This is a genomic window from Collinsella sp. Sow4_E3 (genome assembly GCF_052116285.1).
In the GTDB taxonomy this organism is placed as follows: domain Bacteria; phylum Actinomycetota; class Coriobacteriia; order Coriobacteriales; family Coriobacteriaceae; genus Collinsella.
The window spans coordinates 1-47860 of sequence record NZ_JBQKLJ010000015.1 but is presented as its reverse complement, the minus strand read 5'-3'; the positions used below and the strand labels follow the sequence as shown (position 1 = coordinate 47860).

At 58.9% G+C, this 47860-nt stretch carries 38 protein-coding genes and 1 tRNA gene; 22 read left to right on the top strand and 17 right to left on the bottom strand.

The window, feature by feature from the left end:
- Positions 1-678: 678 nt before the first annotated feature.
- The 7 genes from ACTQ48_RS08805 (at position 679) to ACTQ48_RS08775 (ending at position 9122) form a co-directional block, all read left to right on the top strand.
- Positions 679-1557, top strand: coding sequence for a patatin-like phospholipase family protein (locus tag ACTQ48_RS08805; protein ID WP_427728677.1), 879 nt, complete (start codon positions 679-681; stop codon positions 1555-1557).
- Positions 1558-1714: 157 nt separating this feature from the next.
- Complete coding sequence (gene rplM, locus ACTQ48_RS08800) at positions 1715-2158, top strand: 50S ribosomal protein L13 (RefSeq protein ID WP_370450665.1); 444 nt, start codon at positions 1715-1717, stop codon at positions 2156-2158.
- Positions 2159-2160: 2 nt separating this feature from the next.
- Positions 2161-2556 (top strand): 30S ribosomal protein S9, encoded by a 396-nt coding sequence (gene rpsI / locus ACTQ48_RS08795; protein ID WP_022094634.1) that lies wholly within the window; start codon positions 2161-2163, stop codon positions 2554-2556.
- A gap of 123 nt (positions 2557-2679) precedes the next feature.
- A complete protein-coding gene (gene glmM, locus ACTQ48_RS08790; protein WP_427794158.1) occupies positions 2680-4017 on the top strand; it encodes a phosphoglucosamine mutase in 1338 nt (445 codons plus the stop codon).
- A gap of 70 nt (positions 4018-4087) precedes the next feature.
- Complete coding sequence (locus ACTQ48_RS08785) at positions 4088-4585, top strand: PTS sugar transporter subunit IIA (protein WP_427728682.1); 498 nt, start codon at positions 4088-4090, stop codon at positions 4583-4585.
- Positions 4586-4857: 272 nt separating this feature from the next.
- Positions 4858-5586 (top strand): glucosamine-6-phosphate deaminase, encoded by a 729-nt coding sequence (nagB, locus tag ACTQ48_RS08780; protein WP_427747557.1) that lies wholly within the window; start codon positions 4858-4860, stop codon positions 5584-5586.
- Positions 5587-6122: 536 nt separating this feature from the next.
- Positions 6123-9122 (top strand): AfsR/SARP family transcriptional regulator, encoded by a 3000-nt coding sequence (locus ACTQ48_RS08775; RefSeq protein ID WP_441570640.1) that lies wholly within the window; start codon positions 6123-6125, stop codon positions 9120-9122.
- Positions 9123-9183: 61 nt separating this feature from the next.
- Here the strand turns inward: ACTQ48_RS08775 and ACTQ48_RS08770 are convergent, their stop codons facing one another.
- The 6 genes from ACTQ48_RS08770 to ACTQ48_RS08745 form a co-directional block, all read right to left on the bottom strand.
- Entirely contained in the window at positions 9184-9483 is a 300-nt protein-coding gene (locus ACTQ48_RS08770; protein ID WP_427795027.1) for a YhbY family RNA-binding protein, read from the bottom strand.
- A 157-nt stretch (positions 9484-9640) separates the two neighbouring features.
- On the bottom strand, positions 9641-10528 hold the full coding sequence (locus ACTQ48_RS08765) for a methyltransferase domain-containing protein (RefSeq protein WP_441570638.1): 888 nt from the start codon (positions 10526-10528) through the stop codon (positions 9641-9643).
- A gap of 316 nt (positions 10529-10844) precedes the next feature.
- Entirely contained in the window at positions 10845-12209 is a 1365-nt protein-coding gene (locus tag ACTQ48_RS08760; protein WP_427719427.1) for a PFL family protein, read from the bottom strand.
- 108 nt (positions 12210-12317) lie between these two features.
- Positions 12318-14867: a homocysteine S-methyltransferase family protein gene (locus ACTQ48_RS08755; RefSeq protein WP_441570636.1), complete on the bottom strand. Its 2550-nt coding sequence runs from the start codon at positions 14865-14867 to the stop codon at positions 12318-12320.
- Positions 14868-14876: 9 nt separating this feature from the next.
- Entirely contained in the window at positions 14877-15665 is a 789-nt protein-coding gene (locus ACTQ48_RS08750) for a hypothetical protein (RefSeq protein WP_441055160.1), read from the bottom strand.
- The gene (locus ACTQ48_RS08745) at positions 15665-16537 is read right to left on the bottom strand and encodes a methylenetetrahydrofolate reductase (RefSeq protein ID WP_441570634.1); all 873 of its coding nucleotides are present in this window, start codon (positions 16535-16537) and stop codon (positions 15665-15667) included. Before ACTQ48_RS08745 ends, ACTQ48_RS08750 begins: the two co-directional genes overlap by 1 nt.
- 501 nt (positions 16538-17038) lie before the next feature.
- Here ACTQ48_RS08745 and ACTQ48_RS08740 point away from each other — a divergent pair.
- Entirely contained in the window at positions 17039-19126 is a 2088-nt protein-coding gene (locus ACTQ48_RS08740; RefSeq protein WP_154517961.1) for a glutamine synthetase III family protein, read from the top strand.
- Positions 19127-19510: 384 nt separating this feature from the next.
- On the opposite strand, the gene ACTQ48_RS08735 is transcribed toward ACTQ48_RS08740, so the two are convergent.
- The 4 genes from ACTQ48_RS08735 to ACTQ48_RS08720 form a co-directional block, all read right to left on the bottom strand.
- Positions 19511-19587, bottom strand: a tRNA-Glu gene (locus ACTQ48_RS08735).
- 299 nt (positions 19588-19886) lie between these two features.
- The gene (locus ACTQ48_RS08730) at positions 19887-22064 is read right to left on the bottom strand and encodes a MurT ligase domain-containing protein (RefSeq protein ID WP_441570632.1); all 2178 of its coding nucleotides are present in this window, start codon (positions 22062-22064) and stop codon (positions 19887-19889) included.
- Positions 22065-22109: 45 nt separating this feature from the next.
- The gene (locus ACTQ48_RS08725) at positions 22110-23153 is read right to left on the bottom strand and encodes a hypothetical protein (protein WP_441570631.1); all 1044 of its coding nucleotides are present in this window, start codon (positions 23151-23153) and stop codon (positions 22110-22112) included.
- On the bottom strand, positions 23153-24229 hold the full coding sequence (locus ACTQ48_RS08720) for a hypothetical protein (protein ID WP_154517956.1): 1077 nt from the start codon (positions 24227-24229) through the stop codon (positions 23153-23155). Before ACTQ48_RS08720 ends, ACTQ48_RS08725 begins: the two co-directional genes overlap by 1 nt.
- Before the next feature lie 500 nt (positions 24230-24729).
- Between ACTQ48_RS08720 and ACTQ48_RS08715 the strand changes: the two genes are divergently transcribed.
- The 5 genes from ACTQ48_RS08715 to ACTQ48_RS08695 all read left to right on the top strand — a co-directional run bounded on the left by ACTQ48_RS08715 (position 24730) and on the right by ACTQ48_RS08695 (position 30154).
- Entirely contained in the window at positions 24730-25944 is a 1215-nt protein-coding gene (locus ACTQ48_RS08715) for an iron-containing alcohol dehydrogenase (protein WP_117794788.1), read from the top strand.
- Positions 25945-26095: 151 nt separating this feature from the next.
- Positions 26096-27163: a glycerol dehydrogenase gene (locus ACTQ48_RS08710; RefSeq protein WP_441570629.1), complete on the top strand. Its 1068-nt coding sequence runs from the start codon at positions 26096-26098 to the stop codon at positions 27161-27163.
- Between the two features lie 151 nt (positions 27164-27314).
- On the top strand, positions 27315-28568 hold the full coding sequence (locus tag ACTQ48_RS08705) for a 4Fe-4S binding protein (RefSeq protein WP_427795975.1): 1254 nt from the start codon (positions 27315-27317) through the stop codon (positions 28566-28568).
- A 114-nt stretch (positions 28569-28682) separates the two neighbouring features.
- Positions 28683-29759: a redox-regulated ATPase YchF gene (gene ychF / locus ACTQ48_RS08700; protein ID WP_370450661.1), complete on the top strand. Its 1077-nt coding sequence runs from the start codon at positions 28683-28685 to the stop codon at positions 29757-29759.
- Between the two features lie 11 nt (positions 29760-29770).
- Positions 29771-30154, top strand: coding sequence for a DUF1648 domain-containing protein (locus tag ACTQ48_RS08695; protein ID WP_154517947.1), 384 nt, complete (start codon positions 29771-29773; stop codon positions 30152-30154).
- 9 nt (positions 30155-30163) lie between these two features.
- On the opposite strand, the gene ACTQ48_RS08690 is transcribed toward ACTQ48_RS08695, so the two are convergent.
- Complete coding sequence (locus ACTQ48_RS08690; RefSeq protein ID WP_195838610.1) at positions 30164-30553, bottom strand: hypothetical protein; 390 nt, start codon at positions 30551-30553, stop codon at positions 30164-30166.
- A 76-nt stretch (positions 30554-30629) separates the two neighbouring features.
- Between ACTQ48_RS08690 and ACTQ48_RS08685 the strand changes: the two genes are divergently transcribed.
- Complete coding sequence (locus ACTQ48_RS08685; protein WP_154517944.1) at positions 30630-30848, top strand: helix-turn-helix domain-containing protein; 219 nt, start codon at positions 30630-30632, stop codon at positions 30846-30848.
- A 317-nt stretch (positions 30849-31165) separates the two neighbouring features.
- On the opposite strand, the gene ACTQ48_RS08680 is transcribed toward ACTQ48_RS08685, so the two are convergent.
- On the bottom strand, positions 31166-32179 hold the full coding sequence (locus ACTQ48_RS08680; protein WP_441570626.1) for an asparaginase: 1014 nt from the start codon (positions 32177-32179) through the stop codon (positions 31166-31168).
- Between the two features lie 268 nt (positions 32180-32447).
- On the opposite strand from ACTQ48_RS08680, the gene guaA reads away from it, so the two are divergent.
- Positions 32448-34046, top strand: coding sequence for a glutamine-hydrolyzing GMP synthase (gene guaA, locus ACTQ48_RS08675; protein WP_441570624.1), 1599 nt, complete (start codon positions 32448-32450; stop codon positions 34044-34046).
- A 215-nt stretch (positions 34047-34261) separates the two neighbouring features.
- Here guaA and ACTQ48_RS08670 read toward each other — a convergent pair whose 3' ends face one another.
- A complete protein-coding gene (locus ACTQ48_RS08670; protein ID WP_441049103.1) occupies positions 34262-34909 on the bottom strand; it encodes a DUF6179 domain-containing protein in 648 nt (215 codons plus the stop codon).
- Positions 34893-35456, bottom strand: a complete 564-nt coding sequence (locus ACTQ48_RS08665; protein WP_441049105.1) for a DUF6323 family protein — start codon at positions 35454-35456, stop codon at positions 34893-34895. The genes ACTQ48_RS08670 and ACTQ48_RS08665 overlap by 17 nt, the downstream gene beginning before the upstream one ends.
- A 771-nt stretch (positions 35457-36227) precedes the next feature.
- On the opposite strand from ACTQ48_RS08665, the gene ACTQ48_RS08660 reads away from it, so the two are divergent.
- Complete coding sequence (locus ACTQ48_RS08660; RefSeq protein WP_441570622.1) at positions 36228-36533, top strand: TfoX/Sxy family protein; 306 nt, start codon at positions 36228-36230, stop codon at positions 36531-36533.
- Positions 36534-36600: 67 nt separating this feature from the next.
- Positions 36601-37392: a MerR family transcriptional regulator gene (locus ACTQ48_RS08655; RefSeq protein WP_441570620.1), complete on the top strand. Its 792-nt coding sequence runs from the start codon at positions 36601-36603 to the stop codon at positions 37390-37392.
- Positions 37393-37828: 436 nt separating this feature from the next.
- Here the strand turns inward: ACTQ48_RS08655 and ACTQ48_RS08650 are convergent, their stop codons facing one another.
- The gene (locus tag ACTQ48_RS08650) at positions 37829-39049 is read right to left on the bottom strand and encodes an InlB B-repeat-containing protein (RefSeq protein ID WP_441570618.1); all 1221 of its coding nucleotides are present in this window, start codon (positions 39047-39049) and stop codon (positions 37829-37831) included.
- 337 nt (positions 39050-39386) lie between these two features.
- Between ACTQ48_RS08650 and ACTQ48_RS08645 the strand changes: the two genes are divergently transcribed.
- The 3 genes from ACTQ48_RS08645 to ACTQ48_RS08635 all read left to right on the top strand — a co-directional run bounded on the left by ACTQ48_RS08645 (position 39387) and on the right by ACTQ48_RS08635 (position 41886).
- Positions 39387-40709: an LPXTG cell wall anchor domain-containing protein gene (locus ACTQ48_RS08645; RefSeq protein ID WP_441567637.1), complete on the top strand. Its 1323-nt coding sequence runs from the start codon at positions 39387-39389 to the stop codon at positions 40707-40709.
- Positions 40710-40795: 86 nt separating this feature from the next.
- A complete protein-coding gene (locus tag ACTQ48_RS08640; RefSeq protein ID WP_427883372.1) occupies positions 40796-41047 on the top strand; it encodes a hypothetical protein in 252 nt (83 codons plus the stop codon).
- 38 nt (positions 41048-41085) lie between these two features.
- A complete protein-coding gene (locus ACTQ48_RS08635) occupies positions 41086-41886 on the top strand; it encodes an SDR family NAD(P)-dependent oxidoreductase (RefSeq protein WP_123220203.1) in 801 nt (266 codons plus the stop codon).
- Positions 41887-42313: 427 nt separating this feature from the next.
- Here the strand turns inward: ACTQ48_RS08635 and ACTQ48_RS08630 are convergent, their stop codons facing one another.
- Positions 42314-42985 (bottom strand): helix-turn-helix domain-containing protein, encoded by a 672-nt coding sequence (locus ACTQ48_RS08630; protein ID WP_441570616.1) that lies wholly within the window; start codon positions 42983-42985, stop codon positions 42314-42316.
- 106 nt (positions 42986-43091) lie between these two features.
- A complete protein-coding gene (locus ACTQ48_RS08625; protein WP_441570614.1) occupies positions 43092-44897 on the bottom strand; it encodes an amidohydrolase in 1806 nt (601 codons plus the stop codon).
- Between the two features lie 242 nt (positions 44898-45139).
- On the opposite strand from ACTQ48_RS08625, the gene ACTQ48_RS08620 reads away from it, so the two are divergent.
- Together ACTQ48_RS08620 and ptcA are read left to right on the top strand one after the other, a co-directional pair.
- On the top strand, positions 45140-46051 hold the full coding sequence (locus tag ACTQ48_RS08620) for a response regulator transcription factor (RefSeq protein ID WP_441570613.1): 912 nt from the start codon (positions 45140-45142) through the stop codon (positions 46049-46051).
- 381 nt (positions 46052-46432) lie between these two features.
- Complete coding sequence (ptcA, locus tag ACTQ48_RS08615; RefSeq protein ID WP_441017462.1) at positions 46433-47503, top strand: putrescine carbamoyltransferase; 1071 nt, start codon at positions 46433-46435, stop codon at positions 47501-47503.
- Positions 47504-47860 lie beyond the last annotated feature (357 nt).

Genomic DNA, 47860 nt, shown 5'->3' with positions numbered 1-47860 from the left:
GCGTAAAGAAAACGCGTAAGCGTTTTTAGCCCGCGGGCGAGGACGCCGGCAGGCGGCCGAAGCCGGTGCGGATTTGCGAAGCAAATACGCGGATTCTCCGCGCAAAGCCTCGACCCTATATAGATGCGATGCCGATCGGATGACAGCCGGCAACGCCCTGCGCCAGCGTCATCCCCGCACCGCGGAGAATCGAACTCTATGCAGGGCGCGGGCGTAAAGAAAACGCGTAAGCGTTTTTAGCCCGCGGGCGAGGACGCCGGCAGGCGGCCGAAGCCGGTGCGGATTTGCGAAGCAAATACGCGGATTCTCCGCGCAAAGCCTCTACAAGGTGGAGTAGTCAATTTGGGACGGGGCTATTTTAGCTACTCCTATAAGCCAGTCGATATTAGTTCCGGTCCCCAATAATTCGTCGACAGTCAAAGGGCAGCTAAAATAGCCCCGTCCCAAATTGACTGCTCACGTTGACGCCTCAAGCGGAAGTTGCATCCCAGAATCTACGCTCAGACTGGGACGTAGTTTCCGGATGGCGCCTCAAGCGGAAAGTCCATCCCGGAATCGCCCCCCAGAACGGGACGTGCTTTCCGCCAGTCGCCCCGTCCTACTCAACTCCAAAACCCATGCGCTCGCCATCTCAAAACTGGGTAGAAGAAGGCCAAAACGAAACAGTAGGAGGTCAACATGACGGCAGAAGATAAGGCAAAGAACGCCGGCAAGGTCGCGCTCGTCTTGGAGGGCGGCAGTTTTCGCGGGCAGTTTACCGCGGGTGTGCTCGACGTCCTCATGGAAGCCGGCGTCGAGATTCCGGCAGTATATGGCGTATCGGCCGGCGCCCTCAACGGCGTGAACTACAAGTCGCACCAGATCGGCCGTGCCAACCGCATCAACCTGACTTTCTGCAACGACAACCGCTTCATGGGTGCCGCATCGTTTGCGTCCACGGGCTCCATCGTGGGTTACGACTTCATCTTCAACGATGTCCAGGACCGCTTGGATCCCTTTGATAACGAGGCATTCGACGCGAGCCCCATCGAGATGTACGCCGTCGCGACGGACATGCTCTTTGGAACCGCTGCATACCTGCCGGTCAAAAGCGCCGTGCTCGACCTCGATGCCGTGCGCGCCTCGACGTCGCTGCCGCTGGTGACGCCGCCGGTCGAGATCGACGGGCACAAATACGTCGACGGCGGCGTAGCCGATTCGGTCCCCATCGAGCACGTGCTGGAGGAGGCCGGCTTCGATCGCGCGGTTGTCATTGTCACGCAGGACCGCTCGTACGAGAAAAAGCCCTACGAGTTTATGCCTGCCGCACGCGCCCGCTATGCCGACTACCCCTATCTGCTCGAGGCTATCGAGACGCGCCACGACCGCTATAACATCCAGCGCATGCATCTGTGGAAGTATGAGCGCGAGGGCCGCGCGCTGGTCGTTGCCCCGCAAAAGCCTGTCGAGGTCGGTCACGTCGAGCACGATCCGGCAAAGCTTCTCGACCTGTATATTCAGGGTCGTCAGGAGGCAAAGCGTCTGCTGAGTGATATCAAGGCATTTGTCGAGCGCTAGCGTCGCGACATCATTACCGATGGACGACATGTGCAGAAAGTCTGGTCAGAGCCAAAATACCTGTTGACTCGGGCGACGGGCGGGGTAATATGGACGGGTTACTTGCAGAGCCCCGTGAATCTCTGTAACAACACGTACTGTACATGGAGGAGTCTAAGTGATTTCGAAATCGACTCACTACGCCAAGCAGGGCGAGGTCCAGCGCAACTGGGTTCTCGTCGACGCCGATGGTGCTGTCCTGGGCCGTCTTGCCACCCAGATCGCAATGATCCTGCGCGGTAAGAACAAGCCCCAGTTCACGCCCAACAGCGACTGCGGCGACTTCGTTGTCGTCATCAACGCCGATAAGGTCCAGCTTACCGGTAACAAGGCCGACACGAAGACCTATTATCGCCACAGCGGCTACAACGGCGGCCTCAAGGCTGAGAGCTTCCACCAGGCTATGGAGAAGCACCCGGAGAAGGTCATCGAGCGCGCCGTTCGCGGCATGCTGCCCAAGACCACCCTCGGCCGTGCCCAGATGACCAAGCTTAAGGTCTACGCTGGTGCCGAGCATCCGCATGCTGCCCAGAACCCCACGAAGATTGAGCTGGAGGCTTAAAGATGGCTGAGAACACCGTTGTCTACCAGGGTACCGGCCGTCGTAAGAACGCCGTCGCCCGCGTCCGTCTCGTCCCCGGCACCGGCAAGGTGACCATCAACAAGCGTGACGCCGAGCAGTATTTCGGCCGTCATCAGCTCGTTGAGAACGCCCTTGCTCCCTTCAAGGTGACCGATACCGCCGGTCAGTTCGACGTTATCGCTCTGTGCGATGGCGGCGGCATCTCCGGTCAGTCCGGCGCTCTGCGCCTGGGCATCGCTCGCGCTCTTCTGAACGCTGGCGACTACCGTGCTGACCTCAAGAAGGCCGGTTTCCTTACGCGCGATGCTCGCGTGGTCGAGCGCAAGAAGTACGGCCTCAAGAAGGCCCGCCGCGCTCCCCAGTTCTCCAAGCGCTAAGGTTTTATCTCCTTACGAGATACAATGTACAAGCGGGGCCTGCCGATTGCTCGGCGGGTCCCGCTTTTCTTTTTCGACTAGGGTGGGCGAGTGCGTTTTGCCCACTTGGGAAGGAGCGATCCTATGCCCCAGAACATCTTTGGCACCGACGGCGTCCGTGGCGTCGCCAACGCCGACCTCTCGTGCGACCTCGCGTTTCGCCTTGGCCGTGCGGCGACCAAGTTCCTTGGTCCGGACATTTGCGTTGGCCGCGACACGCGTCTTTCGGGCACCATGCTCGAGAGCGCTCTGACCGCTGGCATTATGGCCGAGGGCGGTCGCCCGCACTGCTGCGGCGTTATCCCTACGCCGGCCGTGGCGCTGCTCACTGTCCAAAACGACCTCGACGGCGGCATCGTCATCTCCGCTTCGCACAATCCGCCGGAGTTTAACGGCATCAAGTTCTTTAGCCGCAAGGGCATGAAGCTTCCCGATGCCGTTGAGGAAGAGATCAGCGCCTGGGTCATGTCCGAGGAGGCCATGGCTGCCGACACGCTGCCGACCGGCGCCGGTGTGGGCCACATCATCAAGATGAAGGATGCTCGCAAGGCATACGTCGACCACGCTATCAGCACCCTCGACGGCCTTAAGCTCGACGGCCTGGTCGTTGCCGTTGACTGCGGTCACGGTGCTTCCTGCCAGACCACGCCTGCCGCGCTTCAGCGTCTGGGCGCTACGGTCCACGCCATCAATACCGACTACTGTGGCACCGACATCAATGTTGAGTGTGGCTCCACTCATCTTGAGCCCCTGCGCGAGCTCGTGCTGCGCACCCACGCCGACATCGGCCTGGCCCACGACGGTGACGCCGATCGCGTGCTGTTCGTGGACAGCGAGGGCAACGAGATCGATGGTGATTACATCCTGGCCATCTGCGGCTCTGACCTCGCCGCTCGCGGCAAGCTCGCCAACTCCGAGATCGTCTCGACCGTTATGTGCAACTTGGGCTTTTCCATCGCTATGAAGGAACAGGGCTTTGAGATGGTGCAGACCGCCGTGGGCGACCGCTACGTGCTGGAGCGCATGCTCGCGGACGGCGCCGTTATCGGCGGAGAGCAGTCCGGCCACATCATCTTCCTGGAGCACAACACCACCGGCGATGGCCTGGTGACGGCGCTGCAGCTGCTGGCCGTGCTCAAGCGCACTGGCCGCACCCTCACCGACCTTGCCGGCATCATGAAGAAGTACCCGCAGGTGCTCGTCAACGTGCATTCCGACAACAAGGCCGGTCTGGACGATTGCCAGCCCATTTGGGACGCTGTCGCTGCCGCCGAGAAGGAGCTTAACGGTCGCGGCCGCATTCTGGTGCGCCCGAGCGGTACCGAGCCGCTGGTTCGCGTGATGGCCGAGGCCGAGACGCACGAGCTGACTCAGCGCGTCGTTGACGACATCGTCGAGGTTGTCAAGCGCGAACTTCCCTAATGGTCAAAAACCAATGCCAAGTGGTAAACTAGAAAACTGGTTTTGATTATTGGTATGTCCAAGGGGGAGCATGTTCACTAAAGTCCTAAGGTCTTTTGGTATGCGTGGTCGAGTCCTTACGCTGGATGCTCCCATCTCGGGCGATGTCATTCCGCTTTCCGAGGTTAACGACCAGACGTTTGCCACGGGCCTTTTGGGCCAAGGCGTTGCCATTCGGCCTACGGGCACGCGCGTGATTGCACCTGCGGATGCCAAGATCGAGGCGATTTTTCCAACGGGACACGCCGTTGCGCTCAACACGGTCGATGGCTTGGATGTTTTAATCCACGTTGGACTCGATACCGTTCAGCTCGAGGGCAAACACTTTACCGTGCATGCACAGGTGGGCGATATCGTCCATAAGGGCGATGTGCTTATCGAGTTTGAACGCGAGGCAATCGAGGCCGAGGGCTACGATGTGACGGTTCCCATTTTGGTGTGCAACTCTGTTGAGTTCTCGAGCATCAAGGGCTCCGTCGGCGAGCATGTCGAGGAGATGGATCAGCTCATCGTCGCTCGCGAGCGCTAACTCGTTCGCTTGCCCTTTGGCCTACAATTCAAACACGTTTACGGAGGGCGCCCTTGAAAGAGAGCGCCCTTCGTGGCAAGATGAAAAATGTCCGAGGCTAAAAGGCTTCGGGTCACCGTGGACGGGCAGGGGCCTCGACGCGGCTAGACACGAGATACATACATTACGCGACCTCGCCCTGGTGGCCGCACACGTTGGTTGCGGCCGACGCAGGCCGCGGGCAAGTGCTTGTAAGGGGAGCCTTGCCTCTCTTCTACGAGAAAGGATGCGTAATGAAGATCATTAAAGCTAAAGACTACGAGGATATGAGCCGCAAGGCCGCCAATATCATCTCGGCGCAGGTTATCCTTAAGCCCGATTGCGTGCTCGGTCTTGCCACCGGCTCCACTCCGATTGGCGCCTACAAGCAGCTCGCCGATTGGTACAAGAAGGGCGATATTGACTTCTCCGAGGTCAGCACCTATAACCTGGACGAGTATCGCGGCCTTTCGCACGATGATCCCCAGAGCTATCACTACTTCATGCGCGAGAACTTCTTCGATCACATCAACGTCGATCTGAATAACACGCACGTGCCCGATGGCTCCAACCCCGATGCCGCCGCTGCCTGCTCCGAGTACGATAAGATCGTCGCTGCCGCCGGTTACCCGGATCTGCAGCTGCTCGGCATTGGTAATAACGGTCATATTGGCTTCAACGAGCCCGATGACCACTTCTCCAAGGGTACGCACTGCGTCGACCTCACCGAGAGCACCATTCAGGCCAACAGCCGCCTGTTCGATAGCATCGACGACGTTCCCCGCCAGGCTTACACCATGGGTACCCAGACCATCATGTATGCCCGCATGATCCTGGTCGTCGCCAACGGCGAGGCCAAGGCTCAGGCTGTGCACGATATGTGCTATGGCCCGGTTACGCCCGAGTGCCCGGCTTCGATCCTGCAGCTGCACACCAACTGCGTCGTCGTTGCCGACGAGGCTGCCCTTTCGCTCTGCGAGTAGTACAATCCGAGCGATTTGTTATTACTTTGTTACAGGCTCCCGTTCTGCGGGGGCCTTTTTTATTATGCATATGCGGGATGGCGGTTAGCTTATAGACTCATGGGCCCTTATGCTGCGTCCGTCCGCAATATCTGCCAGCGGAACCAGAATGAGCGCGGACTTTATGGTGCGCATAACATTAGCTTGCCAAAAGCTTGACGGCGGTACCTCGTATAGCGTGATGCATTCTCTAGCATATTCTATTCAAAAATGCTACTAATGAGTCGCAAACGGTATCAGCGAGTAGGCGAGTTGCGCAACAAAATATTACAAGCCCCATTGCGTTACACTGCCAAATGAGTGGGACATGCTGGCAAGCGCATTGACCTGCGCAAAGACCGGTTGGTTGGGGGAAAAGTTTCAATCGGCGCTCGCTGAACAAAAACTTGCCAAATGCGAACCGAAAGACAACCTAAAACTCTGCGTCGTTCGATTTACGGGATGGCTTGGGCTGTCTTGCGATTACGGTGTCCATGTGGCCGAGGTAAGGAGCGAGCATGATGAACGGGCTGAACGATACGGACGATCTCGAATTGGCGCCGTTGGGCACAGGTTATATGGTCCGACGTGATCGCCTGATGAGCGAGTTGATTGTCAAGGGCCGCAAGGCGGGCATTGTGTTGCTCTATGCACCAGATGGGTTTGGGAAAACATCGATATTGCTTCAGTACACTCAGGAAGTCAAAAGCGACCCGACGCGCGGTCTGGTACGAATCATCGAGGCTGACCGCGCGATTGCCCGCGAGGTGTTTATGCAGCTCGAAGTGGTCACAGATGAACTTGAGGACAAACCGCGATCGTTGATTGCGATTGATAACGTCCCCAACCTCGATCAGCAAGATACCGAGGAGCTTATCGATCGAATTCGAGGCCTGCGCACTATGGGGATCGGGGTCTTTGTCACCTGCCGCCCCTCAAATCGCCAGTTGATCCGCGGGCTGGGTGACTCGGTCAAGATCAATGCGCAGATGCTCAAGGTGCATGCCTATGAGTATTCGGCTTGGGCATCGGCGTTCTCGATTAGCACGTCGCTCGATTTTTATCAGCTCACACAGGGTGTTCCCGAGTTGGTTTCGGCTATGCAGACGGGGCTGTACGGAGAGGGCGACGTTGCCAGCTTGCTCGAAAACGAGATTGTCAACGTATACGGTGCGGCACTTGCCGATATGGCATCAATCGATAACGGCGCCCTATTTAACGTGGCGTGCGTGATGGCCCTGATGGGCGAGGGCAAGATTGCGGAACTTGAGGCATGCGGTGTCAGGCTCTCCATGATCGATCAGTCCTATCTTGTTCGTGATTATCCGATTTTTGGTGTCGATCCGGTTGACCGAAGCTTTACGTGTATGGGCACCGAGGATAACGCGCGCCTGAGATTACGAAAAATGGTTGCGGAAATTCGTCCAGAGCTCGTTATGCGCGCGGCACGCATTCTGCTCAAGGCGGGCCGATGCGATGCTGCGATGGATTTGGCAGATGCCTTTTTGGATCGCGACGCCGTCCTTGAGCTTGCTGGACAGTATGGTGTCGATTTGGCTCTGACTGGGCATGGAGGGGATGTCTGTCGCGCGGTACTGAGGACGACGGATGCCGACAAGCCCGCGTTGGAGCCGACGCCCACCGAGGCACTTGGTGTCTATTTGGCGGCGGTAAGCGTTTCGAATACTAAACTGGCCCGGTATATGGCCTCGATTGTCGAACATGCGAGCGCACAGTCGGTCCGCGAGATTGATTCGGTTTCTTGGAAAGTCGCCCAGGTGCTTACGGTCGTCTGTTATGGAGATTGCGAGCTTGGGCTTCCAGCCAATCCTGCTCTTCCAAAAAATGAGGCATCTTGTGCTGCGCTCGATATGCTGTCGGCGCATATCGAGGTTAGGAGCCGGCTGACCGAACAGGCGAAAGACGGCGCAGTACTTTCGGGACTCAAGGCGAACAAGGTATATGATTGCGAACTCGATATTGCAGAGATTCTCATACGGGCAGATCGGATGTTGGCGGAGCTCTTCGATGGGTCCTTTATGGGAACCGATGAGCGTGACGACGAGATGTCTCGAACACGGGAGGCACTCGATGCTCGTGGGCTTAAGGCACCGGCTGTCTGGGTGCGTATGGTGCTGGCGGCACGGCGTCTGCTTGCAGGCCTGCCAATGACTGACGATACGGCGTTTAATGAGCTCGATCGCTTTGCCGTGCGCGTGCGTGACAATCAAATCCAGCTGTTTGGCCTGCTACTCGAAGGCTGGCAGGCGCTCGCCGAGGGGCGCCCGGTCAACGCGAAGTTCCGCGCGGTCCAGGTACTCAAGCTTGCTGACGAGTCGATCGCATACATGCGCGACAACGCGTTGCTGTTGGAGCGTGCATCAAGTCTTCGCAATACGTCGATGGTGTCGGTACGAGAAGAGGCAGAGCTGCTCGACCTAAGTCGGACACAAGTCGGCGGCGCGGAGGCTTGGGTCGTAGCGCTGCATTTGGCGTCTGCGGGCCGTGACAGCGATCTTGCCGCCTGGATGTCTATGAATCGTTCTGGGATTCTGGAGCCAGCGTATCGGCTGTTTGCACGCCTTGCGATGCATTGCCTGGGCGAGCCTGCTGCCAAGATTCGAAAGAAGCTCCCGGTGCGTGAGCTATCGCGATATTCGCTGCGCGACGATTTGGAGGGAGAGAGCGAGCGGCTGTTCCAGGTCGGCGAGGTCGAACCCGTCGACGCTATCGATCATATCGAGATTCGCATGTTTGGCGCGTTTCGTGCCGAGCGCGACGGATTTCCCATCACAGACAAGATGTGGCGTCGTAAGAAAGCGGCAACGCTTGCCGAGCGGCTTGCGTTGGGTATCGATTCGTTTGTCGATCGCGAGACCTTGGCTATGGAACTGTGGCCACATGCCGAGTACAGTAGCGCCCGTAACAACTTGTATTCGACTGTGTCACGCTTACGATCCGCTTTGGGACCCACGCCAGATGGCAAGTCGTGCGTCCTGATCCAAAACGACTGCCTTGGCCTCAACAGGGATTACGTTAAGACCGATGTGAAGCTATTTGAGCAGATAAGCCGCGAAATTTTGGGTAATCGCACAAGAGTACGTGGGCCTCACCTGGTCGAGCTGTGTCTTAAGATCGAACAGCTCTATACCGGACCGCTGTATATCCCCAACGGTTGCAATCCGACGTACTTTTTGCGCATGCGCCGCATCATGCAGTCGAAGTTTATCGACTGCATGATTGTGGGAGCAAGCGCTGCCTTGGAAGAAAACGACCTGCAGTCGGCAATCTGGCTGGTAGAAGCGGGGCTACGTCAGGAGACCGCACGCGAGGACATGGTGCGATGCGCCATGCGCGTGTACGGAGCGGCGGGGAGACGCCGCGATATCGTCGAGCTCTATAGCGGGCATATCCATCATCTTAAGGAACAGGTCGCAGGCGTTCCCGAGCCCGAGACCAAGCGTCTCTACGAGCGTCTGGTCGAAAGCAGGGTCAACCGACCGTTCATTGAGCGATAAAAAACGGGCGCCCGCATCATTCGGACGCCCGCAGGCTTGCTCTGTGTGAACCGATCGGCCCTTAGACGAGCTTGATCTTCTCGATATCCTTGCGCGAGGACTCTCGATACAGCGAGAACTTGCGGCCGATAACCTGAACGACGTCGGCGTGGCAGCGCTCGGCGAGTTCCTCGGCGGCCTCGCGGGCAGAAAGGCTGGAGCCGTCCAGCACGGAGCACTTAACGAGCTCGTGCTTTTCCAGGTAGGCGGCCGTCTGCTCGACGGTACCCTCGTTGACATCGGACTTACCGATGATGATGGCGGGGTTGAGGTGATGGGCCATGCTGCGAAGCTGCTTGACCTGGGCTCCTGTCAGTGCCATGGGATCTCGCTTTCTATGTATGGGGCGCCCCGCGATGGGGCCTTAATCTACGTGAGCTGTCCCACGATAGCGCAGGAACGGCGCGGTGTGGAGCGCGTTTGCCAGTTCGCAAAGAATGCGGATGCCGGGCGGGTAGACGATGCATACTTTAGATGGGCTACGGTCGGGGCGCAGAGACCGGCTCCCAGGCGATAAACGCCCATCGGACCTTGCGGATGTGGTCGAGCATGTAACGTCCCTGCGGCACGCCCTTGGATCCCGGCTCGCCGGCATGGGGGTTCTCGATCATATGTTGGGCGATATAGTCGCGCAGACGATCGATCTTATCCTCGTTGCCATGCTCGAGCATACGGGAGAGGTCTGCCACGGCGGCCTCGAGGCTATCGAAGGTGTCACGACGGGGCGATTCAAAATACGTGACCTGCGGTAGTGCACCCATCTGAATAAGGATGTTAAAGGCGTACACAAAACCATTGCTGCGGGTAACCGAGGCGCCGATGGCATTCATCACGTGCAGGTCATAGCGCGGGCTGGAGTTGGCGACCATCGTGACAGCACAACGCCGCCGAGCCGTACGGTCGAGCTTGGCAAGCGCGCCTTTTAGGTCGTTCGTAGTAACCGAGCGACTCGCAAAGGCAACATCTACCGCTTTCGCGACCGGTCCAACCAAATCCCAGTCATCATCCCAAGCAAGCTCAAGCGGTGTAATGCGATCCTCGAGCCTATAGTACTCAATGCCAGCATCAAGCGTGCCCAACATAGCAGGGGAAAAATCAGCGGCAATCACGGGATGTCCAGCCTGAGCAAGCGGAATAGCAATCGACCCAGCCCCACACCCCATATCGAGCAACGACTCGCCGGGCTCAAGCGCCAGTAGCTTTATAAAATCTCGGGCGTAGGGGGCAGTCTCCAGTGGACGAAAATGCCGAGCACGTTTGTCCCACTCAAAAGAATCATCAGCCCGCCGCCGAGCAGCCTGCAAGCGCATCCATTCGCCATTCCAATCCGCAGAAAGAAGCTCAGATTGAATTACACCATCAGCCACGGGCCATCCCCCTTACAACAAAAAAGCGGCCCCTCCCAAAAGAAGAGCCGCAACCAGCATATATCAGAAAAAGAACCGTTCCAACGCCAAACCGCCGCACCAGCCAAGTGGTGCAGGAGCGAAGCAACTGCAACCGGGATAGAACCCAACTGAGGTCCCGTTGTGCGGGAGCCCCGGTGAGGGCAAATATATAAGGTCGATCGCGAGTTCCGCACGAGCCGGAGAGCACTTAATGTGCTCTCCGTGCGAGCAGGACTGTCCGAGCAGGCGACCTTATATATTTGCCCTCACCGGGGCTTCCGCCCGAATCCTTCAGCTAGTTCTTGAGCGAGTTCAGCGGCGCCGGGAAGCGTCCACCGCGGTGGGCAAGCACGGTGCCGGCGTTGGGGTTCACCGGCATGATGGGCGCACGGCCAAACAGGCCGCCATACTCGACGCAGTCGCCCACGCCCTTGCCGATGGCGGGGATCACGCGCACGGCCGTGGTCTTATTGTTGATGACGCCGATGGCCATCTCGTCGGCGATAATGCCGGCGATAGTCTCGACCGGGGTGTCGCCGGGAATGGCGATCATGTCCAGGCCAACGGAGCACACGCAGGTCATGGCCTCGAGCTTCTCGAGCGAAAGCGCGCCGGCCTCGACGGCGGCGATCATGCCGGCGTCCTCGGACACGGGGATAAAGGCGCCCGAGAGGCCGCCCACGCTGGAGCTGGCCATGACGCCGCCTTTCTTGACGGCATCGTTGAGCATGGCGAGCGCGCAGGTCGTGCCGGGGCCACCGCAGGTGCCCACGCCGATGATCTCGAGGATGCGCGCGACGGAGTCGCCGACGGCAGGCGTAGGCGCCAGCGACAGGTCGACAATGCCTTTCTCGACACCTAGGCGACGGGCGGCCTCGCGACTCATGAGCTCGCCGGCACGGGTGATCTTAAAGGCGGTCTGCTTAATCTTTTCGGCGACTTCCATCATCGATGCGGAATCGGGCAGCTTCTCCAGGGCTGCGGCCATAACGCCGGGGCCCGAGACGCCTACGTTGATGACGGCGTCGGCCTCGCCACCGCCGTGAACGGCGCCCGCCATAAACGGGGAGTCCTCGACCATGTTGGCAAAGCAGACAAACTTGGAAGCACCGACGGAATCCTCATCTGCCGTAAGCTTGGCGGCATCGATGATGGTCTGAGCCGCCATGAGCACGGCGTCCATGTTGATGCCGGCGCGCAGGCTGGCGACGTTGACGCTGGAGCAGACGCGGCTGGTGGTAGCGAGCGCCTGGGGGATGGACTGGATGACGCGGCGGTCGGCGTCGCCGATGCCCTTCTGGACGAGTGCGGAGAAGCCGCCCAGGTAATCGATGCCGAGCGTCTCGGCCGCGCGGTCGAGGGCATGCGCGATGGGGGTGAGGTCCTCATCCTTGCAGCACGCGGCGATCTGCGCCACCGGGGTGACGGAAACGCGCTTGTTGACAATGGGGATACCGTACTCGCGCTCGAGGTTCTCGGCGGTCTCGACCAGATGCTCAGCCGTGTGCGTCACGTGGTCGTAGATCTTCGTGCACATGCGGTCGAGGTTCTCGTCGCCGCAACCCATGAGCGAAACACCCATGGTGATGGTCCTGATGTCGAGGTTCTGCTCCTCAACCATGCCGCGGGTTTCCGCGATTTCTGCGGGCGTGATCGCCATCCTTGCACTCCTATCTGCCAAAACGAGCATAGTCTTGTCTATTCTAACGTGCCGCACGTGCCAAGTGGCGCATGCGGCACGTTTTGGTGCTCGGTTGTTTCCGTTGTGTTACTGCCCAAAGACCTCTTCGGCGATACGAGCGCTTTCGGCGGCGTCCTTGGCATAGTAGTCCGCGCCGATCTGCTTGGCGTATTCGGGGGTGAGTACGGCGCCGCCTACGATGATCTTGACGTCCGGCACCTCGGCATGAAGCAGTTTGATGGTCTCCTCCATAGCGACGACCGTGGTGGTCATAAGCGCCGAGAGGCCGACGAGCTTGATGTCGCGCTCCCGTACGGTCTTGAGCACCTCCTGCGGGTCGACGTCGCGGCCTAGGTCAAAGACGGTATAGCCGTAGTTATCGAGCAGCATCTTGACGATGTTCTTACCGATGTCGTGGATGTCGCCTTTGACGGTGGCCACGCAGATTTTGCCCTTGTCGGCAATCTCGCCGGCGGGCATCCGGCGCTTGATGGTGTCAAAACCCACGCGTGCGGCCTCGGCCGAGGCCATGAGCTGCGGCAAGAAGAACTTTCCCTGGTCAAAGAGGACACCAACCTCGTCGAGGGCGGGGATAAAGTGGTTGTTGATGAGGTCCATGGCGTCGTGGTCTGCCAGCAGACGCTCGGTCTCGGCCGCAATCTCGCCTTTGCGGCCCGAGACGACCATGCGACGAATCGGGTCGTCGTTGCCGTCGGTGCCAGCGGCGGGCACAGTGTCGGTCGATACTGTCTGAGCCGCCGCCGGGTTCGCGGCGATCTTGTACGGATCGGTCCAGCCGGCGTAGCGCTCGATGTATCCGGTTGAGCCCTCGTCCTCAACGCTCAAGACGCGATAACTGTAGACGGTATCCATAAAGCGCTTGGAGCCCGGGTTCATGATGGGGGCGTCCAGGCCCGCGCCAAAAGCGGCAGCCAAAAAGACCGAGCCCAGCAGCGGGCGGGCGGGCAGACCAAAGCTGATGTTCGACACGCCGAGTGCACATTTGACGCCCAGACGCTCCTTACACAGGGACATGGCGCGCAGAATCTGTTCGGCTTGGCGTTGATTGGTCGAGGCGGTCATGACCAGACAGTCGATGAGGATGCGGTCCGGTCCGATGCCGTAGCGGGCGGCCTCGGCCACGATGCGCTCGGCGATGGCGAAGCGAGCCTCGGCGGTATCGGGAATGCCGCCTTCGTCGAGCGTGAGGCCGACGACGTTGGTGCCGTAATGGGCGACCAGCGGAAAGATCTCATCCATGATCTGCTGCTTGCCATTGACCGAGTTGATGATGGGCTTGCCGGCGTAGCGGCGCACGGCGGCCTCGACGGCGGCGGGGTCGGTGGAGTCGATCTGCAACGGCAGCAGCGTGGAACCCTGGAGCTGCTCGGTGGCCTGTTGGATGATCTTGACCTCGTCGATCTCGGGCAGGCCCACGTTGACGTCCAGGATGTCGGCGCCTTGCTCCTGCTGGCTGATGCCCTGGCTTACGACGTAGTCCAGGTCGCCGTCGCGTAGGGCCTGCTGCAGGCGCTTTTTGCCGGTGGGGTTGATGCGCTCGCCGATGACGGCGATCTTGTGGCCGTCACAGGGAAGGTCCACCACGGTCTGGGCGCTTGTGACCGACATGCTGGGCTTGCGGCGGCGCGGACTGGGCGTGTGGTTATCGATAAGCGTGCGCAGCGCTGCCATGTGCGCCGGCGTGGTGCCACAGCAGCCGCCCACGACGCTTACGCCGTCGGCGATCATGCCGGCGACGGCCTTGGCGTATTCGGGGGCCTGGATGTCAAAGACGGTGTTACCGTCGTCGTCCACGTGGGGGAGTCCCGCGTTGGCCTGCACCATAACGGGCTTGTCGGTAACGGTGAGCATGCGTGCGGCGAGCCCTCGGAGCTCGGCCGGTCCCTGGCTGCAGTTGATGCCCAGGACGTCGGCGCCGATGGCGTCGAGCGTGATAGCGGCAACCTCGGGACTCGTGCCCAGGAAGGTACGGCCGTCCTCCTCAAAGGTCATGGTGGCAAAGACGGGCAGCTCGGAGTTCTCGCGGCAGGCAAGGACCGCCGCCTTGATCTCGGCAAGGTCGGTCATGGTCTCGATAATAAAGAGGTCCACACCCGCGTGGACGCCAGCGCGCACTTCCTCGGCAAAGAGGTCATAGGCCTCGTCGAAGCTGAGGGTACCCAAGGGGCGAAGCAGCGCACCGATGGGGCCGATGTCGCCGGCGACGTAGCGGGCACCGGCCGCGCGGGCGCAGGCGACGGCGGCGGCAAAGACATCTGCCACGGTGGCGGCACCGTCGAGCTTGTGGGCGTTGGCGCCAAAGGTGTTGGCGGTGATCACATCGCAGCCGGCCTCGACATACTGACGCTGAATATCGGTAATGACCTGGGGCTCCTCAAAGTTGAGCAGCTCGGGCAGGGCGCCGGCCTTCATGCCGGCCGCCTGCAGCATGGTGCCCATGCCGCCGTCGAACAGCAGGTGCCCCGTGCCCTCGATGGCGGCGCGCAGGCGATCGTCCTTAATGCAAAGGTCGTCGATCGTGCGCGTCTTGTACGTGGCGCCCTTGCGGCGGGCAGCATCAACGGGCGCCGCCAGCGCGGCGCCGTCCAGATCATGAGTGATAAGCGGAGTAAACATCGGGGGCTCCTAATGGCTGGAATAGCAGGTGGTGTGGGCGGCGCGGAAGCGGCAGTGCTCGCGCATGCGGCAGATATTGCAGGTGGGGCGACTCTGGGCGTCGTGGACCTCGCCGTCAAACAGGCCGATCACCGCGGTCACGCTCTTGGTGGGCATGAGCAGGCTGGTAGGTGTGACGGTAAGCCCGATGAGCCGCGTGGCGTTGAGTGCAGCCACGATTGAACGCTGAGCCGTAAGCGGGCAGTCGCCGTAGCCGGGACTGAAGCGCCAGTTACCGGCGAGTCCGTGTGCGGCGGCCGCAGCCTTGACCTGCTGGTCCATCTGCTCGACGGCAGCTTCCACATAGGCGGAGCACGCGGCATCGAGCACGGCTCCCTCTAGGGGCTGCTGGGCTCCCGTGGTGCGCAGACGACGCTCGGCGTCCATGCCGAGGGTGCATGCCATGAGCGCGGCAAAGCGGGCGTCTTTGAGATGTCGATAGATATCGCGACCGCGCAGCTCAACGTTGGTTCCAACCAGACGGATGCTGGGCTCTCCCTGCTCGTCCACGCCCATGGCATCGACGGCAAATACGCGGCGCACGCCACGGGGCTCAATGTCCAGTTCCAAACGTTCAACGACAAGCTCAATACGCTGCGACAGCTCGGGCTCAATCTGCTGGCCGCCGTAACCCAGATACCGCAGCATCTCGGCACGATCGACGCGGGGATGGTGGGCATCATCGATACGGTAGAGCGCCGGCGACGCAAGGTCGGCCGGCACTTCACCAAAAGCTGTATCGATGTGCGGTTTTTCCATTACCCCAGGCGCTCCATAATGGTTGCGGCGATCGCAGGACGATTCATAGTGTACAGGTGCAGGCCGTCGGCGCCGTGCTCCTTAAGGTCGCAAAGCTGACGGGCGGCATAATCTACACCGGCTGCCTGCAGGCTCTCGGGGTCATTCTCGTACTTGGCGAGAATCTTGATGACGGGGGAGGGCAGCGACGCGCCGCACATAAAGACCATGCGGCTGATCTGCGACTTGCCCATAAACGGCATGATGCCTGCGGTAATGGGCACAGTGATACCGGCCTTGTCGGCAAGCTCGCGAAAACGGTAGAAGCACTCGTTATCAAAAAAGAGCTGCGTCACAAAGAAGCTCGCGCCGGCGTCCTGTTTTTGCTTGAGGTATTCGACCGAAGCGTTGAGATTCTCACAGGCAATGTGGCCCTCGGGGTAGGCTGCGGCGCCCACGCAAAAGCCGGCGTCGACGAGCTCGGGGATGAGGTCGCGGGCGTAGGCGTAGTCCGAGGCGGGCTTGTCATCCTCGCTCGCGCCGGCGGGAAGATCGCCACGCAGGGCCAGCACATTTTCTACGCCGGCGGAGCGGTATTCGTCGATCTTGGCGGCGATATCGGCATGCGTGCGGCCAACGCAGGTGAGGTGCGCCACCGAGGGCGTATCGAATTCGCCCGTAATCATATGCGCGATGGGGGCGGTGGTGGCGCCGTTGCCCGAGCCGCCGGCCGAGCAGGTGACCGAGACAAAGCTCGGCGAAAGCTTGCACAGATTGCCAGCCACCTCGCGAGCCGTGTCGAGGGTAAGCTCGCCCTTGGGCGGGAACATCTCAAACGAAACGGGCGTGGTGCCCTGGGATGCTGCCTGCTTAAAAACCTCGTCGACGCGCATATCGTCTCCTTTAGATACATTTGCGTGATGTGTTGTAAGGATTCTACAGCACCGCTGCGCTACGGCGGAGTTTTACTCGCTATTTGGAAGTATCAATCGAAGATGTTTCGCTATCGGCATTCCCTATAACAGCGTAGCTAATTTGGAGCTTTTTTACCCCATCAACCAGGTACGCAGGGTAGTCTTTTTGGGACGGGGCTTTTTTAGCTACCCAATCCGGCGCCTCCAAAGCTTGAGACCATATTTAATATTTAAATAGGGCAGCTAAAAAAGCCCCGTCCCAAAAAGACTACCCGTAAACCATGCGGAGAGGTCTGTAATTTATACAGTTGATTGACTGTTGAGGGTGGCAACATTGCCGCGATGCGGTAACCTCATTGATTAGTTTCGCGACGGCAACATAACGGTAATGTCGCGGAAACACGGCGAGTCTAAGCTATGACTCGTTCGTTAGTAATCAACACCGCTTCTCACGCGGTGCCGATACGAAGGGAGTTCCGTATGGCCGAACTTACTGACCGCTTCGGGACCATGGTGTTCTCTGAGGAAGTCATGAAGGACTACCTCCCCAAGGACATTTGGAAACGCCTTGCTGCAACCCTCGAGGACGGTGAGCCGCTCGACCTGGATGTGGCCAACGCCGTTGCCCATGCCATGAAGGTTTGGGCCATCTCCAAGGGCGCGACGCACTACGCGCACTGGTTCCAGCCGCTTTCGGGCATTACTTCCGAGAAGCACGACAGCTTCCTCGAACCCAACCACGACGGCACCGCTATTACCAAGTTTACGGGAAAGAACCTCATCCAGGGCGAGCCGGACGCCTCCAGCTTCCCCAACGGCGGCCTGCGTGCCACCTTCGAGGCCCGCGGCTATACCGCTTGGGATCCCACCAGCCCCGCCTTTATCAAGGACGATGTCCTGTGCATCCCCACGGCTTTCTGCTCCTACACGGGCGAGGCCCTGGACAAGAAGACCCCGCTGCTGCGCTCCATGACCGCGCTCTCGCGTGAGTCCAAGCGCGTTTTGGCGCTGTTTGGTAAGACCCCCAAGAAGGTCGTTCCTTCCGTGGGCGATGAGCAGGAGTACTTCCTGATCAAGAAGGACGCTTACCGCAAGCGCAGGGACCTGGTCATCACCGGCCGCACCCTCTTTGGTGCTGCTCCTTGCAAGGGCCAGGAGCTCGAGGAGCACTACTTTGGCGCTATCCGCCCCACCGTCTCGGCCTATATGAAGGACCTGGACGATGAGCTGTGGGCGCTTGGCATTCCCGCCAAGACCAAACACAACGAGGTCGCTCCCTGCCAGCATGAGCTCGCCCCCGTCTATGGCGAGGTCAACGAGGCCATCGACCAGAATCTGGTCATGATGGAGAAGATGAAGCTCATCGCCTCCCGCCACGATTTGGTCTGCCTGCTGCACGAGAAGCCCTTCGAGGGCATCAACGGTTCGGGCAAGCACAATAACTGGTCGCTTGGCACCGAGTCCGAGAATCTGCTCGATCCGGGCGACACCCCGCTCGACAACCTGCAGTTCATCGTCTTCCTCACCGCGGTGATCGAGGCCGTCGATAACTATCAGGAGCTCCTGCGTGCCTCCGTTGCCTCGGCCGGCAACGACCATCGTCTGGGCGCCAACGAGGCTCCTCCGGCGATTATGTCCATCTTCCTGGGCGACCAGCTTACCGAGGTCGTCGAGAAGATCATCGATGGCAAGGCTTCCGTCCATGCCACGCGCGGCGTGCTCGACCTGGGCGCCGATACCCTGCCCAAGCTGATGCAGGACAACACCGACCGCAACCGCACCTCTCCGTTCGCCTTCACCGGCAACAAGTTCGAGTTCCGTGCCTGCGGCTCCGAGCAGAACGTCTCCGACTCCAACCTGGTGCTCGATGCCGCCGTGGCCAAGTCGCTCAAGTCCTTCGCCGACGCACTCGAGGGTACGCCCGAGGATAAGTTCCAGGACGCCGCGCTCGAGTACTGTAAGAAGGTGCTGACCGATCACCAGCGCATCCTGTTCTCCGGCGACGGTTACTCCGACGAGTGGCCCATCGAGGCCGAGAAGCGCGGCCTTGCCAACAACAAGACCACGGCCGACGCTCTTCCCGCTTTTGTTTCCGATAAGGCTATCGCGCTCTTTGAGGAGACGGGCGTCCTGACCAAGGCCGAGGCTCAGTGCCGCTACGACTGCAAGCTCGAGAAGTACAACAAGCTCATGAACATCGAGGCTACCACGATGATTCGCGAGGCACGTCGTACCTATCGTCCGGTCATTACCGCCTATGCCACCAAGGTCGCTAAGGGCCTTGAGACAATTCGTGCCGCCGGTGCTGAGGCCGCCATGCAGTGCGAGCAGAACACGCTCAACAAGCTCTGCAACGGTATCACCGCCATCAACGACTCCATCAAGGCGCTCGACGCCGTGCATCAGAAGGCCGAGGCTCTCGATGGCCAGGAGCAGGCCAATGTGTATGCACACGAGGTCGTTCCCGCTATGGATACGCTGCGTGCCTCCGTGGATGCCATGGAGGAGATCGTGGCCGCCGACTACTGGCCGGTCCCGACCTACGACGACATTCTGTTCTACGTGTAGGGCATAGCCAACATATCGTCACGGTATTAAGCCGGGGTCCGCATCGCGCGGGCCCCGGCTTTTTGATTGCGAAGGACGCTTTGGAGTCCGTTTTGCCGCCGATTTGCCGGGGTCCGCACCCTGTTGGGCTCGAATTCCGGCGTTGGGGTAGAAAAAAGCCCGCCACCGCGGGGGTAACGGGCTTCTCGTTTTAAATGGTGCCCCCAGCGGGATATCCGCGTGCGGCTGGCGCCGCCCGCCTTCGCTGCGTCGCTTCGCTCCTTGCGTGCTGCGCTGGAAAACGCTCACGCGTTTCCTCAGCTCCGTACCCTGTCCGGTTCGAATCCCGGCGTTGGGGTAGAAAAAAGCCCGTCACCGCGGGGGTAACGGGCTTCTCGTTTCAAATGGTGCCCCCAGCGGGATTCGAACCCGCGATATCCACCTTGAAAGGGTGGCGTCCTTGGCCGCTAGACGATGGGGACAGCGGGAAAGAGTATAGCAGACTTTTTTGTCGGCGCGTATATCGTTGGCAAACTGGAAAACCACCACACAGGAGCTGGCCCTCTCCCCCCGATCTTCAAAAATCTCAATCTATAACATCTGGGCGGGTAAATCGGCCTTATCTGTTACAGATTGAGACAAAATGCAGGCGTCGGGACGAACGTCTCAATCTGTAACAGTAAGACGACCTTTGGCGGTCTAGATGTTACAGATTGAGACAAACCGCTGGGACGGGTCAAAACCACCACAAAGATGCCTGTCCCTTTGTGGTGGCGGGGCGTTAGGGGAGGAGCTTCATCGCGGCGTCGTGGGCGGCGTGCTCGTAGGTGTCGTCGAGGGGCTTGAGCGGCAGCAGGGCGGCGGCCTGTGCATCGCCACGGCGCTCAAGGGCATGGGCGATGAGCCAGTCGGCGAGCTCGGGGTTCTTGGGCAGTGCCGGTCCGTGTAGGTACGTGCCGATGACGCCCTTGTAGATGAGGCCTTCAAAGCCATCGTCGCCGTTGTTGCCGGTGCCCGTGACGACAGATGTTCCGAGCGGCGTGGCCTCTGCATCGAGCAGGGTGCGGCCGCCGTGGTTCTCGAACCCCACAAAGGGCTCGGGTGCCAGGTCGGTCTTGACGGCGACGTTGCCTATCAGGCGGTCGGAGCCGCGCACGGTCTCGGCGGCGATGACACCTAGACCCTCGATGCGATTTTCGCCCATATAGTACGAACGACCGAGCAGCTGATAGCTGCCGCAGATAGCGAGCAACGAGCCGCCGTCCTCAACATATGTCGCAACCTTGTCCTTTTGAGCGAGTAGCTCGTGTGCCACAGCCAACTGATCGCGGTCGGCACCGCCGCCCATCATGACGATGTCGGCGTCGGTAAGATCGAGCGTCTCGCCCATGCGGACCTCGTCCACGCGCGCGGGAATGCCGCGCCAGGCGCAGCGGCGCTCGAGGGCGATGACGTTGCCGCCGTCGCCATAGAGGTTGAGGGCATCGGGATACAGATAGACGATGCGCAGCGGACGCGGAAGCTCGACCGGCGCAATATCGGTGGGGACGGCGCTGCCATCGGTGCGTGTTACGGCGCAGGAGGCAACCGAGCTCGCATCGGCGTCTTTAAGTCCGTCGAGCTCTTTGACCAGCGGTGGGAATGCCGTGTAATTGGCGACGGCGTAGAAGGTGTCATCGGCGGCCTCATCTGCCACGGCGCCGATCGCCTGCTCGATATTCGAGATGATGGCGGCGTCGATGCCGGCGTACTTCAGGCGCACCTGCATGTCGTGCGCGCGCGTACCCTCGGCAAAGGCGACAAGCCCTGGGGTATCGGCGATGCGCTCGAAGTCGACGTCGTAGATCCACGAGACATCGTGGCCGTCGGCGTCGTTGTCATTCAGGAAGAAGGCGCAGAGCCTGCCGCCTGCCGTTTTAATGGACTGGATCTGGCGATCGAAGCCCACGGGATTTTTGGCCAGGTTTGCCTCGACGGTACGGCCGGCAATCTCCCAGCGGCCCATGCGTCCGCCAGCGGGGACGTAGGCATCGAGCGTGGGCTGCAGATGCGCTGCGTCCACGCCCAACTCGCGCGCCGCAAAGAAGGCGGCGGCAACGTTGTAGACCATGTACAGGCCGTTGTAGCGTGTGGCGATGTGCGTTGCGGGCGCTTTTGCCTCGGGTCCAAAGGCCAGGTCAAAGCCGTAGCCGTCGCAGCCGAGCTCAACGCCTGTCACGCGACGGACCAGCGCGGGGCGACTCCAACCGCACGAAGGACAATGATAGGCGCCGAGCTGGCCGTACTGCACATAGTCGTACTCCAGCGGCGCGTTGCATTGCGAGCAAAAACGCGAGTCGCTAATGCGATCGGACTCGGTGCCCGTGGCGCCGTCGATGCCAAAGGCGATGCTCATATTGGGGACGCGTGCGGCGATCGAGGCGCAGAGCGGGTCGTCGGCGTTATAGATGAGCGTCGTTGCCGGCGAAAGCTCCAACGCGTGGGCGATGACGTCCTGGGTGTGGTCGATCTCGCCGTAGCGGTCCAACTGGTCGCGGAACAGGTTGAGCAGCACAAAGTACGTTGGCTTGAGCTTGGGCAAGACGCGCACCGTGTAGAGCTCGTCGCACTCAAAGACGCCTACGCGCTTGCTGCTGGCGGCACGCTTAAGATCGCTGCGGCCCTCGAGCAGGGCACCCACCACGCCCGGCTCCATGTTGTTGCCGGCGCGGTTGCATACCACGGTGGCGCCGCTGGCGGCAACGGCGTCGGCGATGAGGTTGGAGGTGGTGGTCTTACCGTTGGTGCCGGTGACCACCACGCTGCGGTCGACAAGGCCCGCGAGGTCGCTTAGCAGCTCGGGGTCGATCTTCATGGCGATGCGGCCGGGGAGTACGCCGCCCTGGCGCTTAAGGATGGAGCGCAGCCCCCAGCGGGCGATATCGCTCGAAGTGCAGGCGAGAGATGAGCGGAAGTTCATGAAGCCGTTCCTAACGTGAATGACATGGTCGTGGCGATCGTGCCGTTAAAAGCCATAACGGCGCGCAAATTCCTGGGCAAGCTGTGATACGTCTTCGCAAGCGTTGGCCCAGGGGGCAAAGTCGGGAGTATCCGAGATGATACCGTCGGCCTCCCAAACTGCCTGGTGCGAAAGGTCCCAGGGGTCGTGCGGCTCGGGCCGGCAGGGAAGGTACGGCGTCTGATACATGGGGTTCAGCAGAAAGAACGCGCCGCCCTCGCAGCGGTTGGCAAACTCACGCAGGGCGCGTGTCGCCGGGCGCATCTTGTTCGTTTTGAACAGCAGGATCGTGCGGGCGAGTAGGTACCAGGGGGAGTTCTCGAGGGCATCGGCCCCCATCTGCTCCTCGAGCTGGTGGGCCAGGGCAAAAAAACCGTCCTCGTCTTCCAGACGAGCGAGGGCGAGTAGCACGGTGCCGGCAGCTCGGGTGGGATAGCCTTCCGCCTTAAGAACACGGCGAGAATAGTTGACGGCAGCACGGTAGCGAGCGCTCGCCATGCACAGCTGCGAGATGGCCTCGAGCGTGTGGAGCCACCCGATAAGCGCCGGCTCGCTCACGGTGAGATCGGCCGCCGTCACGCCGTCTGCCAGCACCTTGTTGGTCCAGTAGTGCGGGGCCTCCATATCGAATCCGGGCACGCTTTGCCGTAAGTAATCGGCTGTGGTCGCCTCGAGCTTCATCAGGTCGCCCAGGCAGGCGTCGACGGGCGTGTCCGCCAAAATGATGGCAAGCAGCTGGGCATCGAAGACATACGCATCGACGCGGACGATCTTGAGCAGCTCATCGCGCATATCGTCGAACAGGCGGTTGCGCGTCTGCTCAAACTCCTCATCGCTGCCCATATTCTCGATACGATGGAGCTCGTCGAGCAGGTGGCGGTGAACACCGGCATAGGAAAGCAGTGCCTGGGCATGCTCGGTCTGCGCATACTTATGAGGGTTGACGCTTACGTCGTTATGGACAAGATCGCGTGCTGCATCGGTGAGTTCGGGGTGCGACGCAACGTAGGCGCGCTCCAGGTAGGCGGGGATGTAGACGCTCGGATCCATTAGAGGTCTCCTCCCTTAAACGGCAAGCCCTGCTCGGCCGCCCGCAGGATGCGCTCGTCAATCTGGGAACGCACGATATCGTTGGTGGCGACCCAGGCGGCAAAGCTGGCGTTGTCGGGGGCGCCCAAGCCCTCCTGCAGTACCGGCGTCGCTTCGGACAGCGCAAGGACAAGCTCGTCGGTGGAGCCCACGCCCACGTTGACGCGGGCATAGACGCCATCGGGAAACTCGGTTTGAAAGTAAAGCGCCTCGGCTGCGTGCGGGCACGAGCGCGCAAGGATGCGCAAGTAGTGCTCGGCGCCCTCGTAGTCCAGCTCGCGCCAGGCAGCGCTCATCAGCGCGATGAGTGTCCACGGGTCTAAGTCGCGCTCCGCGTCCTTGGGACGACGACGCAGCGGCGTGTTGGCAAGATAGGGGACGGAGTGGGCAGAGCGAAAGCGTTTGAGCTCCTCGGCGGGGTATTCGAGTTTTGCCATGGCGAGCATCGCAGTGTGGCGGACACCGGCCGGATCGTTGGGGGCAAAGTCCAGGCTGCGGTTTGCGGTTTCGAGCGACAGGCGGTAACGGCCGCTAATGAGGGCGCGCGACGCAAGGGCGGCAAGCCAGCGCAGGTAGGGGCGGCGTGTAAGGTCGCCTGCGGCCTCGCGCTCGTAGGGGTCCTGCGCCGAGGCGATCTTGAGTGCCAGGTCGTGCTCGACTTCATCGCGCTTGGATACCAAGTACTGTACGTACTCCTCGTTGGAGTTAGCGGTGAGGGCGGTCAACATGCGCTGAGCGTCCCAGTTGGTCGGGTCGAGCGCGGCAGCCTCGCGAAGCATGTTTTCGGCAGCGGTCTCTTCTTGCTCTGCCTGGGTATCGTCAGGGATAAAGGGAATGCGGTAGTCGACAGCCTCGACTACCTTGGCAATCAGATGTCCGGCGCGGTCGCGGTCGTGCACGATGAGCGGCGCGGGGTTGCGGGTGAATTGTTCCATCAGACGCTCTACGGCAGGGCCGTCGGTGAGCGGGATATTGTCGCGGCGCAAGGCCTCAAGAACGAGGCGATGGCAATCTTCTTGAATGGGATCGAATGCCATGGGGCCTCCTTTGCTGCGGTTAGGGTTCAAATGTCTCTATATAAGGTTCTAGTTTACCCGCATGAGGCACATTGGGAGTGCCGCACTTGGACATGCACCTTTGCACCACGAAGACGGATGTCAAACAAATGTCGGCACCTTGGACGACCGAGTGGTATCACGGTGCCGCAAACGGTCGATTTTTGGCGGCGAACGGTGTGTCTTTTGGAGGGGCACAGTCCTGCCCTGGATATGTGGTCAACCTTGATAAAACGTTTGCCCAGCTTGGGAGTATGAATGCCGCATAAGGGTCTTCAGGGATAGAAAAAACGTTTCATCATTGTCGACTTTCGGTAAATAACTGACCAACCAGAACGGTAAAATACTATTTGTCTGAGCGTTGAGACGTTTAGACATCGCGCATTGTCATCGCCGGCAACGCGCAAAACGGTCCTAACGGAGCCAATCGGGTGCTCCGTTATATACGCAAGTCTAAGAGGGGCTTGTTTAGGAGGCACAGTATGGGACGTTTTACCAATCCTCGCGATCTGTACTTTGGTGAGGGCGCTCGCCACGAGGTGAAGAACCTCAAGGGCAGCAAGGCCATCATCGTGACCGGCGGCGGCTCCATGCGCCGCGGCGGTTTTTTGCAGGACGTCGAGGCCGACCTCAAGGAGGCCGGTTTCGAGGTCAAGCTGTTCGAGGGCGTCGAGTCCGATCCGTCCGTCGAGACGGTCATGAAGGGCGCCGAGGCCATGACCGAGTTCCAGCCCGACTGGATTATCGCCATTGGCGGTGGCTCGCCCATCGATGCCGCTAAGGCTATGTGGCTGTTCTACGAGTATCCCGAGGAGACCTTCGAGGAGGCAGTCGTCCCGTTCTCCTTCCCGGAGCTCCGTCAGAAGGCTCACTTCTGCGCCATCTCCTCTACCTCCGGCACCGCTACCGAGGTCACCGCGTTCTCCGTCATCACCGACTACGCCAAGGGCATCAAGTACCCGCTGGCCGACTTCAACATCACCCCTGATGTCGCCATCGTCGACCCCGAGCTCACCTACACCATGCCCGCCAAGCTGTGCGCTCACACCGGTATGGACGCTCTGACTCACGCCATCGAGGCCTACGTCTCCACCGCTGGCTCCATGTACACCGACGCCAACGCCCTGCATGCTATCCGCGAGATCGTCGAGTGGCTGCCCAAGTCCTATCAGGGCGATCATGAGGCCCGCCAGCACATGCACGACGCCCAGTGCATTGCCGGCATCGCCTTCTCCTCGGGTCTGCTGGGCATTGTCCACTCCATGGCTCACAAGACCGGTGCCGCCTTTGAGGGCGACCACATCATCCACGGTTGCGCCAACGCCATGTACCTGGGCAAGGTCATCCAGTTCAACGCCAAGGACGCTCGCGCCAAGAGCCGCTACGCCTTCATCGCCAAGGAGATCCTGCACCTCGCCGGCGAGACCGAGGACGAGCTGGTCGAGGCCCTGGTCCAGGAGATTCGCGACCTCAACGACAAGCTCGACATCCCGCAGGGCATCAAGAACTACGGTGCCAAGGGCGTGAAGGCCGACGAGTCCATCATCGATTACGATGAGTTCGAGGCTAAGAAGCACGACGTTGCCGCCAACGCCATCCTCGACGCCTGCACGGGTTCCAACCCGCGCCAGCCGTCTCAGGAGGAGATGGAGCAGCTGCTCGAGTGCGTCTACACCGACACCCCGGTCACGTTCTAATCGGCACACATTGTTCTGATAAGGGTCTCGCGCTCTGTGCGCGGGACCCTTTTTCTATGGTGCAATCTAACCTGTCCTCAATGCGCCAAGTTGCCACAAGGGGACAGGTGGCTTTGCACCAATCGTTGTTTGATGAAGGGCGGATTCTCGTATGGCGCTTCCTATGGTTTATGGCGGTCCCGGCCGGTATGTTCAGGGGCCGGGCGAACTTTCGCGTCAGGGCAGATATTTGTCATGGTTGGGCTGCGCTGCCTATGTCCTGTTTGACCAAGGCACCGAGGACCGGCTGTGCAGGCAGATCGTCGATGGATTTCTGGACGAAGATCTAAGCGAGCCGTTCTTTAAGATTTATGACGGTCCGTGTACGGAAGATGCCGTTGTCGAAATGGCTAAGGAAGCCCAGGCTGAGTATTGCGACATGGTGGTCGGCATCGGTGGTGGCAAGATGCTCGACATCGCCAAGGCCGTTGCGTTTTATGCTGAACTGCCGTTGTGCGTATGCCCCACGGCGGCTTCGATGGACGGTCCGTGCAGCGCGATTTCGGTGCTGTATCACGAGGATGGGTCGTTCGACCGCTATCTGATGCTCGAAAAGAATCCAGATTTGGTTGTGGTCGATACCGGCGTGGTCGCGGCGGCTCCGCTGCGTATGACGGTCGCTGGTATGGGCGACGCGCTGGCAACGTACTTCGAGGCGCGTTCGTGCGCCGCGGCGCACGGTACCAACGAGCACGGTGGCGCGTCGGGACACTTGGCCTTGGTTGCGGCTCGTGCCTGCTATGACACACTCATGGAGTGCGGCGTCGCTGCCAAGCGCGATCTTAAAAAGGGCCGTATATCGCCGGCGATTGAGCGCCTGATCGAGTGCAATATCCTACTCTCGGGCGTCGGCTTTGAGAGCGGTGGCCTAGCGCTTGCCCATGCCATCGCCAACGGCCTGACGATTCTGCCCGAGTGCAAGGCCATGCATGGTGAGGCCGTGGCATTTGGCCTGGTGGTGCAGCTTCGTTTGGAGCGCGCGCCCGAGCTTGATCAGGTGCTCGAGTTTTGCCAGCGCGTGGGTCTGCCGACGACACTCGAGGAGCTGGGCCTTGGTGAGATTTCCGATGATGACCTGCTGAGCGTTGCGGACGCAACTTTTAAGAACGAGCGCAATATGGCTAACGAACAGGCCAAGGTGACCAAACAAAAGCTCGTGCAGCTCATGTGCGGGGCATAGCTTGGCGCTTGATTGACCTTGTGCAATCGAGGCGGCGATAGGCCATAGGCTATTTTTCTCAAAGATGCGCCGCGTGTAATTTGCCCGAGGTGTGGGCCGATAGCGTATCATTATCTCTTGCTTGTTTGCACTGCTCAGGGAGGGGCCGCGCATGGCGCAGGAACACGATCTGTTTGATGACATTATCGAGATCAGCAAGGGTTTCGACTTTCTTAAAAACCCGCTTGGCGGTGTGACCGATGCGCTCGATCCGTCGGCGCCGCAGTGGAATCCTGCCGACTACAAGGAGCGTCCGCGCGGCAACACCATTCCGTGCCTGACCTGCAAAAACGAAAAGAGCGGCTGCTCCGCGTGCATGGATGTGTGCCCGGTCAACGCTATCGAGGTCGAGGAAGACTCTATCGAGATTCTCGACTCCTGCCGCAAGTGCGGCCTGTGCGCCGCTGCCTGTCCGACCGAGGCAATCATCTCGCCGCGCCTGGCGCCCAAAAACCTGTATGACGACATTGTCTCGGCGGCAACGAGCCACGAGACCGCCTACGTCACCTGCACACGCGCCCTCAAGCGCATGCCGCGCGAGAACGAGGTCGTCGTTGCCTGCGTGGGCGATATTACGGCCGAGACCTGGTTCTCGGTACTGGCGGACTATCCCAACGTGAGCGTGTACCTTCCGCTGGGCGTGTGCGATAAATGCCGCAACACCGGTGGCGAGGATATCCTGGGCGAGGCGATTGCGAAGGCTGAGGAGTGGTCTGGCACGGGTATGGGCCTGGAGGTCGACCCCAAGAGCCTCAAGTGCCATAAGCTCCGCGAGTACGAGCGCAAGGAGTACATGGAAAAGATTGCCCGCACGACGGGTCTGACGGTGACCAAGCTCAACCCGGCGACGGCGGCGCTGGCCTCGGTGACGCAGAAGTTGAAGGCCCACCGTCACCAGATTACTCAGCTGGAGCGCACGCTCAACACCATGTGCGGCACCACGACGGCAAAGCGTCGCCGTTCGCTCACTCATGGGCGGCAGCTGGTGCTTTCGACACTGCAGAACCATCCCGAGCTTGCCCAGAACATGCAGGTGAGTACGCCTGAGTGCGATTTTGACAAGTGCACATCGTGTGGCGAGTGCGTCAATGTATGCCCCACGTTCGCCTGCGATTTGGTGGGAAGCGGCCGCTTCGCGTTGGAGTCCACGTATTGCTTGGGCTGCGGTGCCTGTGTCAAGGTTTGTCCCGAACATGCGCTCAAGCTGGTCGAACACGATGCGTCCAACTTGGTTGTCATCGACCCCGAGGCCGAGGAAAAGGCCGCTCAGAAGGCCAAAGCCCACGAAGAGGCCCAAAAGGTAAAAGCCGAGGCGAAGGCCAAGCTCGACAAGATGCTCGACCAGGTGGAGAAGCTCGCGGACTAGCCAGCTACCCCAATCTCTGCTTCATTTGCGCCGCCGCGGTGTCCGGATTCGCCCGGATGCTGTGGCGGCGCTATACTTATGCAGTTTGAAGTACCTGTACCAAAAGGAGCTGTCGTGTCCCTTTCCATCGGTATCGTGGGCCTGCCCAACGTGGGCAAGTCGACGCTGTTCACCGCGCTTACCAAAAAGACCGGCCTTGCCGCCAACTACCCGTTCGCCACGATCGACCCCAACGTGGGTATCGTCGATGTGCCCGATAGCCGCCTGCAAAAGCTCGCCGACATTGTCAACCCTGGCCGCATTGTGCCGGCTACGGTCGAGTTTGTCGACATCGCGGGCCTGGTGAAGGGTGCCAACGAGGGCGAGGGCCTGGGCAACCAGTTCTTGGCAAACATTCGCGAGACCGACGCTATCTGCGAGGTCGTGCGCTATTTTAAGGATCCCAACGTCATGCGTGAGGTGGGTCGCACGGGCGAGTTCGTCGATCCCGCCGGCGATGCCGACACCATCATGACCGAGCTTATCCTGGCCGACATGGGCACGCTCGAGAAGCAGCTGCCTAAGCTCGAGAAGGAGGCCAAGCGCGACAAGGAGCTCATGCCCAAGTTTGAGGTCGCCAAGCGCCTGCTCGCCTGGCTCAACGAGGGCAAGCGCGCCGCGTCCATGGAGATGACCGACGAGGAGCGCGCCGCTGCCAAGGGCCTGTTCCTACTCACCATGAAGCCCATCTTGTATGTGGCCAACGTGGACGAGGACATGCTCAACGAGGAGCTGGCGCCCATCGATGGCGTCAAGCCGCTGCCGATCTGCGCCAAGATCGAGGCCGAGCTTTCCGAGCTCGATCCCGAGGATGCGGCCGACTACCTGGAGAGCCTGGGCCTGGAGCAGCCCGGCCTGGACGTGCTCGCGCAGGCAGCCTACAAGCTGCTCGGTCTGCAGTCGTTCTTTACGGCTGGCGAGATGGAGGTCAAGGCCTGGACGGTGCGTCAGGGCGCGACCGCCCCGCAGGCCGCCGGTGTCATCCATACCGACTTTGAGCGCGGCTTTATTAAGGCCGAGGTCATTGGCTATGACGACTACATCGAGCTCGGTGGCGAGCAAGGCGCCAAGGCTGCAGGCAAGCTGCGCATCGAGGGCAAAGAGTATGTCATGGCCGATGGCGACGTCGTGCACTTCCGCTTTAACGTGTAAGGACGGCGAGCATGTTTAAATATGGAAAAAAAGCTGGCTACATGGGCATCGCGCTGCTGGTGCTTGCGGTGCTTCCGCTGGTGGTCGCAGCGTTTGTAATCCCCAACATTGGTCCCGAGGTGGCAACAAAGTTTAATGCCGCCGGTGAGGTGACGCGCTGGGGCAAGAGCTACGAGCTGCTGGCATTGCCGGTGCTCAACCTGCTGCTGAGCGTGGCGACGTACTTTACGGCGGGACGCCAGGCAAAGAACAATGAGGACTCCGCCGCCATGGCGCGCATCGTGTGCGAGCGCTACCTGCGAAACGGCTGCATCACGGGCGCATTCCTCAACGTAATTAACGTCTACTTTATGTATTCGGCGATTACCGGTACAGGCTTTGGCCTGGGCTTTTAGCTTGCGCCTTTAGGCAACGAGCCTGCAAGCATATTCGATGGCTGCTGCGAGGCCGCCGCTCGATCGTGGTTGAAAGACCACATCGGCGGCGGCCTCGTTTTCGTATCCGGCACCGCGAAGGCAGAGCGCGATACCGGCTTCCAAGAGAAGGGGCAGGCCACACTGGCTGGTTGCGATTACGGCAGCCTGATTGAGTGAGCAGCCGTGCGCTTGGCATTGGATGGCAAGTTCACCTTGCGCCGGGCAAGGGACCAAAACGGCGGCGACGCGACTTGATAGCAATGCAAATGCTGTGCGCTCATCGGGCGAAAGGCATTCTGCTTCAACGACGACGAGCTTGGGCGGTGCGCTGTTTGTGCGAAGCGTGGCTCGGTACATGCGGACCGAAGAACCCGACATAGAAAACTCCTGTATATTAGGCAAAACGTAAACTATAGTTTACGTTTTTGTTTTGCTCCATTTCAAACTCGTCTGCATGAACGAACATGCGAAACAGATTCTTGGCGAGCGAGTCGAGCGGACGCGCAAGGCCCTTGGTATCTCCAAGGTCGATTTTTGCGTGGCGGTTGGAATCAGCCGACCTTATCTCGATCAAATCGAAAACGGAACGGCAAACAGCACGCTCGAGATTTTATTTAAACTTGCGCCCGCGCTTGGCATGACGGTGTCAGAGCTCCTCGAGGGCATTGAGTAGGCGTTTTTGCTAGATTTGTCGTTTGCTGAACGGGTCCCCCCGACGGCGGCGTGCAAAAACCCGAGTATTCAGCATCCCTCAATAAATTGACAGCAACCGAAGGCGCAAATACGATGCTTGCTGTTTTTGATTATCCACAAAATTCATTATTATGAGGAATAATTGACGCGTGGGACGAGCCTATCGAACCGAAAAGCGATTTACAGCTAGCGGTTTTAACGTTTCTGGAAGGGGCGGGTGCTGAAAACTCCGCTTTTTGCACGTTCCGAGAGGTACCACGTGCCCCACAAGGCCCAAAGAGGCGGATTTTGTTTTATCTACACCATCGGGATGCGGTCATGGTTGACTTGGCTGTAGAACAGGCGCTGAATCTCGGCCGCATCACGTGACTGGCCGAGCGCCCACATGGTCTTGGCCACGAGCGTTTCGGTGGTCATATCGTCGCCGCGCAAAATACCCGGATGGTCGGCGTAGGCACGGCCGACCTCATAAACACCCAGATCGAGGCCCTCTTCGGGGACCTGTGTGGTCATAACGACGGTGCGACCCGAATCGACCCAGCGGAAAATTGCCTCCTGGAATGACTCGCCGGACTCGCCAAACTCGGGAATACCGCCAATGCCAAAGGTTTCCAGAATTACGGCGTCGTAGCTATCGGTCAGGGCGTCCAATACGCCTGGATTCACGCCGGGTGTGAGCTTAAGGACAAACACGCGCGAGTCGATACGGTCGTAGAAACGAACCGGGCTCTCATTCTGGTGGGTGCCGTGGAGCCCGTTGCGCACGATGCGGTCGTTGCGGATGTAGGCAATGGGCGGATAGTTGACGCTAATGAACGCGTTAAAGCTCATGGTGCGCTGCTTGCGGGCGCGCGTGCCGGCGATGGCCACACCGCCAAACACGATTGAGACGTCGTGCGAATGCTCGTCAAGCGCATAGAGCAGGCTCTGGTACAGATTGAGCTTGGCATCGGTAAAGGGGTTGCCCATGGGCTTTTGCGAGCCGGTGAGCACGATGGGCTTGGGGCTGTCCTGAATCAGGTAAGAAAGCGCCGCCGCGGTGTAGCTCATGGTGTCGGTGCCGTGCAGAATCACGAAGCCGTCGTGGTCGGCATAGCCCTCGACGATGACGTCGAGGATACGCATCCAGTCACTCGGACGCATATTGGTGCTGTCGATGTTCATGGGCTGCACGACGTCGAGCTCGCAGAGGCCCGAGATCTCGGGGACGCTCTGGGCGAGCTCCTCACCGGTCAGGGCGGGAGAGAGGCCGTTGCCGTCCTCGGTCGATGCGATGGTGCCGCCCGTGGCGATGAGAAGGATGCGCTTCATGTTGGTGTTCCTATCGTATTTGCCGCCCCAGAGGCGGAGTCGTTCGGCAGTATTGTGGCACAGGGTGTCCAATGTTCAAACGTATTACATCATCTGTAACGTTTGGTAACACTTCAATTGCCGTCAAATAGGGGCCCAGGTCGTGCGTTTGCCGTGCGCTGATGGCTGCGAGGGACGAGAAACCCCATATAACGTGTACACTATGAAAGTTATTCTCGTTTATTCGCGCGGGTGGGCATCGGCTCCCCGCCAACAAGAGGGGGAAACCATGGATCAAAAGGCTTCCGCAAAGGTCCTCGTACTCGACTTTGGTGCGCAGTACGGTCAGCTCATTGCCCGTCGCGTCCGCGACCTCAACGTGTATTCCGAGATTGTTCCCTGCGACATCTCGGCCGATGAGATTCGCGAGATGAACGCCTCTGCGCTCATCCTTTCCGGCGGCCCGGCCTCTGTGTACGCCGAGGACGCTCCGTCCATCGATCCTGCCATCTTTGACCTGGGCCTTCCCGTCCTGGGCTTCTGCTACGGCCATCAGATCACGGCCGTGACGCTCGGCGGCAAGGTCGGTCACTCCGAGGTGGGCGAGTACGGCCGCGCCACTATTACGCGCACTGCCGGCGCCAAGCTCTTTAACTCCACGCCCATGCAGCAAACCGTGTGGATGAGCCACCGCGACGCCGTGTCCGAGGTGCCCGAGGGCTTTACCGTTACCGCCAGCACCGACGTGTGCCCGGTTGCCGCCATGGAGTGCCCCGAGCGCAAGATTTTCACCACGCAGTTCCACCCCGAGGTCAAGCACTCCGAGTACGGTCAGCAGCTGCTGAGCAACTTCCTGTTTGAGATCTGCGGCCTGGAGCCCAACTGGAGCATGGACAACCTGGTCGAGACCATGACGGCCGAGTTCCGCGAGAAGGTCGGTAGCGACCGCGTGATTTTGGCCCTGTCCGGTGGCGTCGACTCCTCCGTCGTGGCTGCGCTGGGCGCTCGCGCCGTGGGCAAGCAGATGACCTGTGTGTTCATCAACCACGGCCTGCTGCGCAAGGGCGAGCCCGAGCAGGTGGAGGAGGTCTTCACCAAGCAGTTCGATGTCGACTTTATCCACGTTCACGCCGAGGACCGTTATGCCGAGCTTCTGGCCGGCGTGACCGAGCCCGAGGAGAAGCGCCGCATCATCGGTACTCAGTTCTGGAAAGAGTTCTTCGCCGTGGCGCAGCAGCTCGAGACCGATGGCAAGCCGGTCAAGTACCTGGCTCAGGGCACCATCTACCCCGACATCATCGAGTCCGGCGCTCGCAAGACGGGCGGCAAGACGGCCACCATCAAGAGCCATCACAACCTGATCCCGTTCCCCGAGGGCGTACACTTCGACCTCATTGAGCCGCTTGATCACTTCTTTAAGGACGAGGTCCGCGCACTTGGTCTGGCACTGGGTCTGCCGGGTCATATCGTGTTCCGTCAGCCTTTCCCGGGCCCGGGTCTGGCCATCCGCATTATCGGTGCGGTCGACAAGGAGAAGCTCGAGATCCTCAAAAACGCCGATGCCATCGTGCGCGAGGAGCTGGATGCCTACAACCAGCGCCTGTTTGAGCAGACCGGCGAGCGCAACTCCGAGCACAGCTGCTGGCAGTATTTCGCGGTCCTGCCCGACATCAAGTCCGTTGGCGTTATGGGCGACGAGCGCACCTATCAGCGCCCGATCATCCTGCGTGCCGTCGAATCCAGTGATGCCATGACCGCCGACTGGGCCAAGCTGCCCTACGAGGTGCTGGCCCGCATTTCCGGCCGCATCGTGGCCGAGGTTCCCGGCGCCAACCGCGTGTGCTACGACATTACGTCCAAGCCGCCCGCGACCATTGAGTGGGAGTAAGTGAAAATCCTACTTAAGGCACATTTTTTTGCAGTCTGTCGTTAATTAGTGCCTTAACTGCAGAACTTGAGCCCGACTCGCTTAGCGAGTCGGGCTTTTTTCGTGCACGAATCGAGAATCGGGTGCCTGACCGCATTCAATGAACGCCAAGTGAGCAACGTTGCAAATGCCCCTATATCGGCACAATTGCAACATGGGTCTGAATCAAAGGCCGTTCAGGCTCGAGCCCGGGAGGGTTCCAGCTCGCTCTCGTGCGGCAGCAGCAGATCGCAGAGGTTTACGTGCAGGCCCCGGTAGTCCGGGCATATGCGCTCGAGCACGGTGACACAGCTCTCGACGTCGAACCGCGCGATCCAGCGCGCCTCGACGAGGAGCTGCGCTAGGTACGCCTCCACGTAGTCGATCCCCAAAAGACCCGGGCCCACCGGCTCGCTCAGCTGGTAGTCGATGTCGCAGGGGACCTCGTGCGCGGCGAAGTGGACGTCGTAGCGCCTCTTTAACTCTCCCAGGCTCGCCAACGTGTCGCGCAGCGCCACGTTGCGGATGGGCGGCATGGTCGCAACCACGTCCCACCAGAGAGCGAGGGCCGCGTCCGTCCGCTTCTGGAGTGCGCGAACGCCCTCATGCCAGAGCACGATGGGATCGTCAACGTCGAGCACGATGGCGGCCTCCTCGGGCGTGGCGTCTGCGACGCCCAGCGCATAGGCGACCGACATGGCGAGTTCATGTATCTCGCAGGCCGACACGCTCGACGATCCGGCAGCACAGTACAGGTCGGCAACGTGCGCCAGAAGGCGCGTAAAATTATCCGACGCCCTACCTGCGTTGGGGACGCCAGCTCCTCCGCTAATCGCCCCAGCCATCGGACCACCCCTCTCCGTCCCAGCCATCCACATACTCGTCGAAGTCCCACTCGGCGGAATCGAATGTGTACGCGCGCCCCTCGTCGTCGACGATGCGGTACTCGCCGTCGTCCCCCGCCTCGGCCGCGCGCATGTATTCGGCGGAGAAGCGCATGACCTCCTTCGCCGGCATCGATGCGACCTCGGCAGCGTCTCCCCACGCGTCCAGGCAGTTTCGCAGGGCGTCGGCGATCTCCGCGTCAGGCACGTCGACGGACAGCTCGTCGCGGATGGCATAGAAGGCGTCCTGCAGCTCTGCAAGCACCTTCGCCACGCTGGTTTGCGAAAGATACGGCGAGCCTGACACAGCTCCGGCTACCTCGACGATAGCCGGCAGCCCGAACTCCACCCGCTCGGTGTCAGCCAGCGCCTCAACCCGGCGCTCGGCCAGCATCCGATAGTCCTCCCGCGTGATCGAGAGGCCACCTGAAGCAAGCCGCCCGTTCACCTCGGCCAACGTCGACCCCGCGACGCTCGTTGAAAACGCAAGCCACATGTCAAATCCCATGGACAACACCCCTTCCAAAATCGCGGTCAATGCCTAATATCGCGTGGGGGCGCCAAGTTCAAGACTGAAAATCTTGACCAGAGTATGGTAATGTGGCCACTGTCAGACGGCGCTTCTCCACGAAAGCTTACGCCACAGCGATGCGCCCTGGCGCACTTGCCGCACCTTCTGCAGGGTGCTGGCGATCGGATCTAACTCTGCTATCGAGGGAAGAGAAAACAGCTCTTCAGAGGGTCGCCCTCATCGGCATTTTCATCGTTTTACCATCCTTTTATCTTATGCTGAAATGAAAAGTAAAATGGGATGTCAGCGACACTGTCGGCTTTGTTCGCGTTGTTGGCGCCGAGTCAATAACGCCAATGTTTACATGCTGATTCCCGCTCCCGTAGGTCAACGATGGGAATCGACAGGGAAGCGGCTAGCGCACATTGTTCGATTTTTTTCAAGGATTCGCGGCGGTCCCGCCCCTCGCAGCAATCTACAATAGGCGTGTTGAGAACCAGCCGAAGCCTTCGGCAAGCACCGGCGAGAGAAAGGCTCAGGTGCATGAGGAACTAGCGATGCCCATACACAACACCCGTAACCAGACTTTCATGCTGGCGGCCATGCCCGAACGGGTGCAGCATCGTGCGTCCAAGCACCAACCTCAATCCAAGCAATCCCTACAAGATTCAGCAAGGCGCAATGCTGCATCCCATGGCCTCCTGCGGAAACCGAAGGCAAAATGCAGCTCAACCACTTTCGGATTCCATTCGACCAAGGAGAAAACTGATGTCGTCGAGCGCGGAGTATCTAAATTACATACTGGACCTGTTGCATGAGGTTCCCGCCCCGACCTATCGCAAGATGATGGGCGAATACCTGTTGTACAGCGACGGTGTCCTGTTCGGCGGCATCTACGACGACAGATTCCTTCTGAAAGACGTCCCGGCCGCACGGGAAGCCTTTTCAACGGAGCAAGTCCCCTATGAGGGGGCGAAGCCGATGCTTCTCGTTGATAGCGAAAATCCAACGCTAATCGCGGCAGTGGTCGATGCCATGCTCCCCCAGCTCCCCCTTCCGAAAAAGAGGAAATAATCTTCTTGACCCTCCCCAAAGGGGAGGCCTCAAAATAGGCGTCGTCAGAGGAAAGGAGGCATCTCAGATGCTGAAAATCGGAGAGTTCTCCAAATTGTCCATGCTCACGGTGAAGACCCTGCGCTTCTACGAGAAGGAGGGCCTTTTGCAGCCCGCCCAGGTAGACCCATGGACGGGCTATCGCCTGTACGAGACATCGCAGCTCAAGGACGCGGCGCACGTCAAGGCCCTTCGCCAGCTGGGCATTCCGGTTGCCCAGATCAAGGCCATACTTGCCGGCGCAGACCAGCGGGAGATTCTCCTGGAGCAGGCGCGCACGCTCCAACAGCAAGAAGCAGAGATTGCCAAAAGCCTTTCCGTCATCCACCACCTACTGGAAGGAAACGGCATGAAGTACCAAGTAACCGAAAAGACCATCCCCGCTTGCATCGTCTACTACTCCGAGGCCACGCTTTCTCGCTACTCCGACGCCATGAGCTGGATTCCCGCCCAGGGCGCCGAGGCGAAGGCCCTGAACCCCGGCCTGAAGTGCGCCGAACCACCTTATGAGTTCGTGGAGTACCTGGATTGCGAGTACCGCGAATCCGATGTGCGCGTGCGCCACTCCGAGGCCGTGGAAGCGTTCGGCGTGGAAAGTGACAACATCAAGTTCCGCGAGGTCCCCGAAACCAAGGTGCTGAGCATCTACCACCAGGGCGCCTATGACAACATCGGCGAGGCCTATTCGTTCATCATGAAGTATGCCGAGGACAACGGCTACAAGGTGGCCGGCTTCTCCCGTGAAAGCTACATCGACGGCATTTGGAACAAGGAGTCCGTTGACGAATGGCTCACCGAGATCCAACTGCCCGTCGAGTAAGGCGGATTCCCCATCTGAAGGGTTGCAGCTAATCGCAAAAGCAAAAGTGGCTCGGCCGAACATCAGCCGAGCCACTAAACGTAAGGCAGAATCGAGAACTGCCTATGGTAATTAACTTTATTTTCAGACCTCTAAGCCATTGGTCCAAAACGAAGGCGTTTGTCACGCGAAAAACAGCCCGTGACAACATTTTGACAACATGGATTTTCGCGAATTTTGTTTAATCCAGCGTAAAACTCTTCAAAATGCCGCACTACGACAAAAACTGAAGAAAATACGGCACGATTTGATTATTGAGTGGGAATAGGAGAAAATTGGGAATAGAATTCCCAATTTTAGTAGGAACAGCGTAATTAGGTACGCGAATGGGGAGGGGAGTCCCGCGGGACTCCCCTCTGTTTAGATCGAGAATTAGAACGGTAACGTCACGTATGCTTTATACGTGCTTGCATTTGCGATACGCGGCTAACGCGATGCCGACTGCTATCAGGGCTGCTGCACTGAAGCAGAGGGATGCCAGGAGTGCCATCTGGTTGTCACCGGTCCGGGGGATTATTGAGTTGGTGGGAGCGGAGTCGACATTCTTTTCCCACTGGGCGTACAGGGTGGTGTCCTGGTCTGCGTTCTTCTTGGGGTCGAAGGCCTGCTTGCCTTCCTTGTCGTAGGTCCAGCCTTTGAAGGTGTAGCCTTCAGCGGTGGGATCATCGATAAGGGTGATGGGCTTGCCCCTCTTGGTCTGCTTGGTCACACTGTCGCCGTGGCCGTTCATGTCGAAGGTGACATCGACCATTTCGATGATGGGAGTGGAGGGAGCTTCCCAGACAGCCGTGAAGGTGATGTTTTCTTTAGCGGTGTATTCGCCTTTAAGGGGATCGGTGCCTTCGGAGCCCTTAGGAATCCAGCCAACGAATGTGTAGTCGCCGTCAGTGCCGAGGTCAGGGAGTTCGACGACTTGGCCCTTGTTCACGGTCACGGCTTCAGGTGCGGTCCCGAATTCGGATTCGAAGGAAACGGTGACCTTTTCCTTTTCGGTCCATTTGGCGTAGACGGTCATGTTCGTAGCGGCGGTGCCGTTGAACGAGGTGGTGAGGCTCTCATCGGTGAACCAGCCGCCGAAGTCATAATTCGGGTCTGTGGGCTGGGGCAGGGTGACGGACGTCCCCTTCTTGACCGTAATGGGGTTGATGATCTGGGTTCCGTGGCTGTTCATATTGAAGGTCACGGTGACGGTTTCGTAAAGCTCTGCTTTAGTGAATCGGGTAGTGGGTTTCGAGCCTTCAATGGAAGGTGCTCCGGTTTGGCCGCCATTAGGAATAGGGTCTGTAAATTTGGCGATTAATGTTTGTCCATCATTCGTTGTCAACTCGAGGACAGATGGGGGAATTGGACCTCCGTCGTTATTCGTGATATGGGCCTCCAGGTGATCGTTCCGGCTATCTATTTTTATTTCAAGCGAAAGGTTCTTTTCATTTGCTTCAACGACGCCATATCCCGGCGCTTTGACTTCATTCCAAGTGGCAATGGGCTCTTCGCCTTCAGCCCAGGCGTAATTCTGGGTGCCGGAGAAGGTGAAGGCGCAAACGCCGACGATGGCTGCGAGCGTGAGGACGAAAACCGTCCGGCGCCTGGCCAAGGTCTCTTTAGCCTGTATCTTCATCGTATCCTCCAATTCAAGCGTGCGTTCCCTATTGCAACATTGCATTTCATGTTAACAGAGAATTATTTTCGGGCATGTCCCTTGCTCGGCTCGGGCTTGCTCTGGACGGGGATGCTTCGTGGTCTTGATGGGGTGGGTGCCTGGTTCGAAGGAGGCAGAATCTGGTTTGGTGGTGCAGAAAAGTAACAAATATGATTTATTAGAGGGGTAATTACATTCAACCGACGCATAGCCAACAAAGATTCGGTTATTCTTTACCAAATCGAAAAAACGCAGCAACACACTGTACGTCGTGTTGCGTTTTACGTTGGTTCAATTCGATGCGATTGGAGCAGACATGAGCTTCATGGATTCCAAATTCTCCAAATGGGGAGAGGTCGCAACTGCAGTTCTCTCCCAATCGCTTGCGAAAAGATTTGCGAGGGTGATGCTGGCGGCAGTGCTGGCAGCATCTTTTCTGCCCGTCGCAGCTTTCGCTGATGCCCCTGCAATCAGTGGCCCAAATCAGATTAAGTACTACATGACTGCGCAATATACCAATGGAACATCAAGGTCTGAATATAATTGGACTTGGTCCTCTGAGGACGGTGGAGCTATCGAAATCTCGAGTATTGACAAATCGCCTAATGGGCAGACCGTTTCTGTAACGGGAACTGAACTCGGCCACGTGACTTTGATGGTTTCGGGGGGTGATGCGGATGAGGAACGCTTCGAAATCGAGATTACAAAGCGTGACGTAAGGTTGTCTTCCTCGAGCGACTACAAGATCTATGGCGGCACCCCTCTTACTATCGGAGGAATTAGTGTCGATGGGGACGGTTGGGCTCCTCTTGACGAAGACGGAGTTCGATTCAATATTACCGGGTCTCAGACGAATGCTGGCGAATCGGAAAATACGTTTGACGTAGTGTTACCTTTAGGTAGTGAGGAATACTTCGAGAAACACTACAATATTTCCATACGTTATGGTGTCTTGAGGGTCGAAAAGCGTCCGGTCACCCTGACCTCCGCGAGTGGTTCCAAGGAGTACGACGGCAAGCCCTTGACCAATCACGAGGTCACCGTTGGGGAGGCTGCCTGGGGCACTGGTTGGGTCGATGGCCAAGGTGCCACCTATTCTTTCACCGGCTCGCAGAAGATCGTCGGCTCCTCCGAGAATGCGTTCGAATGCATCCCCAACGAGGGAACCAATCTGGACAACTATCAGATCAACAAGACGTACGGGACCCTGACCGTTACCGACCGTAGCGAGAAGTACCATATCACCCTCACTCCCAATTCCAAGTCCGTGACCTACGACGGCACCGAGAAGTCCGCATCCGGTTTCGAGACCCTGGAGTTCCAGATCAATGGTCAGACCTTCTACGTTTCCGGCGTTGAGGCTTCTGCAACGGGCACCGATGCAGGCGAGTACCCTGTCAAGGTTTCCGGCCAAGCCGTCGTCATCGATTCCGACGGCAACGATGTGACCGACCAGTTCACCGTGAACATCGACGATGCCAAGCTGACCATCGTCGGGGGCGACTCCGATAAGTCTGCATCCAATCTCCCTCACACCGGCGATAGTGCCGCCCTCTATGCAATGGGCATCTGCGGCGTTGCGATCGCTGCCGGTGCTGGGGCGCTCTTCACGTTCAGAAAGCGCAACAACTATAAATAAGCACGGATACCATTGGTGCAGCTCCATTGAAATGAAGCGCTAAGATAATCAGAAAAGGCACCTTCCCGTCTGGGAAGGTGCCAACTTTGTGCGCCGAGCATGGCATGTCAGAGAGCAAGCGTTTTGTTGAGGGAGTAAATTGTTTGCCAGCAGCCTCTGACCATGCTAAATCTGTCTACTATTCAAACAGAAAAACGAGCAGCTCAACATATTTTCCTGCAGAAAAGAATACGGCAGTGCACGCAACGCGGCCGGCCCCTTCCCTTCCTGCCGAAATCCCCACGCCTGCCATCCGCTTTTTCTATGCAAATATTCACAAAAACGCGAAAAAGGAATAAAAATACCTTATCGATTATTTGACGAGAAAGGGAACACAATGGGTAGACTCGAAGGCAAAGTTGCTATCGTAACGGGCTCCACCAGCGGTATTGGCATCGGTATCGCAAAGGTATACGCAGCCGAGGGCGCAACGGTTGTTATTAGTGGTCGTCGTGCCGAAAAAGGCCAAGTTGTAGTTGATCAAATTGTTGAAGCAGGCGGCAAGGCAAGCTTCCACTATTTCGACATTACCGAACCAGCAAGCATCGAAGCGCTTATTGCAGACACTGTAGAGCAATACGGCAAGCTCGATATTTTGGTAAACAATGCAGCAAACGTTGCCCTCAAGGACGGTCGTGTTGACGAGCTCACCCTTGAAATGTGGGACGCTATTTTGGAAAGCGACCTGCGCGGCACCTTCTATGCAACGAAGTGCGCTATCCCCTACATGAAAGAAATTGGTGGCGGCGCAATCGTCAACATTGGCTCTATGGCATCATGTGCAGGCGACTTAGGTTCTACCGCTTATGCATGCGCCAAGGCGGGCGTAGACATCTTCACGCAATACGTTGCCTTGCAATACGGCAAAGACAACATCCGCTGCAATTGCATCCGTCCAGGCTTGATTGTTACGCCAGAAAACGAGGCGAAGGTTCCTCAGATGCTCAAAGATATCTTCTTGGGTAGCATCATGGTTAACCGCTACGGTTGCCCAGAAGACATTGCTCATGCAGCCGTATATTTTGGCTCCGATGAAAGTACCTACACCACGGGACAGATCATCAACGTTGACGGCGGCATGAATTCGCACGCTCCAACCGTTGCTCAGTTCCGCCAGATGAATTCCCGCACGTGGTAATTCGTACAGGCGAATAGACCAGTACGAAAGCGCGAACGCGAGAATGCGGAAAGCGTGAACGCATGAACGCATGAACGTGCTAGAGTGTGAATGCGCGAAGGTGCGCATGACTGAATGCGCGAAAGCACACCACGCACGCAAAAGATTTCTTGCAGATAGAATCTACATGGCCGCTCTTTGCGGGTGGCCATGTTTTTTGCGCAGGCAATCTGTTGGCTAAGACTTATAGGACAAAATGTGTGTCCACGTTGGGGGGCATCGGCGCAGGTCGACGCCCCTTTTTCAGCCGTATAAATTCCGTGCCCGCTTTTAACCGCTCGGATAGAATGTGTGTCCGGTTGCCTATCGTTCCCACAGGTATATAACCTTTTCCGGAACCGTTAAATACCTTTTCGGAAGAGGTGCCCATGAAGACCGTCTATTGCCCCTACTGCGGCGGGCGGCCTTCAGGAGCAGGACGGCCGAGTTCTGGGAGGTCTGGTCCACGCTCGCCCCCCCCGACGGCGGGGGCGGGTTCGCCAAGGCCGTGCGCGAGACCTGGCCGCAAACCATGGTCCAGCGCTGCCTTTGGCATGCTTTCTCCCAGGTGAACAGGCACATGACTAGCAGGCCGAGGCTGAGGGCGGGGATCGAGCTGAGGGGGCTGGCCGTCGACCTTATGCACGTTGAGACCCTGAGGGAGGCCGGGTAGCGGCGGGCGCCTTCTCGGCAGATACATCGATTGAAAGGCCCGATCCATTCTCGACAGGCACGATGCCGAACTCGTCCTCCAGCTGCAGAAGGAGGCCCAGGAGGTCTCGGGCGTTCTCTGCCCTGAAGTCCAACAGGCAAGCGGAGAGATGTCGAGAGCTTCGGCGATGGCTTCCACCTGAGGCTGCTTGGGAGTCCTGAAATCCGTCTCATAGTGACGGATCGCGCCCTTGGAGACGCCGATTTTCTCGCCCAGCTCTCCCTGATAGAGCCCGCGAAGCTTACGGTAGTACCTGATTTTCTCGCCGGTAGTAAAGTGCGCTAAAGCAAATTGGAGAGCGAGAAGCCCTTTCGGGATACAGCGTGTTTGCGTATTGCCGCAGTGCCGGTAAGGACTGCGAAGTCGCATAGATTGGCCCCCGCGGCTCTGCGGGACTAATGACCGCTGAGCCGCGGGGGCTTGTGTTCGAGGGTTTGTGAGCCGTTCTGTAATGCTGGCACCTTTTGACGTGGTTCTATCCCTTGTAGACGATGCGGCCGTCGGAGATGGTGTAGACCACGCGCGTGTCGGAGATGGCCTTGGCATCGGCTTCGAGAATGTTGGTATCCAGCACGACGAGATCGGCGAACTTGCCTACTTCAACGGTGCCGATAATATCGTCCATGAAGTTCTGGTAGGCGTCGTTCTTGGTGTAGGCCTCGAGCAGCTGATAGGCTGTGAGCCCCTGTTCGGGCCAGCGGGTCATGTCGGTGTCCTCTTCCTCGGGATAGGGCGAGTTGCGGGTAACGCCAACCTCGATCGCATCGAGCGGGGCAAATGGAATGACGGGGGCGTCTGAGGAGCCGCTGATGCAGATGCCTGCCTCGGCCAAGTGCTTTGTTGGGTACAACGCCATGGCGCGCTCGTCGCCGATATAGGCGCGCTCCAGGTCCATGAGATCATCGTGGTACATCATCAGGAATTGGAGATTCGCCACTACATCCAAATCGGCCATGCGCTGGATATCCTCATCGGTAATGGCGCATACGTGGGTGATCGTGTGCCGCGCGTCGCGCTTCCCATTGGTCGCCCGAGCCTCCTCGAAGGCATCAAGGGTGCCGTGAACGGCGCCGTCGCCCATGGCGTGCACGTGCACCTGAACGCCTTCTGCATCAAAGTCGTGTACAAGACGGGTAAAGTCTTCCTGAGACCAGATGGGTTCGCCGCACCAATGATCGCCGAGTCCCGTTGATTCCTGGTAGGGTTCCAGGAAGACGGCGGTGCCTCTTTCGGTCACTCCGTCGTAGAAAATCTTCACGGTATTCGAAGAAATCATGTCTGTGGCGGAGTCGTTGTAGGACTTGATGGCGGAAAGCACCTCGTCATAGGTGCGGCCTTCTTTCATAGTGGGGACGACGCGCATGCGCAGGGTCAAATTGCCCTCGTCCTCCAACTTGTGATACATGTCGATAATATCAAGACCGCCTTGGGTGATATTTGTAATGCCGGTTATGCCATAGGAGTTTGCTTCCTTCATGAATTTGCGCATGGCCTTTTTCAGATTATCGTTGGTCATGGTGTTGGGCATGATGGCGAATACAATTCCCTTGGCGGCATCGGAGACGCACCCCGAAGGCTCTCCCTTCTCATTGCGATAGAACAGGCCGCCTTCTGGGTCGGGGGTGTCGGCAGTTACGCCAGCCATTTCGAGGGCCTTGGAATTGACCCAAGCGGCGTGGTAGGAGACGTCGTGGATGAGAATGGGCTTATCGGGGCAGATGGCATCTAGATCTTCTTTCGAGGGCCCGGGATTCGAGCCGTCGGGAAGCTGGTAGGCATTGAGCATGAAAGGCGCTCCGATGTAGCCCTCCTCGTCGGGATGGTCTTCCACGAAGGCGCGGATTGCCTCGAGGTATTCCTCGTTGGTGGTAAGCCCCGTCAGGTCGATCTGGAAGAGGGCGTTGAACCAGTTGCCAGGGGCGTGGATGTGGCCGTCAATGAAGCCGGGGGAGACGAACTTGCCATCGAGGTCGATGACTTGAGTCTTGTCTCCTACGAAAGCATCGATGCCCGAATCGTCGCCCACGTACACGATCTTGTTGCCCGCGATAGCGACGGCTGATGCAACATCGCTTTCTGACACCATGGTCTGCACATGGCCGTTGCGGAGCACGATATCGGCAATGTTTTGATCGGCGGAACCGGGCGTGGCATTTGATCCAGGCTGCTCCCCGGATGCGCATCCCCAGAGTCCGCCCGAGAACGCGGCAGCCGCTAGGGCGCTCGATCCAATGACGAAACGACGGCGGCTGAGAGGTTGCTTCTGATGGGATGTGCTCATAAGACCCTCCTTAATTTGGTTGCAGCGCTGTCTCTTTTTTTGCGCTGCAGTAATTGAACCTTAAGAGTCAGGGGGTTCTTTGTTAAGAAAAACAGAGAGGGATTTGAGATTAATCGGAGGATGATTTTCTATCCCCCTGTCTCTGAACAGCGAAAATGCAGGGAGACAAATCGGACGTTGGGGTAGTTTTAGCCTTGGGTGCTAAATCTTCTATAATGTTGCCGCTTGATGAAGGAGGAGTCGTGTCCCTCGCTTTTCTCTACAATGTGGCAAGTTGCATCGCCTATGCGTTAGTCAGTGCTGCCTATGGGAGTCTGCACTATGTCGAGCGCAGGCGGGGCTATCTCTTCGTCGCGCTCACCTTCCTTTTGTATACGATAGATATATGTTCTGTATTCATGTATGAGTTCGTTCCGGAATTCGCGATGCAATTCGAGGGCACGCGAAACGCCTATCCTATGCTCCGCTTTGCATTCAACATGGTGGTAATCCTCTTGTATCGGCTCGTGCTCGGCAGCTTGCTCTCGCGCAGCATCTCTCCCGTCGAGGGATTATTTTGGGCAGTTTGCATGATGGTGGCTTTGGCAAGTGGCGCTTCGTCAGTCGAATCGGTTGCACTATGGCGCGAGTTTCTCTTTACCAGGTTGTTGGCGATCTGGGTAATAGGGTACGGCATCTTCTGTTTGGCGGCAGAGTTTCGACGCATGAGCCGATGGCGATGGGTTCTCTCGCTCTTACTTGTGCTCATATATGCCTTGGCGGAAGCAGCAACGTATTTGGCCTTTAGACAGGAGGGCGGCGCGCGCTCCGCCTCTCCTCGTAGGGTTCCCGTTGAGATTATGGCGCTTTGCTTCACCGTGGCTGCGTATGTCTTTCTTGCACATCATCGGCGGATGCGTAATGTGCGGTTGGCGGAATCCCTTGTGCCCTGGATTGCTCGCGAATACGGGCTGACCAAGCGCGAGGAAGCACTGTTGTCGCTCCTTGAAAAGGGCGCATCGAACAAGGAGATTGCTGAGCAAGAATGCATTTCCGTCAACACGGTGAAAACCCACATATCGAATATTTACGCCAAGCTTGGTGTGAGTGGCCGAGACGAGCTTGCGCAAAAACTTAGAAAGGAACTGAGCGGCCGCAAGAGGGCCGGGCTCTGAGAGGCTGGGGGTCGGTGCGGCTATGCGGCCGCCCCCTACGGGATCAGCCGTCTACGTATTCTTGGGCGTCGGGCGCGTCGGTTCCTTAGAACGGAGGCGCAAGGTGTTGACAGCGGCGCACAGGGCGAAGAAACCAGTTCAATATCAATCCGTTTAGGCGTTAGGACTAGTTAGGATTAGTTAGGATTAGCTAGGATTAGCCAGGGCAAGGTGTGCGGTGAGCTAATGTAATCTGAAAATAATCCTGGTTATTTCTTCTCAAAACTACGGGTGCGCCCCATGCTGTGTGGCGCAAGGGAGCGTCTCGCTCATTTCGGGGCGCTTCATGGGAGCGCGGTCCGCAAGGGGCGGTCCGGCCAACGAATTTTGAAGGAGATTTCAATGGTCAAAGATTACATCGACACCAACGACTTCACAAAAGAAGAGCTGCTCGGCATGGTAGATCTGGCCATCGCCATGAAGGGGCTCATCAAGGAGGGCGGCGAGTACCCGCACCTGCTGAAGGACAAGACCCTCGGCATGATTTTCCAGCAGGTGTCCACCCGTACCCGCATCTCCTTCGAGACGGCCATGACCGACCTCGGCGGTCACGCCGAGTTCTTCGGCCCCGGCTCCATCCAGCTGGGTGGCCATGAGTCCATCGAGGACTCCGGCCGCGTTATGGGAAGCCTCGTCGACATCCTCATGGCCCGCGTCGATCGTCATAAGGATGTAGTGAGCTTGGCGAAGTACTCCGCGGCCCCCGTCATCAACGGCATGAGCGAGTACAACCATCCCACCCAGGAGCTCGGCGACCTCATGACCATGATCGAGAACCTCCCCGAGGGCAAGAAGATCGAGGACTGCAAGTTTGCCTGGATCGGCGATGCCACCCAGACCTGCGCGTCGCTCATGTTCATCTGCACGAAGATGGGCATGGACTTCGTGCAGTTCGGACCGAAGGGGCATCAGATTCCCGACGGCTGCCTGCATATTGGCACCGATGAGGAGCGCGCCGAGTTCGGCAAGCATCTCATGGCTATCGGCGAGGAGAACTGCAAGGTCTCCGGCGGCACCATCACCATTTCCGACGACATTTCCTGCATCGAGGGCGCCGACTTCGTGTACACCGATGTGTGGTACGGCCTCTACGACAGTGAAGTCTCCAGCTCCAGCTACATGGATGTGTTCTATCCGAAGTACCAGGTGACCTGGGATATGATGAACGTTGCCGGTCCGAACAGCATGTTCATGCACTGCCTGCCCGCCAACCGTGGCGAGGAAGTCGTCGACGAGGTCATGGACGATCCCGAGCGCTCCCTGTGCTGGGTCGAGGCCGAGAACCGCAAGCACTCCATTCGCGCCATCCTGGCTACTCTGTGCCCCCAGAGCGAGCCCGACGAGGAGAAGGCTGCGGCATACCGCGCCACCATCAATGAGCGCATGGCCGCTTTCGGTAAGCACGGTCTGTAAGACGTACCAGGTCGGGCGAGCTACGGCTCGCCCGCCTTCGCAGGAGATGGGCGACCTCATGGCCATCGGCGAGGAGAACTGCAAAGTCTCCGACGACAACCGAGTGCATCAAGGGCGCCGACTTCATCTACACCGACGTGTGGTATGGCCTGTACGATGCTTTCTGATGGGCAGCAGCAGATGCTTGTCTCTTGCTGCCCATCATCTGCGCCACTGCGTGTAAGCACTGGCGCCCTGTCTGAAAACGACTGAGCAAAGGATTAAATATGAGTGACGGAAAGAAAAAGCTTTCCTTCCTGACGGTCATTTCGACCATCATCTGCGTCGTCTTCGTTTGCGAGGCCGCCGCTCCTGCTG

Bases quoted from the DNA above. Each gene is read 5' to 3' on its own strand.
- ACTQ48_RS08805 (WP_427728677.1), top strand. From the start codon at position 679: ATGACGGCAGAAGATAAGGCAAAGAACGCCGGCAAGGTCGCGCTCGTC.
- ACTQ48_RS08680 (WP_441570626.1), bottom strand. From the start codon at position 32,179: ATGAAGCGCATCCTTCTCATCGCCACGGGCGGCACCATCGCATCGACC.
- ACTQ48_RS08715 (WP_117794788.1), top strand. From the start codon at position 24,730: ATGGGACGTTTTACCAATCCTCGCGATCTGTACTTTGGTGAGGGCGCT.
- ACTQ48_RS08705 (WP_427795975.1), top strand. From the start codon at position 27,315: ATGGCGCAGGAACACGATCTGTTTGATGACATTATCGAGATCAGCAAG.
- ACTQ48_RS08775 (WP_441570640.1), top strand. From the start codon at position 6,123: ATGATGAACGGGCTGAACGATACGGACGATCTCGAATTGGCGCCGTTG.
- ACTQ48_RS08690 (WP_195838610.1), bottom strand. From the start codon at position 30,553: ATGTCGGGTTCTTCGGTCCGCATGTACCGAGCCACGCTTCGCACAAAC.
- ACTQ48_RS08720 (WP_154517956.1), bottom strand. From the start codon at position 24,229: ATGGCATTCGATCCCATTCAAGAAGATTGCCATCGCCTCGTTCTTGAG.
- ACTQ48_RS08740 (WP_154517961.1), top strand. From the start codon at position 17,039: ATGGCCGAACTTACTGACCGCTTCGGGACCATGGTGTTCTCTGAGGAA.
- ptcA (WP_441017462.1), top strand. From the start codon at position 46,433: ATGGTCAAAGATTACATCGACACCAACGACTTCACAAAAGAAGAGCTG.
- ACTQ48_RS08745 (WP_441570634.1), bottom strand. From the start codon at position 16,537: ATGCGCGTCGACGAGGTTTTTAAGCAGGCAGCATCCCAGGGCACCACG.
- ACTQ48_RS08665 (WP_441049105.1), bottom strand. From the start codon at position 35,456: ATGGGATTTGACATGTGGCTTGCGTTTTCAACGAGCGTCGCGGGGTCG.
- ACTQ48_RS08630 (WP_441570616.1), bottom strand. From the start codon at position 42,985: ATGCGACTTCGCAGTCCTTACCGGCACTGCGGCAATACGCAAACACGC.
- ACTQ48_RS08670 (WP_441049103.1), bottom strand. From the start codon at position 34,909: ATGGCTGGGGCGATTAGCGGAGGAGCTGGCGTCCCCAACGCAGGTAGG.
- ACTQ48_RS08755 (WP_441570636.1), bottom strand. From the start codon at position 14,867: ATGTTTACTCCGCTTATCACTCATGATCTGGACGGCGCCGCGCTGGCG.
- guaA (WP_441570624.1), top strand. From the start codon at position 32,448: ATGGATCAAAAGGCTTCCGCAAAGGTCCTCGTACTCGACTTTGGTGCG.
- ACTQ48_RS08730 (WP_441570632.1), bottom strand. From the start codon at position 22,064: ATGAACTTCCGCTCATCTCTCGCCTGCACTTCGAGCGATATCGCCCGC.
- ACTQ48_RS08625 (WP_441570614.1), bottom strand. From the start codon at position 44,897: ATGAGCACATCCCATCAGAAGCAACCTCTCAGCCGCCGTCGTTTCGTC.
- ACTQ48_RS08635 (WP_123220203.1), top strand. From the start codon at position 41,086: ATGGGTAGACTCGAAGGCAAAGTTGCTATCGTAACGGGCTCCACCAGC.
- ACTQ48_RS08695 (WP_154517947.1), top strand. From the start codon at position 29,771: ATGTTTAAATATGGAAAAAAAGCTGGCTACATGGGCATCGCGCTGCTG.
- glmM (WP_427794158.1), top strand. From the start codon at position 2,680: ATGCCCCAGAACATCTTTGGCACCGACGGCGTCCGTGGCGTCGCCAAC.
- ACTQ48_RS08655 (WP_441570620.1), top strand. From the start codon at position 36,601: ATGCTGAAAATCGGAGAGTTCTCCAAATTGTCCATGCTCACGGTGAAG.
- ACTQ48_RS08785 (WP_427728682.1), top strand. From the start codon at position 4,088: ATGTTCACTAAAGTCCTAAGGTCTTTTGGTATGCGTGGTCGAGTCCTT.
- ACTQ48_RS08650 (WP_441570618.1), bottom strand. From the start codon at position 39,049: ATGAAGATACAGGCTAAAGAGACCTTGGCCAGGCGCCGGACGGTTTTC.
- ACTQ48_RS08725 (WP_441570631.1), bottom strand. From the start codon at position 23,153: ATGGATCCGAGCGTCTACATCCCCGCCTACCTGGAGCGCGCCTACGTT.
- ACTQ48_RS08760 (WP_427719427.1), bottom strand. From the start codon at position 12,209: ATGGCGATCACGCCCGCAGAAATCGCGGAAACCCGCGGCATGGTTGAG.
- ACTQ48_RS08750 (WP_441055160.1), bottom strand. From the start codon at position 15,665: ATGGAAAAACCGCACATCGATACAGCTTTTGGTGAAGTGCCGGCCGAC.
- ACTQ48_RS08685 (WP_154517944.1), top strand. From the start codon at position 30,630: ATGAACGAACATGCGAAACAGATTCTTGGCGAGCGAGTCGAGCGGACG.
- ACTQ48_RS08770 (WP_427795027.1), bottom strand. From the start codon at position 9,483: ATGGCACTGACAGGAGCCCAGGTCAAGCAGCTTCGCAGCATGGCCCAT.
- ACTQ48_RS08710 (WP_441570629.1), top strand. From the start codon at position 26,096: ATGGCGCTTCCTATGGTTTATGGCGGTCCCGGCCGGTATGTTCAGGGG.
- nagB (WP_427747557.1), top strand. From the start codon at position 4,858: ATGAAGATCATTAAAGCTAAAGACTACGAGGATATGAGCCGCAAGGCC.
- ACTQ48_RS08645 (WP_441567637.1), top strand. From the start codon at position 39,387: ATGAGCTTCATGGATTCCAAATTCTCCAAATGGGGAGAGGTCGCAACT.
- rpsI (WP_022094634.1), top strand. From the start codon at position 2,161: ATGGCTGAGAACACCGTTGTCTACCAGGGTACCGGCCGTCGTAAGAAC.
- ACTQ48_RS08660 (WP_441570622.1), top strand. From the start codon at position 36,228: ATGTCGTCGAGCGCGGAGTATCTAAATTACATACTGGACCTGTTGCAT.